The sequence below is a fragment of the Collinsella aerofaciens genome (assembly GCF_001405375.1).
Taxonomy (GTDB): domain Bacteria; phylum Actinomycetota; class Coriobacteriia; order Coriobacteriales; family Coriobacteriaceae; genus Collinsella; species Collinsella aerofaciens_F.
Genome location: NZ_CYYP01000002.1, coordinates 1 through 57671 on the forward strand (window position 1 = coordinate 1; position 57671 = coordinate 57671).

Annotated in this window: 46 protein-coding genes and 1 tRNA gene (1 of these 47 running past the window's edge); 7 read left to right on the forward strand and 40 right to left on the reverse strand. The window is 60.5% G+C overall.

Translation table 11 applies throughout. From position 1 onward, the window contains the following. Positions 1 to 917 precede the first annotated feature (917 nt). The 4 genes from ARB25_RS01135 to ARB25_RS01145 all read left to right on the forward strand — a co-directional run bounded on the left by ARB25_RS01135 (position 918) and on the right by ARB25_RS01145 (position 5671). Positions 918 to 3962 carry an insulinase family protein gene (locus ARB25_RS01135; protein WP_055285250.1) on the forward strand — a complete coding sequence of 1015 codons (3045 nt, stop codon included), beginning with the start codon at positions 918 to 920 and terminating at the stop codon, positions 3960 to 3962. Positions 3963 to 4355: 393 nt separating this feature from the next. After that, complete coding sequence (locus tag ARB25_RS10365; RefSeq protein WP_082421805.1) at positions 4356 to 4619, forward strand: type II toxin-antitoxin system HicA family toxin; 264 nt, start codon at positions 4356 to 4358, stop codon at positions 4617 to 4619. Further along, on the forward strand, positions 4612 to 4941 hold the full coding sequence (locus ARB25_RS01140) for a type II toxin-antitoxin system HicB family antitoxin (RefSeq protein WP_055285251.1): 330 nt from the start codon (positions 4612 to 4614) through the stop codon (positions 4939 to 4941). Before ARB25_RS10365 ends, ARB25_RS01140 begins: the two co-directional genes overlap by 8 nt. Positions 4942 to 5074: 133 nt before the next feature. Then, positions 5075 to 5671, forward strand: a complete 597-nt coding sequence (locus ARB25_RS01145; protein WP_055285252.1) for a 5-formyltetrahydrofolate cyclo-ligase — start codon at positions 5075 to 5077, stop codon at positions 5669 to 5671. Positions 5672 to 5713: 42 nt separating this feature from the next. On the opposite strand, the gene metA is transcribed toward ARB25_RS01145, so the two are convergent. Next, positions 5714 to 6640: a homoserine O-acetyltransferase MetA gene (metA, locus tag ARB25_RS01150; RefSeq protein ID WP_055285253.1), complete on the reverse strand. Its 927-nt coding sequence runs from the start codon at positions 6638 to 6640 to the stop codon at positions 5714 to 5716. A 210-nt stretch (positions 6641 to 6850) separates the two neighbouring features. Between metA and ARB25_RS01155 the strand changes: the two genes are divergently transcribed. Next, positions 6851 to 7828, forward strand: a complete 978-nt coding sequence (locus ARB25_RS01155) for an L-lactate dehydrogenase (protein WP_156327644.1) — start codon at positions 6851 to 6853, stop codon at positions 7826 to 7828. A 144-nt stretch (positions 7829 to 7972) separates the two neighbouring features. Here the strand turns inward: ARB25_RS01155 and ARB25_RS01160 are convergent, their stop codons facing one another. The 13 genes from ARB25_RS01160 to ARB25_RS01220 all read right to left on the reverse strand — a co-directional run bounded on the left by ARB25_RS01160 (position 7973) and on the right by ARB25_RS01220 (position 22327). Next, positions 7973 to 8620, reverse strand: coding sequence for a cyclase family protein (locus ARB25_RS01160; RefSeq protein WP_055285255.1), 648 nt, complete (start codon positions 8618 to 8620; stop codon positions 7973 to 7975). An 84-nt stretch (positions 8621 to 8704) separates the two neighbouring features. Continuing rightward, the gene (locus ARB25_RS01165; protein ID WP_055285256.1) at positions 8705 to 9673 is read right to left on the reverse strand and encodes an SIS domain-containing protein; all 969 of its coding nucleotides are present in this window, start codon (positions 9671 to 9673) and stop codon (positions 8705 to 8707) included. Positions 9674 to 9817: 144 nt separating this feature from the next. Beyond that, positions 9818 to 10573: a GntR family transcriptional regulator gene (locus ARB25_RS01170; RefSeq protein WP_055285257.1), complete on the reverse strand. Its 756-nt coding sequence runs from the start codon at positions 10571 to 10573 to the stop codon at positions 9818 to 9820. A 2-nt stretch (positions 10574 to 10575) separates the two neighbouring features. Continuing rightward, positions 10576 to 12552 (reverse strand): RecQ family ATP-dependent DNA helicase, encoded by a 1977-nt coding sequence (locus ARB25_RS01175; RefSeq protein ID WP_070100712.1) that lies wholly within the window; start codon positions 12550 to 12552, stop codon positions 10576 to 10578. 401 nt (positions 12553 to 12953) lie between these two features. Further along, complete coding sequence (locus ARB25_RS01180; protein ID WP_055285258.1) at positions 12954 to 13673, reverse strand: GntR family transcriptional regulator; 720 nt, start codon at positions 13671 to 13673, stop codon at positions 12954 to 12956. A 216-nt stretch (positions 13674 to 13889) separates the two neighbouring features. Next, positions 13890 to 14897: a YitT family protein gene (locus ARB25_RS01185; protein WP_055285259.1), complete on the reverse strand. Its 1008-nt coding sequence runs from the start codon at positions 14895 to 14897 to the stop codon at positions 13890 to 13892. A 356-nt stretch (positions 14898 to 15253) separates the two neighbouring features. Further along, the gene (locus ARB25_RS01190; protein WP_055285260.1) at positions 15254 to 15883 is read right to left on the reverse strand and encodes an HAD family hydrolase; all 630 of its coding nucleotides are present in this window, start codon (positions 15881 to 15883) and stop codon (positions 15254 to 15256) included. Between the two features lie 159 nt (positions 15884 to 16042). Further along, positions 16043 to 17026, reverse strand: coding sequence for an SIS domain-containing protein (locus ARB25_RS01195; RefSeq protein ID WP_055285261.1), 984 nt, complete (start codon positions 17024 to 17026; stop codon positions 16043 to 16045). A gap of 197 nt (positions 17027 to 17223) precedes the next feature. After that, positions 17224 to 18057, reverse strand: a complete 834-nt coding sequence (locus ARB25_RS01200) for a PTS system mannose/fructose/sorbose family transporter subunit IID (protein WP_035136780.1) — start codon at positions 18055 to 18057, stop codon at positions 17224 to 17226. Between the two features lie 13 nt (positions 18058 to 18070). Next, positions 18071 to 18865 carry a PTS mannose/fructose/sorbose/N-acetylgalactosamine transporter subunit IIC gene (locus tag ARB25_RS01205; RefSeq protein ID WP_022095161.1) on the reverse strand — a complete coding sequence of 265 codons (795 nt, stop codon included), beginning with the start codon at positions 18863 to 18865 and terminating at the stop codon, positions 18071 to 18073. A gap of 36 nt (positions 18866 to 18901) precedes the next feature. Beyond that, a complete protein-coding gene (locus ARB25_RS09710) occupies positions 18902 to 19825 on the reverse strand; it encodes a PTS sugar transporter subunit IIAB (RefSeq protein ID WP_055285262.1) in 924 nt (307 codons plus the stop codon). 183 nt (positions 19826 to 20008) lie between these two features. Further along, complete coding sequence (locus tag ARB25_RS01215) at positions 20009 to 21091, reverse strand: DMT family transporter (RefSeq protein WP_055285263.1); 1083 nt, start codon at positions 21089 to 21091, stop codon at positions 20009 to 20011. A 243-nt stretch (positions 21092 to 21334) separates the two neighbouring features. Further along, positions 21335 to 22327, reverse strand: a complete 993-nt coding sequence (locus tag ARB25_RS01220; protein WP_055285264.1) for an SIS domain-containing protein — start codon at positions 22325 to 22327, stop codon at positions 21335 to 21337. Positions 22328 to 22532: 205 nt separating this feature from the next. Here ARB25_RS01220 and ARB25_RS01225 point away from each other — a divergent pair, with 205 nt between their 5' ends. Then, positions 22533 to 23255 carry a GntR family transcriptional regulator gene (locus tag ARB25_RS01225; RefSeq protein ID WP_055285265.1) on the forward strand — a complete coding sequence of 241 codons (723 nt, stop codon included), beginning with the start codon at positions 22533 to 22535 and terminating at the stop codon, positions 23253 to 23255. Between the two features lie 175 nt (positions 23256 to 23430). On the opposite strand, the gene ARB25_RS01230 is transcribed toward ARB25_RS01225, so the two are convergent. The 24 genes from ARB25_RS01230 to ARB25_RS01345 all read right to left on the reverse strand — a co-directional run bounded on the left by ARB25_RS01230 (position 23431) and on the right by ARB25_RS01345 (position 51005). After that, positions 23431 to 24021 (reverse strand): GNAT family N-acetyltransferase, encoded by a 591-nt coding sequence (locus tag ARB25_RS01230; RefSeq protein WP_055285266.1) that lies wholly within the window; start codon positions 24019 to 24021, stop codon positions 23431 to 23433. A gap of 78 nt (positions 24022 to 24099) precedes the next feature. Then, the gene (locus ARB25_RS01235) at positions 24100 to 25125 is read right to left on the reverse strand and encodes a threonine aldolase family protein (RefSeq protein WP_055285267.1); all 1026 of its coding nucleotides are present in this window, start codon (positions 25123 to 25125) and stop codon (positions 24100 to 24102) included. A 45-nt stretch (positions 25126 to 25170) separates the two neighbouring features. Beyond that, positions 25171 to 26034 (reverse strand): phosphatase PAP2 family protein, encoded by an 864-nt coding sequence (locus ARB25_RS01240; protein WP_055285268.1) that lies wholly within the window; start codon positions 26032 to 26034, stop codon positions 25171 to 25173. Between the two features lie 56 nt (positions 26035 to 26090). Next, positions 26091 to 29723, reverse strand: coding sequence for a transcription-repair coupling factor (gene mfd, locus ARB25_RS01245; RefSeq protein WP_055285269.1), 3633 nt, complete (start codon positions 29721 to 29723; stop codon positions 26091 to 26093). Between the two features lie 120 nt (positions 29724 to 29843). Then, a complete protein-coding gene (gene nth / locus ARB25_RS01250; RefSeq protein ID WP_055285270.1) occupies positions 29844 to 30509 on the reverse strand; it encodes an endonuclease III in 666 nt (221 codons plus the stop codon). A gap of 63 nt (positions 30510 to 30572) precedes the next feature. After that, positions 30573 to 32375 (reverse strand): ABC transporter ATP-binding protein, encoded by a 1803-nt coding sequence (locus tag ARB25_RS01255; protein ID WP_055285271.1) that lies wholly within the window; start codon positions 32373 to 32375, stop codon positions 30573 to 30575. A 123-nt stretch (positions 32376 to 32498) separates the two neighbouring features. Then, positions 32499 to 33854, reverse strand: coding sequence for a DNA recombination protein RmuC (locus ARB25_RS01260; RefSeq protein ID WP_055285272.1), 1356 nt, complete (start codon positions 33852 to 33854; stop codon positions 32499 to 32501). Between the two features lie 51 nt (positions 33855 to 33905). After that, on the reverse strand, positions 33906 to 34469 hold the full coding sequence (locus ARB25_RS01265) for a hypothetical protein (protein ID WP_055285273.1): 564 nt from the start codon (positions 34467 to 34469) through the stop codon (positions 33906 to 33908). 233 nt (positions 34470 to 34702) lie between these two features. After that, positions 34703 to 35125 carry a hypothetical protein gene (locus tag ARB25_RS01270; RefSeq protein WP_055285274.1) on the reverse strand — a complete coding sequence of 141 codons (423 nt, stop codon included), beginning with the start codon at positions 35123 to 35125 and terminating at the stop codon, positions 34703 to 34705. A 433-nt stretch (positions 35126 to 35558) separates the two neighbouring features. After that, complete coding sequence (locus tag ARB25_RS01275) at positions 35559 to 36191, reverse strand: hypothetical protein (protein ID WP_055285275.1); 633 nt, start codon at positions 36189 to 36191, stop codon at positions 35559 to 35561. 314 nt (positions 36192 to 36505) lie between these two features. Then, on the reverse strand, positions 36506 to 37045 hold the full coding sequence (gene rbr, locus ARB25_RS01280; RefSeq protein ID WP_055285276.1) for a rubrerythrin: 540 nt from the start codon (positions 37043 to 37045) through the stop codon (positions 36506 to 36508). Positions 37046 to 37159: 114 nt separating this feature from the next. Continuing rightward, positions 37160 to 38065, reverse strand: coding sequence for an HhH-GPD family protein (locus ARB25_RS01285; protein WP_055285277.1), 906 nt, complete (start codon positions 38063 to 38065; stop codon positions 37160 to 37162). 21 nt (positions 38066 to 38086) lie between these two features. Then, a complete protein-coding gene (locus ARB25_RS01290; RefSeq protein WP_055285278.1) occupies positions 38087 to 38572 on the reverse strand; it encodes an RrF2 family transcriptional regulator in 486 nt (161 codons plus the stop codon). Between the two features lie 359 nt (positions 38573 to 38931). Further along, positions 38932 to 39009: transfer RNA gene (locus ARB25_RS01295), tRNA-Asp, on the reverse strand. A 409-nt stretch (positions 39010 to 39418) separates the two neighbouring features. Beyond that, positions 39419 to 39886: a YfcE family phosphodiesterase gene (locus tag ARB25_RS01300; protein WP_055285279.1), complete on the reverse strand. Its 468-nt coding sequence runs from the start codon at positions 39884 to 39886 to the stop codon at positions 39419 to 39421. Between the two features lie 96 nt (positions 39887 to 39982). After that, the gene (locus tag ARB25_RS01305; protein WP_006235156.1) at positions 39983 to 40699 is read right to left on the reverse strand and encodes a LytR/AlgR family response regulator transcription factor; all 717 of its coding nucleotides are present in this window, start codon (positions 40697 to 40699) and stop codon (positions 39983 to 39985) included. A gap of 72 nt (positions 40700 to 40771) precedes the next feature. Further along, entirely contained in the window at positions 40772 to 42115 is a 1344-nt protein-coding gene (locus ARB25_RS01310) for a histidine kinase (protein ID WP_055285280.1), read from the reverse strand. Next, on the reverse strand, positions 42112 to 43299 hold the full coding sequence (locus tag ARB25_RS01315; RefSeq protein WP_055285281.1) for a glycosyltransferase: 1188 nt from the start codon (positions 43297 to 43299) through the stop codon (positions 42112 to 42114). The genes ARB25_RS01310 and ARB25_RS01315 overlap by 4 nt, the downstream gene beginning before the upstream one ends. Before the next feature lie 171 nt (positions 43300 to 43470). After that, on the reverse strand, positions 43471 to 44730 hold the full coding sequence (locus ARB25_RS01320; RefSeq protein ID WP_055285282.1) for an MFS transporter: 1260 nt from the start codon (positions 44728 to 44730) through the stop codon (positions 43471 to 43473). A gap of 101 nt (positions 44731 to 44831) precedes the next feature. After that, positions 44832 to 45776, reverse strand: coding sequence for a zinc dependent phospholipase C family protein (locus tag ARB25_RS01325; RefSeq protein ID WP_055285283.1), 945 nt, complete (start codon positions 45774 to 45776; stop codon positions 44832 to 44834). A 92-nt stretch (positions 45777 to 45868) separates the two neighbouring features. Beyond that, a complete protein-coding gene (locus ARB25_RS01330; protein WP_055285284.1) occupies positions 45869 to 46603 on the reverse strand; it encodes a LytR/AlgR family response regulator transcription factor in 735 nt (244 codons plus the stop codon). A gap of 38 nt (positions 46604 to 46641) precedes the next feature. Continuing rightward, complete coding sequence (locus ARB25_RS01335) at positions 46642 to 48033, reverse strand: sensor histidine kinase (RefSeq protein ID WP_117786915.1); 1392 nt, start codon at positions 48031 to 48033, stop codon at positions 46642 to 46644. A 111-nt stretch (positions 48034 to 48144) separates the two neighbouring features. Beyond that, positions 48145 to 49422, reverse strand: a complete 1278-nt coding sequence (locus ARB25_RS01340; protein ID WP_055285286.1) for a metal-dependent hydrolase family protein — start codon at positions 49420 to 49422, stop codon at positions 48145 to 48147. 131 nt (positions 49423 to 49553) lie between these two features. Further along, positions 49554 to 51005 (reverse strand): APC family permease, encoded by a 1452-nt coding sequence (locus ARB25_RS01345; RefSeq protein WP_055285287.1) that lies wholly within the window; start codon positions 51003 to 51005, stop codon positions 49554 to 49556. A gap of 729 nt (positions 51006 to 51734) precedes the next feature. On the opposite strand from ARB25_RS01345, the gene ARB25_RS01350 reads away from it, so the two are divergent. Then, positions 51735 to 52211, forward strand: a complete 477-nt coding sequence (locus ARB25_RS01350) for a C39 family peptidase (protein ID WP_055285390.1) — start codon at positions 51735 to 51737, stop codon at positions 52209 to 52211. Between the two features lie 415 nt (positions 52212 to 52626). On the opposite strand, the gene arcC is transcribed toward ARB25_RS01350, so the two are convergent. Both arcC and nifJ read right to left on the reverse strand, forming a co-directional pair. Next, entirely contained in the window at positions 52627 to 53589 is a 963-nt protein-coding gene (gene arcC / locus ARB25_RS01355; RefSeq protein WP_006235166.1) for a carbamate kinase, read from the reverse strand. A 655-nt stretch (positions 53590 to 54244) separates the two neighbouring features. Then, a protein-coding gene (gene nifJ / locus ARB25_RS01360; protein WP_055285288.1) for a pyruvate:ferredoxin (flavodoxin) oxidoreductase crosses the window boundary here: on the reverse strand, positions 54245 to 57671 show its 3' portion. 113 nt of this gene lie beyond the right edge of the window; the window shows 3427 of its 3540 coding nt (coding positions 114-3540); the start codon falls outside the window, past its right edge; its stop codon occupies positions 54245 to 54247.

Below are 57671 nucleotides of genomic sequence, written 5' to 3' on the forward strand. Positions count from 1 at the left end.
GACCTTGTCCACGGCAGCCTCAATCTGAGGACGGAGAGCGAGGGCATCGCTCACAACCTTCTCGTAACGAGGCTCATCGAAATTGAACATCCCTTACTCCTAACTCACTTAGATGAACCCTTCATTCATCCCATAACGTTATAATACTTTATATAACTAACTATGCAAGTATTATTTTGCTTCTGTTCTTTCCTCAAGCCCCTTAAAACAACAATCGGCGTTGTTGGACACAGCGCGCAAGTTCATTGAACGATTCAATGTGCATCGTCTCTGGTTAAATGACGTCTTATGCAAATACCTTTAATCCGCTTGAGGCCGACGAATCTTTTGACTGCCCGCAGAAGCTTTCCCGGAATTCCCTATGGATAGACGCACCGGCAATCGCTTCGTTATCTGGCTTATTGCGCATTGCCGGGGCGTCTGGGAGAAAGCACAATCTACCGCGTGGTCAACTAGCGTGTCATCGGAATCGACCGCATCCGCGCCAAATACTAAATCGCAATCGTTGAAACTCGTCCGATCATATGGCGGCAATTTCTCGCCTTAAAAATGAGCACGAAATAAGGGGGCAGCTGTTTGCAACTTGCTTTATTCGTAAGTGTTTCTACTGAAAAAACAATCACCAACCAAACAGCACTATTAATTGTTTGGCTCTTTGCTGTACAGCCATCTTTCGTATACGTCTCTCATCTCACGGTTGGAGACGAAAGGTGTGCGGGAGTGGACAATTGGACGGCATTTGGACCTGCGACGGATTATTTCATCCGAAAATCCACGCTCATTCGGCGGGCACGCGGGGCCTATGCCCAATCCGCTGGCATCGTCTCCAGTTCGCCGCAGAGCCGCGGCCCCATATGGGTATACTCTCGAGGATTCGACTCGATTCGCCCCCGCTGGGGCGTCAAAGGAGACTGCATATGCCCACCACCTCAACCGACCCGCGCGCCGCTGCCGCCGCACTGCTAGTGCCCGGCACTACCTGCCACGGCTTTGCCGTCGAGCGCTGCGAGACCGTGCCCGAGCTCGACTCGGACGCCTACGTGCTGCGCCACACCGCCTCGGGCGCTCGCCTGCTGTACCTAGCGTGCGACGACGAGAACAAGGCCTTTGCCATTGGCTTTAAGACGCCGCCGGCCGATTCCACCGGCGTGTTCCATATTCTTGAGCACTCGGTGCTGTGCGGATCGGCCAAGTTCCCCGTCAAGGAGCCATTCGTCGATCTGATCAAGAGCTCCATGCAGACGTTCCTCAACGCCATGACCTACCCCGACAAGACCATCTACCCCGTTGCCACCACCAACGAGCAGGACCTGTACAACCTGATGGACGTGTACCTAGACGCGGTGTTCAACCCGGCCATCTATACCAAGCCCACCATTTTTGAGCAGGAGGGCTGGCACTACGAGCTGGACCTGCCAGAGGGCGTCGAGAGCGAGGGCGACGGCAGCTCCGCCAGCCTGCGCGAGGGCACGCTGCGTTATAACGGCGTGGTGTTCAACGAGATGAAGGGCGCGCTGTCCGACCCCATGAGCGTGCTGGACGATGCCGTCAACGCCGCGCTCTACCCCGACACCGCCTATGCGCACGAGAGCGGTGGCGACCCGCGTGCGATTCCCTCGCTCACCTACGAGCAGTCCCTGGACACGCACGCGCGCCACTACAATCCTTCCAACTCCTACATCACGCTCTACGGCGACCTGGACGTGGACCGCGCACTGGCCTTTTTGGACGAGCGCTATCTGTCGCAACCGAGTGCCGCGAGCCGCCGCATGGACGCCGCCGTTGCCGCCGGCGAGGACCCGTCCGTGCTGGCACCCAATCCGCTGGGCGTGCAAGCGCCCGTGACCTGCGAGTATAAGCGCGTCGAGATGGCCACCACGCCCGAAAACGCCCTGGTGGGCCTGGGCCTTGTGCTGGGCAGCGCGCTCGACCGTAAGCGCACAATCGCGGCGGACATCCTGTTCGAAGCGCTGCTGGGCTCCAACGAAGCGCCGGTTAAGAAGGCCATTCTGGCAGCGGGCCTGGGCGGCAACGTGGTGAGCTACACCGCGGCCGAGAGCCTGCAGCCCTACGAGCTCATCATGCTGCAAAACGCGCAGCCCGGCGTGACGCGCGAGCTGCGTCGTGTGTTCCAAGACGCCTGCCGCGACCTGTGCGAGCACGGCGTTCCGCGCGAGCGCCTGGAGGCCATCATCAGCAGCAACGAGTACGACCTGCGCCAGCGCGACTACGGTATCGCCGACGGCGTGGCCATTGCGTGCGACGCGCTGAGCACCTGGCTCTACGATGACGACGCCGCGACGCTGGCGCTCAAGTACGGCCCGGTGTACGAGGAGCTGCGTGGCGAGCTGGACGGCAGCTACTTTGAGGACCTGCTGCGCGAGCTGGTGCTGGAAAACGACCATATGGCGCTGGTCGAGCTGGTGCCGGTGGACGCCGCCGAGGGCGCAGAGGGTGCCGAGGCCGCCGAGCTAGCAGCCAAGCGCGACGCCATGACCAATGCCGAGCTGGCCAACGTGGTCGAGCGCACGGCCGTGCTGCGTGCCGCACAGGAGGCCGAGGACACGCTCGAGGCCAAGGCCACGCTGCCGCGCCTGCGCGTTTCCGACATTGGCGAGGCGCGCCCCGAGCCGCCGCTGGTCGTGGACACCACTGCGCCCATCCCCTGCCTGCGCCACGGCATCCCCACCAACCGCCTGGCCTACGCCATGCAGTATTTCGACCTGAGCTGCGTCACGTTTGAGGACCTGCCCTATGTGACGCTGCTCTGCCGTCTGCTCAAGCAGCTGCCCACACGCGAGCATTCGGCCGAGGAACTCGACAACTTACTCGCCGGCAAGCTGGGCTTTTTGAGCTTTACGACCGAGGTCATGACCCAGCCCGACGTGGACGGTGTGCGCCCCTATCTGCTGGTGAGCGCCGGCGCCCTGTCCGAGAAGATCGATGCGCTAGCGAGCCTGCCGCGCGAGGTGTGGTCGAGCACGCTTTTGCTCGATGCCGACGCCGACCGCGTGCGCGACGTGCTCACGCAGATTCGCATTGGACTTGAGCAGGGCTTTATCAACAACGGTCACTCGGCGGCACTCGGTCGCGCGATGAGCTACAGCTCGCCTTCGGCCATGGTGCGCGAGCAGCTTTCGGGCGTGGACTTCTACCTGTTCCTGCGCGATCTGCTCGACCACTTTGACGAGCGCCTGGATGACCTGCGCGCCAAGCTTGCCGAGCTGGCAGACCGCATCTTTGTGGCCGATGGCTGCATGGCGAGCTTTACCGGCAGCGACGAGGACTTTGACGCGTACTGGGCCGCCGCAGGCGACCTGGGTTTGGGCGCGGGCGACGGTGCCGATGCCGGCCGCGACACGCTCGTGGTGCCGGCGCCGTGCGACCGCCACGAGGCCTTTGTCATCCCCAGCGATATCTGCTTTGCGGCAAGCGCGTGCGACCCTCGTCGTCTGGGCATCGACGTGACGGGCGCCTGGGCGGTTGCTGCCAACGCGCTCTCCTACGACTACCTGTGGAACGAGATCCGCGTGAAGGGCGGTGCGTACGGTTGCGGATTCCGCGCGGCCGGCGAGCGTCAGGCGGCGTTCTACACCTACCGCGACCCGGCAATCGATCCCTCGATTGAGCGCGTGGTGCGCGCGGGTGAATGGCTCGGCAGCTTTGAGCCCGACGAGGCCGCCTTTGAGGGCTTTATCGTGAGCTGCGTGAGCGGCATGGACGCGCCGGTGAAGCCGTACGCGCTCACCAAGCGCCGCAACACGACCTACCTGGCCGGGCTCGATCCGCACGCACGCGAGGAGCGCCGCGCCCAGATGCTCGCCGCCACGCCCGGTGAGCTTCGCTCGCTCGGCGCCGACGTGACGCGCATTGCGGCCGAGTCGCCCACCTGCGTCTTTGGCGGCCGCGACGTCATCGCCAAGAGCAACGCCGGCTTTAACGTCATCGACCTGATGGGCTAACGCACAAAGGTAGATTTTTGGGACATGCCCGGAAATCTACCTTTTTCTGCGGCTTGGGCGAGGCGGCGCAGCCCACCGCGGCGGTTTGTCTCGATCTGTAACATCTAGACGGCAATATCGGCTCCAGATGTTACAGATCGAGACGTTCCCGAACGGCACCAGCTCTTTGTCTCAATCTGTAACATCTAAGTCCAATTTTGCCGAGTTACTGTTACAGATCGAGACGAACTGCCGCAGACGCCCACTCCACTGCACAGACCACCACAAAGGTGCCTGTCCCCATTCTCAGTGGTGATTCGAACACTTGTTCTATACGCACACATGTTCTATAGTAGAGGTGCTTGCAACGAACTGAAATTGCAACTAGAATATAGTTGCAGAATGTGAGGCGGGATGACACGGACCGATAAACTCATCGCCCAACTGTTTAGCTGCCCTTCGACGTATCGGTATGCGGATTTTATAAAAGTCATGGCTTCGTATGGCTTTGAAATGGACAGCAAAGGTAAGACATCCGGATCGCGTGTTCGCTTCTACAGGCCATCAGATGGCAGGATGTTCGTAATGCACGCGCCTCATCCATCTGACGAATTGACAGCGGGGACCATTCGAAACATCGTTCGCTTTCTGCAAGATGTCGGAGGTAGTCATGAGTAACGTTTTGGCATACAAGGGTTATTTCGCCCCGGTCGAGTTCGATGCCGAACAGCATGTGCTAACAGGTATGGTCGCCGGCATTAGGGACGCAATCGTATTTGAAGGCTCCACGGTTGAAGAAGTGGAGCGATGCTTCCACGACGCCGTCGACGATTACCTTGAGTTTTGTGCCGAAAAGGGCAAGGAACCAGAGCGGGCTTTTAAGGGCTCATTCAATGTGAGAACAGGCTCCGAGCTTCACAAGCAGGCAGCACTGGCGGCGGCAAAGAAGGGTGAATCGCTTAACAAATTTGTGGCCGAAGCAATCGCCGCGGCGTTGTAATAGAGACGAGTCGCCATCAAAACCACCACGAGGGTGCCTGTGTTCCCTTCGTGGTTGTTTTTGCTGTTTGCCTAGATAAAACCTGCCAAAATAAACCTGTCCCTTTTTGGTAGGTTTGGGAGAGAGGGCCGGGATGGACAAGGCTGAGTTGCGGCGGGCGGTGATTGCTCGGCGCGATGCTCTCGATTTGGATGTGCGGGCGGCGAAGTCTGCTGATATCTGTGCGCGGCTTGTTGAGCTGTTGGATCGCTTGGGTGCCGCGGCGCCGCACACCGTTGCTGTCTATGCCGCGATGGGTTCCGAAGTCGACCCAGCCGCGTTTGCCGCTGCGGCCGCCAAACGTGGCTGGCGCGTGGCCTATCCGTGCATGCTCTCGGCAGCCAACGCCGCCGCATGTGGCCAGCGCATATGCATGCGAGCAGTCGCTATCGGTGATGTATCCGCGGCTCCGTTTATCACCCATCCCACGCGAACCTTCGCCGCCGCAGACATCGGCAGCAACCGCTTCCCCATCGTACCTGCCGAAGCTCTCGACATGATCGTCGTGCCGCTCGTGGCCTTCGACCAAACCGGCGCGCGCCTGGGCTACGGCGGCGGTTGCTACGACCGCTACCTGCCCATGCTCTCGCCCGCATGCCAAATCATCGGCATCGCCTTTGACGAGCAGCGTGTCGACCGCGTTCCCACCGACGCTCACGACCTGCCGCTACCCCACATCATCAGCGCCTAATCGCCGCCATATCAGCCACGGCTACAGCAGTACCATCGCAGCCTAGTGCTCCTCGCCGGCGCGGGCCAGGTCGTAGGGCGTGGTCTGGTAGACGTAGTAGTTGAGCCAGTTGGTGTAGAACAGCTGAGCCTGGCTGCGCCAGACGTTGCGCGGCTCAGCAGTGGGGTCGTCGCCCGGGAAGTAATGCGACGGCACCTCCGGGTTGAGGCCGCGCTTCACATCGCGCTCGTACTCCAGGCGCAGCGTATCGGTGTCGTACTCGGGATGGCCAAAGACAAAGAAGCGACGGCTGTCGGTCGACTTGACGATATACAGGCCCACCTCGTCGGACACGGCCACGACCTCAAGCTGCGGCTCGGCCTCCACGTCCTCGCGGCGCACATCGGTGTTGCGCGAATGCACGGCATAGAAGCGGTCGTCAAAGCCGCGGACCAGCGGGCTTTGCGGCTTCACCAGATAATGCTCGAACACGCCGCTTGCCTTTGCCGGCAGGTCGTACTTCTGGATACCGTAATGATGGTACAGACCGGCCTGTGCGCCCCAACAAATGTGCAGCGTAGAGTGCACGTGCGTGGTGGACCAATCCATGATCTGGCAGAGCTCGGGCCAGTAGTCGACCTCCTCGAACGGCATCTGTTCCACCGGGGCGCCCGTGATGATCAGGCCGTCGTAGTGGATGTCGCGGATGTCGTCGAACGTGCGGTAGAACGTCTCCAGGTGGCCGGCGCTCACGTGCGTGGCCTCGTGCGTTTTGGTGCGCAGCAGGTCCACCTCCACCTGCAGCGGCGTGTTGGAGAGCTTGCGCATGATCTGCGTCTCGGTGGCGATCTTGGTGGGCATGAGGTTGAGGATGAGCACGCGCAGCGGACGGATGTCCTGGTGCAGCGCGCGGTACTCGGTCATGACAAAGATGTTCTCGCTCTCGAGCTGCGCGGCGGCAGGGAGGGCGTCGGGGATGCGAATGGGCATGGATGCTCCTTACGAGTCAGTTGCAGCTATGGTACAACGAGCGGCCCCATCCGCGCGAGTACATCGCCCAGCGATGCCGTCAGCGGCCCAAATCACTCCAAAAGTAGAGATTAAGGCATGCCCAAAAATCTATGGCGCTTTAGCCTAGCAAAGTGGCAGCAGGACGCTACAATGGTTCGACGCGAAAAACTCGGCCGAAAGGATACATATATGTACCAGACGCGTAAGATCGGTGTGGTCGGCCAGGGCCACGTAGGAGCACATGTTGCCAACAGTCTGCTCATGCAGGGCATTGCCGATGAGCTGTACCTGTGCGATATCAACGAGGCCAAGGTGACGTCCGAGGTCCAGGACCTGCGCGACTCCCTTTCGTTTGTCCCGTACAACACCAAGATCGTCAACTGCTACGACCACTACGAGGAGCTTGCCTGCTGCGACGTCATCGTCAACGCCGCCGGCAAGGTCGCGCTGGCCGCCGGCAACCGCGACGGCGAGCTGTTCTTTACCACCGACGCCGCCCGCACCTTTGCCAAGCGCATCGTCGACGCCGGCTTTGACGGCATCTTCGTGAGCATCTCCAACCCCTGCGACGTCGTGTGCACCGAGCTGCGGCACCTGACCGGCTACGATCCCAAGAAGATCATCGGCTCGGGCTGCGGCCTGGACTCCGCCCGCCTGCGCACCGAGATCTCCAAGAAGGTCGGCGTGAGCCCCAAGTCCATCGACGCCTACATGATCGGCGAGCACGGCTTTAGCCAGCTTGCCGCCTTTAAGGCCGCAACCATCGCCGGTAAGAGCCTCAACGAACTTCAGGCCGAGAACCCTGACAAGTACGCCTTTGACCACATGGAGGTCGAGGAACTCGCACGCAAGGGCGGCTACGTAACCTACCAGGGCAAGCAGTGCACCGAGTACGCCGTTGCCAACTCCGCCGCGCGCGTCTGCGCCGCTGTGTTACACAACGAGCATGCCGTGCTTTCGGCCTCCACGCTTATGACCGGCCAGTATGGCGAGGAGGGCATCTTTACCTCCCTGCCGTGCGTGATCGGTGCCGAGGGCGTCGAGGAGGTCTACACGCTCGACCTGTCCGAGCACGAGCTCGAGGGCTTCCACAAGAGCTGCCAGCACATCCGCGATAACATCGCCCAGCTCGACTGGTGGGATGCCGAGGCCTACGACGCAAAGTAGGCCGCTGGCTACCGCAACCTTGCGAATCTATGCGCGATACTAAGCGGGCCGCGCCGGAAATCCCCGGCGCGGCCCGCTTTTTGACTCACACGGCACGCTTGCGAATCGAAGGTGAATGTTCTTCGACAGATGGAACAGGGCGCTTTAATCCTCAAACCACGCGATTGCGCGAATGGGCGAGCCGTCGCAATCCTCGATTTTGAGCGGTGCGCAGCTAAACCAGAACAGATCGTCGCCGCAACAGTCCAAGTCCTTAAGATTCTCGATGTTGACGATATCGCATGCGCGGAACAACTTCTTGTGGCGCGTCAGGTTTTCGTCCGCGATGGGGTCGAGTCCAATTACATCAAAGCCGATGCCCTTGTAGCCGCCGTCGATGATCAGGTCCAACACCTCATCGTCCACGCAAGGATAGTCGCCAAAGTACGCCTCGGTTCCCCAACGCTTATCCCAACCCAAGTTGAACAGCAAAAACTCGGCTTGGGTCACCTTATCGCCATAGGGACGGAGCTGCTCCACAGTAATGGCCTCACCCTCGGCGAGCATGCGGCAATCGACAACCAATGCCCTGCCTATAAACTGGCTTGCCGGAAACGCATCGAGCGTCTTGCGGTCGGCAAACAGATGCGCCGGTGGATCCATATGCGTCCCCGTATGGGTGTACATCTGCATGAGCGTCTCTTTAAACCCGTCGTGCTCGTAGGTGCTCGCCGGCAGCAGCTTGGGTGTATCGGCTCCGGGAAATACCGGCATGTCTTCCCTAATAGTGTGAGTCAAATCAAGCACGCGCATGTTCAATCCCCATTTCTTTCTTGGCAAAGCAAAACGGGGCCCGCACTTGGCGGAAGCCCCGTCGTGAGAGGTTATTCCCGTTACCTAGTACTGCTCGATGCCCATGTAGCGACGAATCTCAGGGCTGTGGTCAAACACCTTGCCGCGGGCGGCGCGCAGCTCGCAGCTCATGTTGTAGAAGAAAATCGGCTCCAGGAACGAACGCACGCTGGCAGGCACTTCGCCCACGCCGTACTCGAGCGCGTCGAGCACCATGACTGTATCGGTGTGCGTGTTGAGGAACGCAAGAGCGCGCTCCTCCATGGGGCGGCACTCGCCCGATCCGAGCTGCACAAAGTAGAACACGCCGGGCTCGGTGGCTTCGAACGGGCCGTGGAAGTACTCGCCGGAGTGGATGTAGCAGCAGTGCTGCCACTGCATCTCCATGAGCGAGCAAATCGCCATGGCATAGGTCTGGCTAAAGTTGGGACCGGAGCCCAGGATATAGAAGAACTTGTGCTGCTGGCAGAGCTCGGCAAAGCGGGCGCCCAGCTCGGCGTTGACCTTCTCACGGGCGGCGGGCAGCAGCGCATCCATCTGCTTGAGGCCCTCATACATGTCGGCGAGTGACTCGTAGCCTTCCTGCTGGTCGAGCAACTCGGCGGCGATCAGAGCGCCAATGCCCTGCGGCACCTCGGCCTGCGACACGCCCTCACCCCACGGATAGACCCAGGTAGTCCACTTGCCGTTGTCGATCTTTGAGCCCTCGCAGTCAGTGAGGGCAATGACCTCGGCACCGGCGGCCAGCGCCATCTCGCAGCCGTCGACGACCTCCTGCGTGTTGCCGCTGTGGCTGCAGGCGATGACGAGCGACTTCTCGCCAAGACTCTTGGGAGCCATCAGGCAAAACTCGCGCGCCGTGTAGACCGTCGAGGTAAACGTGGTGGCCTCGCGCTTGAGCAGTTCGTTGGCCGGCATGAGGTCGATCATCGAACCACCGCAGGCGATCCAAAAGACGTTCTCGACCTTGCCCTTGCGCTCGATAATTTCCTGAATCAGATCATGTGCGTTCATGCTGATGCCCCTCCTTGTGTGGCGGCTTTTGGCGACGGCTGCTCGTACCTGCTGTCGTTCTATGTTGTTCTATATATACCACGCATGCAGCCACGGTGGAAGCCATTGCGGTAAATTTGTTCCATGTTGTTCTATCTGTGGACGTTAGATGTCGAAGACGTAGCGCGAGCCCACGATCTTTTGGCGGCCGAGCAGTAGAGGGCGCCCGCCGGCGTCGGTAAAGTAGGCCTCCATATAGAAGAGCGGCTCGCCGACCGGCACCTCCAGCAGCGGGGCCGTCTGAACATCAGCAAGCGCAATCTCCACGGTGCAGGGGTCGGACTTGAGCGGCGCGCGACCCGAATGCTCGGCAACGAGCGCAAAGATTGAGTTATCGGTGAGGTCCTCGTCGGCCAGCGTCTGCAGGTAGGGATGGTCGGTGAGCACAAAGGCGTTGTTCTCGAGCATGACGGGGATGCCGTCGGCCGTGCGCACACGCTCGACCACGATAAGCTCGCAGCCGGGCTCCACGCCAAAGAACGCCGCATCCTCGTGCGCCGCCGCGACCACCGTGCGCGACACCAGACACGCACCCGGCACCATGTCGTTGGCAGCACAACCCTCAGTAAAGCTCTGGACGTCGCCCTTCTGGCGAATCTTGCGCTTGAGCTTGGGAGCGCACACAAACGTGCCCCTCCCCTGCTGGCGGTTGAGATACCCCGCGCGCGACAGCTCCTCGATGGCGCGGCGAACGGTGATGCGCCCCACGCCGTAGGACTTCGCGAGCTCCATCTCGGCAGGAATGCGCGAGCCGGCTGCGTACACGCCGCGCGCGATCTCGCCCTTTAGGTCGTCCATGACCTGCTGGTACAGTGGCACGGCGGGCACGTCAGTGCGGTCGGTTTTATCGTCGAATGCCATCGTTACGCTCCATCCCGCGCATGCTCGGACTCAAACTCTTCAATCGCCGCCATAAACTGCTCGCCAAAGGCGTCGGCTTTTTTCTCGCCAATGCCGTTGACCTGGATCAGCTCCTCGCGCGTCTGTGGACGCAGGCGGCACAGGCCGCGCAGGGCCTTGTCGGAAAAGACCATATACGGCGCCATCTCCAGCTCCGTCGAGATCTCCTTGCGGAGGGCACGCAGGCGCTCGAACAGCTCGACATCGTCGCCAACGCGCGGGCGCTGATCCAGCTCGGCCTCCTCGCGCAGCAGATCGACGGCGCGGCGGGCGCGGGCCGAGGCCTTGCGCTTGGACGCGCGACGCTTAACGGTAAAGGCGAACGCCTCGTCCTCGACCTCGCCGGCACGCGGACCCAGTCCCACGACTGGGTACTGCCCCTGCGAGGTGGCCAAATAACCGCGACCGCACAGCTGGCCGATGATGTCCTTGATGCGCCCGACCGATTCGCTCGACAGCTCACCGTAGCCGCGCTCCTCGTCCAGATGCATCTGGCGAATACGCTCGGTGTTGCCACCGTGGAGCACGTCGGCGATCAGCGACTTGCCAAAGCGCATGGGACGCGTGGCCACATAGCGCACGGCGGCGCGGGCCATGCCGGTGACGTCCTCGACCTCGAACTGCGTGAGACAGTTGCTGCAGTTGCCGCAGCCCTCGGCGTCGTCTGCCGTGCCGCCCGCGGCGGCTGCCGCATGCTCGGCCGCGGCCTCGTCGCCAAAGTAGCGCAGCATGTATTCGCGCAGACAGCCGGTGGTATTGCAGTAGCCCTCCATCTGGCTGAGCAGGCGATAACGGTTCTGGAGCGCCCACGCGCGTTGCTCGTCGTCGAGCGCCTCGTCGACCGCATCGCCGCGGTCGATCAAAAAGCGGCGCATACGAAAATCGTTACCGTTCCACAGCAAGTGACAGCTGGCTGGATCGCCATCGCGGCCAGCACGGCCCGCCTCCTGGTAGTAGGCCTCGATGCTCTCGGGCACGTTGTTGTGGATCACGTAGCGCACGTTGGGCTTGTCGATGCCCATGCCAAAGGCGTTGGTGGCAACCATCACCTGAATGTCGTCGTCGATAAAGGCACGCTGGCTCTGGCGGCGGGCGTCGTTGCCCATGCCGGCATGGTAACGGCCCACGCGAATGCCGCTGGGTCCCAGCGCCTCGGCAAGCTCGCCCGCCAGCGCGTCGACCGTCTTGCGAGTCGAGCAATACACGATGCCGCTCTCGCTCGAATGCGCAATCACGTAGTCGCGCACCCAGGCAGTCTTGGCCTTGTCGCCCATCTCCTCGCAACCAAAGTAGAGGTTCTTGCGATCGAAGCCCGTCACCACCGTCGCGGGGTTTTGCAGGCCGAGCATCTGCTGAATGTCCGCACGCACGCGCTCGGTCGCCGTGGCGGTAAAGGCCGCCACGATGGGGCGCTGCGGTAGGGAATCGATGAACTCACGAATCTGCAGATAGGCGGGGCGGAAATCCTGGCCCCATTGGCTCACGCAGTGGGCCTCGTCAATGGCCACGAGCGGCACGCCAATGCCGCCGTCCGCCGCAGCCTCCTGCGCAAAGGCTAAAAAGCGCGGCTCGAGCAGGCGCTCGGGCGCCACGTACATAAGCTGGTAGCGGCCCTCGCGTGCCCGTTTGAGCACGGTATTTTGCTGGGCCGGAGTAAGGCTGGAGTTGAGATAGCTGGGTCGCGCACCCGCCGCGAGCAACGCACGGGTCTGGTCCTCCATAAGCGACAGCAGCGGACTCACCACAAAGGTGATGCCGGGCAGCATGAGCGCGGGCACCTGGTAGCAAATGGACTTGCCGGCGCCCGTGGGCATAACACCCAGCGCATCGCGGCCTGCAAGAATCGCATCCACCATGCGGTCCTGCCCCGGGCGAAACGAGGTGTAGCCAAAATAGGCGCCGAGCGTGTCAAGCGCCATCTGCTGCATGCTATCGGTCATGGTTTCCTAACGTCCAAGTCATCTGCCGCCGATTATACGCCGCCACGCGGACCGGTGCCGCGCCGCTGTCGGCCACGGGCGATGCAGTCCAAAGGGAACGAGCGTGGATTTTTGGACACTTTCCGGATGATCGTGGAAACGTCGCCGGTTGAGCATAAGTCAGCGAAAACGCCCCTAAGCGAGCAAGGTGACGTGAAAGAGGAGGGAAGCGTACTTCGGTACGCGACCGACGATTGAACGTCAGATTGCCGCTTAGGGGCGTTTGCAGCGTCGACCGGTCCGTCGTTCGTTAGAACGACGGAACAAAACTTCTGGTCATGCCGCCGAAGTTGAAAGGCAGATTGCCGCTCTGGCGGGCTTGCAGCGTCGAGCCGTTACGCGGTTTGGTAAAACCGCGTAACTTACATCACCATAACGTAGCGCGATCCCACGTAGTACTGCTTACCCATCAGGACCGGCTCGCCATTGGGACCGATAAAGCCGGCACGCAGGTTGAGCAGCGGATCGTGCGGAGCAATGCCCAGCTCGGCCGCCTGCTCGGCGTTAGCTCGAACGGCCTCGACCGTGCGGTAGCCAACCGACACAATCGGAGTTCCGCCAACACGCTCGACCTCGGCAAAAATCGACTTGTCCTCAAGGTCGGCCGTCAACAGCTCACGGTAGGCGTCAAACGGCACAAAGATGTTCTCCTCAAAGATGGGCTCGCCGTCGGCCGTACGCACGCGCTTGATATGCAGCAGCAGCGCATCCTTTTGCAGACCAAAGAACTCCATCTCGTTTTGGCGCGCCGGAACGATCTGGCGATCGACCACGTGCGCACCGGCCTTCATGCCGTTGCCGGCACACAGCGCGGTAAACGTCTGCAGCGTCGAGGCGTGAAACTGACGATTGATGTGCGGGGTGGAAACAAAGGTGCCGCGGCCCTGCTGCTTAACCAGGTAGCCATCGGAGCACAACTCCTCGACGGCGCGACGCACCGTAATTCGGCTCACGTCGTACTGCTCGGCTAGCTCAAGCTCGGACGGAATACGCTCCTTGGGTGCATAAACACCTTTCTCGATCGCATCTTTGATTTCGTCATAAATCTGCTGGTAAAGCGGTGCATTTTTGGGCGCTGGCATATCTGATCACTCTTATCGAAATATCGAAATAACTAATACGTATATAACGTCTAGTTTCATATTATCTCATAATGATAAAACGATATACCCTCCCTACCAAAAAGCGACAGCTTCATTTTGCTAGGTTTTATCTGGGCAAACGAGAGCCCCGAAAACGACGAGGCTTTCGGGGGCTCATACGGATGGGTTGCGCCGTGCCGGCAAAATACCAAAACCCTACTTGCCGTCGTCCTGTTGCAGGCTGTCCTGCTCGCTGAGGCGCGCCTGCCTGCTGGCCATGCGTGCGGGCTTGTCGGGATCGGGAACGGCCGTGGGCATGGGCTCGTCGACATGACCACCCCACCAGCCACCCACAAAGTTGAGCGTGTGGAACACGTTGATCACGGCGCCTGGATCAACGTCGCACACCAGCTTGATAATGTCCTGGCTCTCATAGGTCGAGACAACGGTGTGCAGCAGGTACATCTTCTCGCGGCTGTATCCACCGACGACCTCGGCGCAGCTAATACCGTGCTGAAAATGGTTTACGTAGGCAGTCATGACCTCGTCTGCCTTACGCGTCGTGATCTGCAGCGTCACGCGATCGTAGCGACGATAGAAACTGTCGATGGTCTTGGTCGAAATAAACTGGAACACGATGGAATACGCCGCCTTGTCCCAGCCAAACATAAAGCCAAAGATCGCCAGGATAAAGCAGTTGAAACCAAAGATGACGCCCCAGATGGTCTTGCCCGTGTGGTTGGAGACCCACAGCGCGATAAAGTCGGTGCCGCCGGTGGATGCGCCGGATTTAAGTGCGATGGCAGCGCCCAGACCCGAGACCACGCCGCCAAAAATGATGAGCATGATCTTGTCGCCCAAAAATGGAGCGAAGTGAAAGACGTTGAGGAACAGCGACGAGAGCACGACCTGCATCATCGAGAAGATGACGAAGCGCTTGCTGATGCCGCTCCAGCATAGGAGCGCCACGGGGATGTTGAGCGCGAGCATACCGAGCGAGATGTCGATTCGAACGCCGCCGAGCGAGGTAACGCGATCGAGCAGGACCGCGACGCCGGTAAGACCACTCGGAAGCAGGTCGGCGGGCCGAATGAACGCCTGGATCAGGAATGTCTGGAGAACGGAGGAAATGGTGACTGCCACAGCGGTGATGGCGCGGCGGACGATGGTGAGACGGCCGAGCACGAGCACGCGATCCGTGAGCTGATCGATGGCGTTCGCCACGCAGGCTCCTTTCGAAGGCAGATGTAGTTGTGGGGCGTGCCCGCGATTGTAGCATGGAGCGAGAAGAGGCGCTTCAATTCATCCTCTCTCGACGACCAAAACGGGACCAGCAACCCCCACGACCAAAGGGCAAAATTCCAAGTGAGTAGACTTTTTACGATCTGCCGAGCACACCAAAAAATAGCCACCTCTGTGACCTGCGGTTTTACAAAGGAAGATGCGTTTTGTGCTCGGCCTGCGCCAAAAAGTCTACTCACTTAGCCCGAATCGAAGCCAAACAGATCCAAATAGATGACAAATTAAGCCAATCCGCAGTAAAAGACGCGTGAACCAGTGCTTCTCGCGGCGGACTGACACTACAAAGCGGCCAAAATGTCGTTCAGATTATCGATAACGGCATCGGCTCGCGATTGATCGAGGTTGACGCCCTCATGCGGACGCAGCGCCAGGACGCGGGCGCCGGAGCGCTCGCCAGCCTCGATCCCCAAAGGCGAATCCTCGATAACCAGGCACTCGGCAGGCTCCACCCCCAGCGCCTCCATGGCACGCAGATAGATCTCGGGGTCGGGCTTAAACGCGCTGCACTCGTGACCGCTGATGGTGTAATCCAGCACGTCGGCGATACCGGCAATCTCCACCAGCTCGTCGATCAGCTCGCGATAGGACGAGCTCGCGATGGCACACTTCACACCGCGCTCGTGCAGCTCACGCATCACCGGCTCCGTCTGCTCGTTGAGCAGCTCGGCATACGGAACGGGGTGAGCGGGGCTGTAGACCTGCTTGTACTCCACGCGCAGACGCTCGCGCAGCTCAATATCGTCGGGAACCAGCGCCTCCCAAATGGCAGGCTCGTTAGACCCCGAAAGATCAGGGATCTCGTCAAAGTGGAACCCCTTCTCTTCCATAAACGCCACGCGGCGGCGGTTGTAGAACCACTCGGTATCGACCAGCACGCCGTCCATGTCGAACAGCACTGCCTTGATCATACGCATCTCCTCCCACCTGCCAAAAAGGGACAGGTTTATTTTGGTAGGTTTTATCTGGGGTTTTGTGACGCGACAGACACGCCCTCCCCAAAGCAAAAAGGGGACGGGGCGCAAACCCCATCCCCTCTCAATCAACCCGTAAGGTCTACTTACTTGTGATTAGTAGGAAAGCTTCCACATGTAGCGACGCATGGTCAGCGGGTGCTGACGGGCCTCGGCGATCTGGTTGCCGTACTCACGCATAACGGCAAGGTGCAGCAGCGGGTTGAAGTAGGTGACGACGCTCGCGGGCACGACGTCAGCCAGGCCGTAGTCCTTGGAGTCGATCAGAGCGACCTTGGCGCCCATGCGCTTAAGGAAGGTGAGGGCGCGGGCGTCCATCGGACGGGTGGCGCCATCGGACATGAAGAAGACGTAGGGCTTACCCTCGGTGGAAACCTCGAACGGGCCGTGGAAGTACTCGCCGGTGTTGTAGGCGGCGGCGTCGATCCACTGCATCTCGGTGAACAGGAAGGCGGCGTGAGAATAAGCCATCTTCTCGGAGGCACCGGAAGCCATGAAGTAGATCATCTTGTCGTCCTTGAAGTCCTCGGCGAACTTCTTGGCGAGCTTCTTGCAGTGCTGAGCGGCGTTCTCGCAGAGATCAAAGATGTTGGTGAGGCCGGTGATCATGTCCTCGTAGTGGTCATAGCCCTCGGTCTGCTGAAGGATCTCGAGAGCAAGAGCGATGGCATAGCCGGGCTTCTCGCACTTGGCAGCGTAGTTGGCGTGGAAGCCGTGAACGATGACGTGGTCGGCGTCGACGGTCAGAGCGGAGCCAGCCTTGTTGGTGAGGGAGACGACCGGGCAGTTGTGCTTCTTGGCGGTCTTGTTGGCCTCGACGGTCTCGGGCGTGGAGCCACCGAGGGAGCAGGTGATCACGAAGGTGTGCTCGTTGACCCAGGAAGGCGTGTCGTAGTTGAACTCGTTAGCGGTGAAGATCTGAACGTTCAGCTTGTCCGTGTTGTTGGCCAGGAAGTACTTGGCGGGGTAAAGGTCGGACATGGAAGCGCCGCAGCCGACGAAGGCGACGCTGTGAATCTCGTGGTTGGACAGGACGTCAGCGACGATCTGCTTAGGGAGGTTAAGGTCGATCTCGTACATCTGACACATTCCTTTCGATTTTTGCGGCGCCACTTTGCCGGACGCACGCAGGGTTACCGTAATTTGGACCGAATCGCCGGCCCGTTGAGGATGCGACAAAGGAACTGTCCCTTTGACACATTTAGGGATGGAAGCCTGCCTGGGGTATGGGATGCCAGGCAGGCCCCCGGGGAAAGCGGTTAGACGCTTGGTCGCGACTAGGCCAGGATGCCGGCCGCGGAGAGGGCGATGCCGCCCACGATGGCGATCACGAGAAGCCAACCGGTGTTGACGTTCTTCTTGATGAGCCAGTACATAAGGCCAGTGAGGCCAAGGGAAATCATCTGGGGCATCATGCCGTCCAGGATGTCCTGGATCACGACGGTGCCCTCAGCGAACTGCAGCGGGGTGGTGGCGCCGATCAGCGTAGCGATCATGCCGCCCACGGACATAAGACCCACGATGCCGCAGACATACATGAGCTTCTCCATGAGGTCGCCGCCCTGAAGCTTGCTCAGGTACTCGTGGCCGCCCTGATAGCCCATCTTGGCTGCGAACCAAGTGATCAGCACAGAGGGGACGATGGAGATGAGCATAGCCAGGATCGGGCCCATGATGGAGCCCTGCTGAGCCAGCTGAACGCCCAGGCCAAAGGCGATAACGCGGATGGTGCCCTGGAAGAAGGAGTCACCGATGCCGGAAAGCGGACCCATGAGGGAGGTCTTGACCGCGTTGATCGAATCGGGATCGAAGTTCTCGGGATCCTTGGCGTACTCCTCCTCCATGGAGGCGGAGAGGCCCAAGATGAAAGCGCTCGTCTGCGGGGTGCAGTTGTAGAACGCCATGTGACGGTGGTAAGCCTCTTTCTTAGCAGCGAGCTGCTTGGGGTCGGACTCATCCGGATAGAGGCGATCGAGCGTGGGAACCATGCCGTAGAGGAAGCCCATGTTCATCTGACGCTCGTAGTTCCAAGAGGCCTGGATGGCCCAGGAGCGCCAGAAGAACTGGCTGACCTTCTTGTTCAGGGACACGTCCTTGGTTGCGGTTGCCATAGTGTGTTCCTCCTTAGTCTTCGTCGTCTTCGAGCGGATCGTAGTCGGAATCGACACCGGCGGCTGCATGGGAACCGTTGAACTTGAAGCCCATGAAGACGACAGCCAGGCACACACCGATCAGAGCGACCGCGATGACGGACAGGTTGAGGTAAGCGGCGAGCAGGAAACCGATGAACAGGAACGGAGTCATACCCTTCTTGATCATCATGGTGAGCAGCAGGGCCAAGCCGTAGGCGGTCATGATCTTGGTCGAAACGTTAAGACCAGTGGACAGCCACTCGGGAACCATGTTGACGATGGCCTGAACCAGGTCGGTGCCAACAAAGACGGCGAGGAAGATCGGCAGGAAGTACATGATGGCGTACAGACCGGAGCCGGCGCAGATGTGCATACGGTAGGCGGTCTTAAACTTTCCGTTATCGATCGCGCTATCTGCCACATGGGTGAGGGCGGCGATGATGGAGCGGAACACGATGCCGAGGAGCTGACCCAGGACGGCGACCGGGATGGCGATCGTCATGGCGGTCTCGGCGGAAGCATCGGTCAGGCACGCAAAGGCAGCGGCCACGATGCCGCCCAGGACCATATCGGGCGGAACGGCGGCGCCGACCTGCACCAGGCCCATGGACACGAGCTCGACGGCGGCACCGACGGCAAGGCCGGTGGGCACATCGCCCAGCAGCAAACCGACGAGCGTAGCGCCAACGAGGGGCTGCTCGAAGTTAAGACGACCGAGCAGGCGGGAGTCCCACATGCAGAACACGCCGACGAGGCCGACGAGCACCGCACTGATGAACGTATTCATACCCTTCTCCTTTCAGTCAGGCAAAAGCCTGGTTGATTACAGCTTGGCGTCGATGTCGACGCTCTGATACGTAGGGGTCTGCTGAACATAGAGCTTGATTCCCATGTCGAGCAGCTGGTTGACGTCGGCCTTCTGGGTGGCGTCGAGGAAGACGGAGCTGTCCTTGCCTCCGACCTGATCGGCACCGTCGTGGTTGGCGGTGGCGCCCAGGTTGATGGCGTCGAGCTTGTAGCCCTGGCAGAACTGCAGCATCTCGGCGGTGTTGCCAAAGACGAACATGACGCGCTCGCCGAGGGTGTTGAGCTTGTCCATCTTGGCGAGGGCACGCTCGACGGTGAAGACGTTCAGACGCACGCCCTGGGGCTTGGCCAGCTTAAGAGCGCCCTTCTTGATGTCATCGTTGGCGGCGGCGTTGTCGACGACGATGATGCGCTCGGCCTGAACCTTGGTGGTCCAGGTAAAGACGACCTGGCCGTGCAGCAGACGATAGTCAAGACGTGCGAGGACGATCTTGGCGGGACCGGAGCTGTGACGGGGCGCCTTAGCCTTCTTGGCGGGAGCCGCGGCAGCCTCGACCGGAGCATTGGGGTTGGTCAGACCGGTACGGGCCTCGTTGATGAGGGCCGCGAGCTCGGTGCCCTTGACGGGGACGGGGCTCATAGCGAGCGTGAGTGCCAGCGGGATGTTGAAACCGCTGACAACCGTGAACTTCGTGCCGTTCTTGGAAAGCTCGACCATGTTGTTGTTGACCGAGCTGCCGAGCATATCGGTCAGCACATAGACGGTGTCGTCCGCGTTGAACGTGGCGATCATAGCCTCAACCTTATTGGTGATGGGCTCCTTGTCGTCACGAGCAAGCGACACGACGTGGACGTTCGACACGTCGCCGAGAACCATCTCGAGCGTGTCTTTGGCGCCTGCGGCCAGGCCGCCATGAGATGCGAGAATGATCTGATTCATCTTGCCTCCTCCTTTTCGTTATGGTCATTATAACGTCTTATACGTTGCTTATATTGCTAATTAGTATAAAGACCGTTCGCGGGTGAAAATCGACCGTTGACGGGTTTAACGTACTTGAAACGTTGGGGCTGGATAGGCCGGCGCTGGCTGGATAACCCCAGGCCAGACGCCGTGCACAATCCTCTATCGCACGAAGTACCAGGGGCTTTCCTGCACGGTGGGCTCCAGCGCGATGCCAGTGCGTTCCTTAAACAGATCCATGTCCTGAGATTTTTCGGTCCACCACGCGTTGGGCTTAAAGGTCATGCTCTCAATGACATGACCGACAAACACGCTGTTGCGCAGCTTGGAGAAGTCGGTGTTCATGATCAGGATGGACGCGAGCACCAGCACGATGCCCAGGACCTTGATCGCGCCGGCGGGCTCGGCGTAGACACCAATGCCCAGCAGTACGGTGACGACCGTCTCGAATGACATTACGACGGGAACTTTCGACGTCTCGAGCCCCATGGACAGACCCTGCATATATAAGACATAGGCCACGGCTGTGGGGATGAGTCCAAAACCAAAGAACAGCAGCAGCAGCTGTGGCGACATTGCCGCGGCGACATCTGGCCACGGAGCCGCGATAGCCGCCATAACCGCACCGCCAAAAACAAGGCCCCAAAACGTGACAGCCAGCGGGTGGACCGTCTTGGTTGCTATCCGGCTAAACACCGCGAGCGACGCGCCACAAAAGCCCGCGATCACGCCCGACGTGACGCCCCAAACCGAAAAATGAAAACCGGAAAGGTCGCCATTGGTCACTGCAAGTACGCAGCCACCGATATTAAAAGCGATGGCAACGAGCTTGTTGGGAGTCACATCCTCGCGATAAAGCACGCGGCCGAGCATGACGCCAAACACCGGCGAGGTGTAGAGCAGCACCGAGGCCGTGGACATGCCCACCTCGCCCATGCACTCGTAATAAAGCGTGTTAGCGGTGGCGAGGCCGATAATGCCAAGAAGCGCACAGGGAACAAGCTCTTTAGGACTTGCCTTGAACAGTGCCAGGGGACCCGATGCTTTTCCCTCACGAGCACCTCCCTGGCAACCCATGAACGCCAAGACCGGAGCCATTAAGACGGCACCCGACAACAGGCGAAAGGCAGCCATACTCTGGGACGAAACGCCCATGGCCGAGATGCCGTTTACAAAGATTCCGATGCTGCCCCACATAAGCGCGGCGATCAGCACCAGCACATAGCCCAGATTGCTTTTCTTCAACGCAGCCTCCTCGGTATTGTTTCCAATATGTTTCACACTACGTTATAGTCGTTATATACATTTTTCAAGACACAAATCGGCGAGCGGAAAATCTGCTCGCCCACACACTCATTGGGTAGTCATTGGGGACGTGAAACGAAAGGGCGCTGACCTTCTGGTCGCGCCCTTGAAGTTGAACGTCAGATTGTCCAAATACGGCCCGCGCAGCGTCGAGCCGTTACGGCGTTTGGTAAAACGCCGTAACTAATACTCAAGCTTCCACATGTAGCGGCGCGTCATGTAGTCCTTGTGGGTGACGGCAGAGAGTGCACGCATGTACACGTTGTTGAGGATCGGGGCAAAGATCAGGTGGTTGAAGTACTCGCTCACGCTGTCCTTGATGTCGTTGAGGCCGAGCTCCTTGGCGTCGAGCTGATAGACGCGCTCGCCACCGTACTGGTTGACGAAGCGGATGCCGCGCTCGTCGTTGCAGCGGCTGCGGCCGACGCTGATGAGCTGGAACAGCGAGGTGCGCTTGTCCAGGATCTCGAAGGGGCCGTGGAAGAAGTCGCAGGTGTTGATGGTGCAGGAGTCGATCTGTAGCATCTCCTGCACGTTGCAGATGCTAAAGACGTAGGCGGCACCAAAGAGCGGACCCTGAGCCATCACGTTGATGCAGGGCCTGTCGGCGTTCTGCTCGGCCCACTTGGCAGCGAGCGGACGGGTGTACTCGACGGCTTTGCGGTAGATGGGATCGATCAGGTCGAAGGCGGCCATGGCGGTCTCGTACTCGGCATAGCCCTCGGTCTGCTGCGTGAGCTCCATGGCGATCATGGTCACGACGGCGGAGTTGGTACGGCCCATGCAGGACTCGTCGACGGCCAGGCTGTCGTACTGGATCTTGTAGTCGCAGACCTCGGTGAGGCCGGACTCGTCAACATAGATGGCGATGGTGCTGGCGCCGTGGTCCTTGGCGACCTGGGCGGCTACGATGGTCTCCTTGGTGCCGCGCATGGACACGACGACGGCCAGAGTGTTCTCGTTGACATAGGCAGGGGTTGCGTGCACGAACTCGTTGCTGGTGTAGCTGGAGCTTACGACCTGCGTGGCCTCGTGCTCCATAAAGTACTGGGCAGGATAGTTACCGCCGTTGGATCCGCCGGCGCCAATCCACACGACGCGCTTGATGCCGCCCTTGTCAGCCTTGTCAGCCAAAACTTGGGAGACGACGTCCTTAACCTGTTCCTGAGTAGTCATCGCGCATCAGCCTTTCTTCTCGTTTGATGCTCTTGATGGCATACAAGTTACATACATGTTTTGGTTATGTCGACTAGTTGTATGCTATATTTGACTTAGAAATTTTGCTGGTAAGGTTTTCGACAATCAATTATCAGCGGTTTTGTTGTCATGTTGGATACATGCTTGATTCGATAAGCATACAAGTTAGATACAGGTTGATCGAATGAGCACTTCGTCAAAAAAGAACCTGACCCAATACGAGCGTCTGGCGGGCACGCTGCGCGATCGCATCGCCGCCGGCATCTACGCACGCGGAGACAAGCTGCCGTCCGAAATGGAGCTCATGAACGAATCGGGACTATCGCGCAGCACCGTGCGCCACGCGCTTAAAGTGTTAGTTGACGAGGGCCTGGTTCGCACCGAGCGTGGGCGCGGTGCCTTTGTGGCCGACACGCCGGCGCTGCACGAGAACAACCTGGTGTTTTCGAGTTATACCAAGCAGATCGAAGGCCAGGGCTTGAAGCCTACCACACGCACGGTGGACTCGGGTTTTGCCAAAGCAACGGGCAGCATTGCCAAGTTCTTCGACGCTACCGTGGGCAGCAAGCTCGTCAAGCTCGTCCGCCTGCGTTATCTGGACGATATGCCACTATGCCTGGAGACCACCTATCTGCCGCCGAGCTTTGAAGCGCTCATAGACCGCAACATGGACGGTTCGCTCTATGCCACGTTGCGTCAGGAGTTCCATCGCGCGCCGGCTCAGGGACACAAGACCTTTGAGGTGTGCTATGCGTCGCAAAACGAGGCGTTTTTACTCAACGTAGCACGCGGGCAGGCGCTAATCCTGATCACCGACTACGTCTACGACACCGACGGCCGTCCGCTCCACGTCTCCAAGCGCATCCAGCGCACCGACCGCGCCAAATACGCCGAGCCCATCGGCTAACCTGCCAAAAAGGGACAGGTTTATTTTGGCAGGTTTTATCTGGGGTTTCGCTACATCCGCAGGTCAATCGCCTTGGTCATACACACCCAAAACAAAAGCCGCCGTGAAGGTATCCGTATCCTTCGTGGCGGCTTGCACGTTTGCCCAGATAAAACCTGCCAAAATAAACCTGTCCCTAAATGGTAGGTTTGGGGAGGTCGGGAAACCAGGTTGGCTTGGGTTGGTTGAGCGTGCGCTCGGCTAGGACCAGCTCCATCCAGCACATGTCGTACCAGCGGCCGAACTTTTGGGCGCAGCGGTCAAAGGCGCCCACCAGGCGATATCCCATATGGGCATGGAAATCCTGACTGTTGTGCGTCAGGTACTCGTCGTCCTTGTCGTGCGGCACGGCGATGAGGGCGCACATGTTGGTGATGCCCATCGCGATCAGGCATTGCTTGAGCGCGTCATGCAGCTTGCGGCCCAGCCCGCCGTGGCGCACATCACGCGCCAGGTAGATCGACGTCTCGACCGACCAGTCGTATGCCTCGCGGCTGTTAAGCGGACTCACATAGGCATAGCCTACCGGACGCCCGTCCAACTCCATCACCAAATACGGATAGCGCTTGAGCGTACGCTCGATGCGCCCGGCGAACTCCTCAACACTCGGCACCTCGTATTCGCAGGTAATCGCCGTCTGGCGCACATACGGCTCATAGATGGCAAGCAACGCGGGCGCGTCTTCGGGCGTCGCCAGGCGAATCGTCGGCTCGGACATCTCGGTCATACAGCCCTTCTTCCCCAAAAGCAAAGGCCGCCCCACGCCAAACCCAGGCGCAAGGCGGCCCCTCGTCATCACGTCAACCTACAGGACGGCGGCCAGCGCGTCGATATCCTCCTGCGTCGTGGCCCAGCTGGTGCAAAAACGCACCACCGTGTGGGTATCGTCGTACTTTTCCCAGTACTCGATCGTCGCATGCTCGCGAATGCGGGCCATGTCCTCGTTGGGCAGAATCACGAACTGCTGGTTGGTCGGCGTCTCCAAGAAGAACTGGTAGCCGCGCTCGTGCAGCACGCGACGCAGCGCCTGAGCGGTCTCAATCGCCTGGCGACCAATCTCAAAATACAGGCCATCGGTAAAAAGGGCCTCGAACTGCACACCCGTCAGGCGGCCCTTGGCAAGCAGTGCGCCATGCTGCTTAATACGCGGAATGGGATGCGCCGGGGCGTGCATGCCGCAGAACACCACAGCCTCGCCGCAGAGCGCGCCGCACTTGGTGCCGCCGATGTAGAACACGTCGCACAGCTGCGCCAGCTCGGGCAGGGTAATGTCGCATTCATCGGCCGCCAGCGCATAGGCCAGGCGAGCACCGTCCACAAACAGCGGAATCTCGCGCTTCTGGCACACCGCGTGAATCGCCGCGAGCTCGGCCTTGGAGTACAGCGTGCCGCACTCGGTCGATAGGCTCACGTACACGGCGCCCGGGAACACCGTGTGCTCGTAGCTCTCGTTTTCGTAGAACACCTGGATATAGTTCTCGAGGTCCTCGGCATGCATCTTGCCCTCGTAGCCGGGGATGGTGAGCACCTTGTGACCGCCAAACTCGATGGCGCCCGCCTCGTGGCAGGCGACGTGGCCGGTCTCGGCGGCAACGACGCCCTCGTACGGCGCGAGCAGCATGTCGATCACCGTGGCGTTAGCCTGCGTGCCGCCCACCAGGAAAAACACGTCGGCGTCAGGCGCCTGACAGGCCTCGCGAATAAGTTGCTTGGCGCGCTCGGTATGCGCATCGGTACCGTAGCCGGGCTGCGGCTCCATATTGGTATCGACGAGCGCCTGCAGCACCGCCGGGTGCGCGCCGTGGGAATAATCGTTGTTGAACGCGAGCATGGCAATCCTCTCTTACCGGGTATCGGCCAGATGATTCAAACGGGGCTATTGTACGCCGTTGGGGTAGGCAATGCGCGCGGCAAGGCACTCAAGCGCCAGCACCAGGGCAAAGCCGCAGCTCACGTCGCTCAAAAAGTGCGCTCCGATCACGATGCGGCCAAACGCGACGAGCGCCGCAACCACAGCCGCCGTCCAAAAGACCACACGACGGCGCGACGGCTTTTCCTTAAAGGCTACCGCGGGAAGCCCGGCGAGCATGAGGCCGATCGCCGCGTGCGCCGTGTGTCCGCTCGCAAACGACTTAAAGCCGTCCTTGACTACACCGGCGGCAATATAGGCCCACTTGTCGGGGTTGCCGATCACCCACCACGGCTGAAACTCGAGCCCCTGCGTCACCTCAATTACACGCATACGCGGGCGCGACCACAGCGGTTTGACAATCACGTTGAGAATAATGGCCTGAGCGACCCACACGGCAAGCACCATCAACGCCCAGCGTGTGAGCTCGTCGGGCTCGGTCGTGCGCGTGAGGCGATAGACGATAAGGTTGGCGACGATGACCAGCACAAACGTCAGCACCAACTGAGCCGCGATGAGTTTGCCGCCAACCCTCAGGGACGAAACGATCTCGTAGCCGGTCAGGCCAACGTTGACGAGGATGCCGAGCACGGCAAGCCACTTGCTCGTCTTGGAATCGGGGCGTGCCGAGCGCACGAGCATAACGCCCGCAACGCTCGCCGTCAGCTCAAACGGCAGCTCGCCGGCGGCCTCGATAAAGCGGCCGTACATGCTGCCGATGTTGAACAGCGCGCTCGAGATCTGATAATCGAAGAAACTGCCCACGCCCAGGCAAAGGGCAAGGACAACCGCGATGATGGCGACATCTTTCTTATAGATGTATCCGAACATGCTTTCCTTTCGATGGAGCCAGATTGCCCAAATGGAGCGTTTGCAGCGTCGACCCGTTAGTCGTCGTCGCTGGCACCCAGCTGTTGCAGCAGCATGAGCGCCGCCGCCACGGGACCGGTGCCGTCGTTGGCGTCGAGACCGCGACCCAGGCCGCTGCCCGCACCGGCGCCCGCCTTGTAGGGCACCGACAGCTTGCGGCTCTTGGGGAAGTTCACCGCGCCATAGCGGGTCTTAAGCTCAAAGGCCACCTTCTTGGGCACGTCGACGCCCAAAAACGTGATGCGGCCGCCGCTGAGCGTGACGCTCTCGAGCCCCAAGCGCTCGCCGCGGATACGAATACGCGCGCGGTTGAACAGGTTGAGCCCCGCCAGCGGCAGCTCACCGTGCGCGGCCTCGGTCTCTTCCTGCACCTCGTCGATGCTCTCCAGGTCCTCGGCCGCCGCGAGCTTACGGTACACGAGCACGCGCTGATCCACCGCCGGCAGGTACTCCTCGGACAAGAAGTAGTCGGCCGGCAGGTTAATGCCCACGCTCGCCGCCTCCACGCCGGCGTCGTCATCGCCGCGCGCCTCGGCCACTGCCTGGCCCAGCATCTGCGTAAACAGGTCGAAGCCCACGCTCGACAGGTTGCCGTGCTGCTCGGCGCCCATGAGCGAGCCGGCACCACGGATCTCCAGGTCGCGCATGGCGATACGCATACCGCTGCCCAGGTCCTGGAACTCGGAAAGTGCGGTCAGGCGCGCCGTCGCCTCCTCGGTGAGCGGCAGCTCGCCCGGGAACATAAAGTACGCGTAGGCCTGCGTGGCAGAGCGGCCCACACGGCCCTTGAGCTGGTAGAGCTGTGCCAGGCCCAAGCGCTGCGAGTCCTCGATGATCAGCGTGTTGGCCGTTGCGTTGTCGATGCCGCTCTCCACGATGGTCGTGGCGATGAGCACGTCGATCTTCTTGGTCGCGAACTCGATCATCACGTCCTCGACCTCGCGCGGGCTCATCTTGCCGTGCGCCACGCCCACGCGCGCCTCGGGCGCGGCCTCGTGCACGCGCGCCACGGCATCATCGATGGTCTTGACGCGGTTGGACACGTAATACACCTGACCGCCGCGGCCCACCTCCAGGCGAATCGCCGCACTCACCACGTCGGGGTCGTACTCCCCCACGTGCACGATCACGGGACGACGCCCGGTCGGCGGTGTGGTGATTAGGCTCATGTCGCGTACGCCACTCGTGGCCATCTGCATGGTTCGCGGAATCGGCGTTGCCGAAAGCGTGAGCACGTCAATCTGCTCGCGCAGGTTCTTGAGCTGTTCCTTGTGCTGCACGCCAAAGCGCTGTTCCTCGTCGATGATCACCAGGCCCAGGTTCTTGGGGTTCACATCGGCCGAAAGCAGACGGTGGGTGCCGATGAGCACATCGATTGCGCCCTCGGCAAACGCCTTGAGCGCGCGCTTTTGCTGCGCCGGCGTGCGGAAGCGGCTGAGCACCTCGACCTCAAGGCCGAACGGGGCAAAGCGTTCAAAGAACGTCTCGTAGTGCTGCTGGGCCAGAATGGTCGTGGGGCAGAGCACCATGACCTGGCGGCCGGAGTCCACACACTTAAACGCCGCACGCAGGGCGACCTCGGTCTTGCCAAAGCCCACGTCGCCGCACAGCAGGCGGTCCATGGGCTTTGGCGCCTCCATGTCGGCCTTAATGTCGGCGATGGCTTCCAGCTGGTCGCGCGTCTCGTCGTAGGGGAAGCTCTCCTCCATCTCGATCTGCTCGGGCGTGTCGGGCGGGCAGGCGATACCGGTAATCGACGAGCGACGCGTATACAGATCGACCAGGTCAAACGCCAGCTTTTTGGCGTTCTTGCGCGCCTTGTTGGTGGCACGCGTCCAGTCGGCTGTGTTGAGCCTGGTCAGACGCGGCTTGTCGCCGTCGGGGCCAACATAGCGCGTGATGCGGTCGATCTGCTCCAACGGCACGTAGAGCTTGTCGCCGTCGGCATATTCCAGCAAAAAGTAGTCGCGCTCCTTGCCGCCCACTTCCTGGCGCGCGATCTCGCTAAAGAGCGCGATGCCGTGGGTGGCGTGCACCACGTAGTCGCCCGGCTTAAACGGGAAGGTGATCTGCGTGATGTCAACCTTGCGGCGGCTCCGCGCGCGGTTGGCATCCATGCGGGCGTTGAGGTCGGCGATCGAGAACACGGCCAAATTGGCATCGGGCACCACCACGCCCTGCGGCAGGGCGGCATCGACGAAGGTTACGCGTCCGCGCGAGATGGTGGGCACGGCGGCACCGGCGGCAGCCTGGGCGGCACCCGCCTCGAGCGAGCGGGCGTTGAGCGTATCTGCGCGGCGCTCGCGAATGGAAGCATGGGCCTCCTGGCGGGCAGCACGATCGGCAGAATCCGCCGCTGCCACACGTACGCGCTCGCCAATAACGCCGGCGTTTTCGGGCGCTGCCGTCAGCGACTCCTCAAAGGTAATGCCCTCGTCGCCAAAGGTGAGCTCCATCGACTCGCGCGCACCGCGGTCGGGGATGGCAAACACGCAGGCATAGCGCTTGCCCACGACTTCCTGAATGCGCGTCATAAAGCGGTTGTCCGAGCCCGCAATGGCCGGCTGCTCAATCTTGAGCTCTGCCGTAACCGCGCCGCCGGCGCGAATCAGGCTCACATAGTTCAGGCGCTGCTGAGCACCAAAATCGAGCTGCTGGGCACGTACATACAGGCCATCCAGTCGGCCAATCCCCGCCTCACCGGCACGCGCCTCGATATCCTCGTAGGCGCGCAGGCAATCGTCGAACAGCGAGCGCGGCTCGGACAGGACCACGAGCGCCTTGCCGCCCACGTGTGCCAGCGGGCTCACGGTCTGGCCGTACATCACCGGCAAAAAGCGGTCAAGCTCGGGCGTGACGATGCGTGCATCCACCATCTCGAGCAGCGCCGCCAACTTGCTATCGTCCTGGCTGGCGCGATAGAGCGCCACATGCATGTTGTGGACCGCATCGTCGGTAAGCGCCAGCTCGCGGCAAGGGAAGATCTCGATACTGTCCTCGTTGCCGATGGTCTGCCCCGTTGAGCTCACCATGCGGCGAATGCGATCAATTTCGTCGCCGAAGAACTCGATACGCACGGGCGCTTTCTCCTGCGCGGGGAACACCTCGACGGTGTCGCCGTGCACGCGGAACAGGCCGGGCGCGTCGGCGGCGCCGGCATTGGTGTAGCCCATGCCCACCAGGCGATGCGGCACCTCGTCAAAAGGAATATCCTCGCCCACCGCAAAGGTCGTGGACTCCCAGTAGCGGCTCTCGACTGGCGGCACGCAGCGCAGCAACGCGCGGGCCGAGGCAACCATGATGCAGTTGTCCCCGCGCACGATGCGCCCGAGTGCCTCGCAGCGCTGCGCCACCACGGCGTCGTCGGGCGCCTGCTCGCGCCAAGGGTAGTCCTTGCGCTCGGGAAAGCGGCACACGTGCGCCAGCCCCACATAGGCGGCCAGGCTGCGCGCAGCGCGATCGGCCGCGTCCTCGCCGCTCACAATGTAGACCGTCGGGCGCGGACGGCGCGCAAACTGGGCCGCCGCCATAAGCGTGCGACCCGACTGCGACACGGCCAGCGTCACGTCCTCGCCGGCATCGAGTCCCGCCTCGACGGTCTGCAGCGCCTCGGCAGTGTAGAGCTGCGCGGCTATACGGTGAATGAGCATGCTGTTCCTCCGGCATCGCAACGCCAAAAGCCCGCCGGGGCAAGCTCGGCGGGTCGTACGTCAAAAGTCTTGATTATCATGGTAGCGCATGAGGTGGACACGCCAGCGCACGCCAAACAGCTACCCCAAAACGCGCACGCTGGGGCAAAGGTCTGCCAGCGGGCACTCGTCGCACTTGGGTTTGCGGGCGTCGCAGATCTCGCGGCCAAAGGTAATCCACTGGTGGTTGACCGATTCCCAATACTCGCGCGGCAAAATCTTGAGCAGGTCTTGCTCGGTCTTGAGCGGCTCTTTGGCATGCGTCTTGGGACTCAGCATCAGGCGGTGCGCGATGCGGTTGACGTGCGTATCGACCGCGATGCCCTCGACAATGCCAAACCCCACGTTGAGCACGATGTTCGCCGTTTTGCGTCCCACGCCCGGCAGTTTGACGAGTTCCTTCATGTCGGCAGGTACCTCGCCGCCGTAATCGGCAACGATCATCTGCGCTGCCTCAACGGCATGCTTGGCCTTGCTCTTATAAAAGCCAAGCGACTTGATGGTGTCTGCCACGTCAGTCACGCTCGCCCCGGCCATGGCCTCGGGCGTGGGCCACTGGGCAAACAGCCGCGGTGTCACCTTGTTGACCTGCGCATCGGTCGTTTGCGCCGAGAGCAGCACCGCGATCAGCAGGCGGAAGGGATTCTCGTGGTCCAAAAAGCACTCGACCGGGCCATAGCGACGGTTGAGACGCTCGCACACCTCAACGGCGCGCTCGCGCTTGGCGGCATTGGTCTCGCGTGGCATAACGACTCCTCGGCTCAACGGCACAATAAACTTATGGGCACAATTGTCCCACGTCCGAGACGCCTACGCCTCCAAAAATGCGCCGGTCTGGCGGCCCCACAGGCTTGCGTACTCGCCGCCCGCCTCGACAAGCTGCGCATGCGTACCGTCCTCGACAATCTCGCCGTCCGCCAGCACCACGATGCGGTCGAGCGCCGCCACGGTGGACAGGCGATGTGCCACCACAATGGAGGTGCGTCCACGCATCAGGTTTTCGAGCGCCTCCTGCACCAGCGCCTCGGACTCGCTGTCGAGGGCAGACGTCGCCTCGTCGAGCACTAGAATCGGCGCGTCGGTTAGGATGGCACGGGCGATAGCCACGCGCTGACGCTGACCGCCCGAGAGCTTGACGCCGCGCTCGCCCACCATGGTGTCAAAGCCACGGGGCAAGCGGTCGATAAACTCCAGGGCATTGGCCAGGCACGCGGCCTCGCGAATCTGCTCATCAGTGGCGTTGGGACGACCGTAGGCAATGTTTTCGCGAATGGAGCGGTGGAACAGCAGCGCCTCCTGCGGCACGTAGGCAACCTGGCGGCGCAGGCTCTGCTGCGTGCAGCGCGAGACATCCTGACCGTCCACGAGCACGCGGCCGCCCTGGACATCGTCCAGGCGCAGCAGCAACTTGGTGAGCGTCGTCTTACCCGAGCCCGATTTGCCCACCAGGCCCACGCGCTGGCCCGCCGCCACATGAAGTGTCAGGTCATCGAACACGCTCTCGCCCGCCGCAGCGTCACGGTACGCAAAGCTCAGGTGCTCAAAATCAATCGCGCCCTCGGTCACTTTGAGCTCAGGGGCGTCCGGGTCGTCTGCCACCAAACATGGCTCGTCCAGCACGCGCGTCATCTCGGCCGCATCGCCGAGCGCGCGGTTGATGCGCTGCATCATGGAGCTTACGTAGTTCAGGCGCATGGTGAGGTTATAGGTGTAGGTAAAGATCATGACGAGCGAGCCGGCCGAGATGCCAAACCACGCGTTGCCGCCCGCCACGAACACACTCACCACGGCCATAGTGATGACGATAAGGCCCGAGGTCGTAAAGTTGCGCTGCATCATGGCATGCATCGAGACTGTCTCGGCGTCGCGCGCGGCACGATCGGCGGCGTCGAACAGATCGCGTTCAAAGTCCTCGCGCCCGCAGGTCTTGACAGCCAAGATGTTCGTGACCGCGTCGGAGAGCACGCCCGAGAGCTTGTTCTGCGCGGCGGACGTCGCGGCCGAAAGCGGCATGATGCGCTTGTACATAAGCCAGACAAACGCGATGTAGACGACCATGATACACACCAGGATCACGGTAAACGTCGGCACCACCGGGGCGAGTGCGGCCACGGTGCAGACAACCGAGGTGATGGTGGGAATGAGCGAATACACCGTCACGTCGACCAAGCCCGTGTAGCCGCTCATAAAACGGCTCGTCTGGCTCACAAGCGATCCGCCAAAACGGCTGGTGTGGAATGTCATGGATTGATTGGAGAGCGTGTCGAAGCACAGGCGTGCCAGGTGATAGTTGCCCGCAATCTCGAGCTTGTAGACGGTGTAGTCCTGCAGCTTGGAGAGGATTTGGCCCACTAGGTTAACGAGCACGAGTGCCAGAATGTAGGGGCCAAAGACCTCAAACACCCGGTCGCCCGCCACGGGACCGGCCTGGACGCGGTCGACGATAAGGGCCATCACGTAGGTGTTGGCAAACGTGAGCAAAAAGATGTAGCCCGCCGACGAGAACACCGAGAGAAAGACGATCAGCGGCTGCATGCGCGTGACACCCCAAAACCGCTGCAGCGTGCGGCGCACGGTGGAGCGGCTGAGCGGGCTGGTGCTTCTCTGAGACATGGGCTTCCTTTCGTGTCTGATAGGGCGAAACGCCATTGTTGCACATTGGAGCACGCTTCAGACAAGCGCGATGCGAAAAGCGCCCGCGCCGTGCTTGCGCAGGCGCTCCGCCGTCAGATGCAATTAGTCCTCGTCTTTTTGGTCTGCGAGCAGCTCCGCGGATGTGAGCCCCAAGATCTCGTCGGCCTCCTCGGCATCTTCCAGCGCGTCGATATCCTTGAGTTTGCGCTCCATGACGTTGGTGCGCGTGGTGATAATGCCCTCGACCGTTTTGCCCGCGGTCTCGATCTGCTGCTGGGCGCGGCGCAGCGCCTTTTGATAGCGCGGCAGCTCGGCCTTGACGGCGGAGAGCACTCGCAGTACATCGTCGGTGCGTTTTTGCAGCTTAAACGTTTGGTAACTCATCTGCAGGCTGTTGAGAATGGCTGCCATGGTGCTGGGGCCGGCAACGTTGACGTGATAGTCGCGGCCCAGGGTCTCGATAAGCCCGGGGCGGCTGACGACCTCGGCGTACAGTCCTTCAAACGGCACGAACATGATGCCAAAGTTGGTCGTTGCCGGCACACTCAGGTACTTTTCGCAGATATCCTTGGCCTCGCGCTTGACCATGGTGTCGAGCGTCTTGCGCGCTGCGGCGACGGCCTCAGCGTCACCCGACTCCTGCGCGTCGAGCAAGTGCTCGTACGCGTCGCCCGGAAACTTGGAGTCAATCGGCAGCAGCACGGGGTCGCCCTCGTCCACCGGCAGCTTGACGGCAAACTCAACGCGCTCCGAGGCGCCGGGCTTGGTGGCGACGTTTTCCAGATACTGGTCGGGTGTAAGGATGTCCGCCAGAATTGCACCCAGCTGCACCTCGCCCAAAATGCCACGCGCCTTCACGTTGCCCAGCACGCGCTTAAGGTCGCCCACGCCGGTGGCGATGGACTGCATGTCGCCCAGGCCCTTGTACACGGCCTCGAGCTGGTCGCTCACCTGCTTAAACGATGCCGACAGGCGATCGTTGAGCGTGCGGGAAAGCTTCTCGTCCACCGTCGCGCGCATCTGATCGAGTTGCACGTTGTTGTCTTTGCGGATAGCACCCAGCTGGGCATCGACCGTCTCGCGCACCTTGTCCAGGCGGTGCTCGATGCCCTCGCGGTTGGCACCGAGCTGTTGGGCCGTCTCGCGGCGCAGGTCATCCATCCGGTCACCAGCTTGCGAAAACTCACGTGCGATGGTCAGGTAACGTTGCTGCTCCACGACCGCATCTGTCGTCTGCTGCTGCGCGATGGCATTGGCCGTGCGGCGAGTTTCGGCCAGCGCGACGTTCAGGGCATCGAGCGCGTTGTTGGCCTGCTCGAGTGCTGCCAGCGTTTCCGCGCTACTGTCGCCACGCTCCCGCAATTCGGCACGCAGGCTCTTGAGCTGGAGGGCGCAAGCCACAGCAACTCCCACCGCCACCAAGGCGATCACAACAAGCACAATATCAATAGCAGACATAAACTCCGCCCAACAAACCCAATCGAGCACCAATCAAAACCGCGATCAATCTTACCCCGTCACACACACCGGGTGCCCGGCCCCTTCTTGGGTGCCCCTCTCCTCCGCATATTCCATAATGCGGCGCGCCGTTTTCCTGCTCACCTTTGAGTCATCGCCGGCCAAGTATGCGTATACGTTTCCTTTATTCAGGCGCAGAGCACGACAGAGGCCATAGCGCGTTACACCCGATTCCTCCAATGCTTCCAGCGTTTTCTTTCTCATCAGGGCGTTCACCCTTCTATCGGCCGCCGGCTTTTCCTTCACTGCTCTATACGCACGCCAAACGTTGGCATAACGATTAGGGAGCTCACTTTTGGCGCATAGAGACGCCATGCTACCCGCTTGGCCGTACAAGGATAAAACGTCTCGGTAATCCTGTTCCATCCACGAGCCCTCGGATAAGCCCAGAACGTATTCGGCTTTTCCTTGCGCCAAAGCGAGCAAAAACAGAGGCTCCGCCACGCGCGGCGCATCCGTCGTCGCCTGCTCAACCAATTTTCTAAAACTCAGCGACTGCTGTCCGGATAGCTCTCGGCAATAGCCTTTTAAGAATCCCTCAAAGGTCAGATTCAACCGAGCACCTCCTTTTTGTATTGCCTGTATGCACAGACCATCTCTTGATAGCTTCGCTCCAAAGGCGACGACGCCAGATTCTCCAAGGATGTCGTTAAGTACCTTAACATGGCATTTTCTATTATTATTCATCTTCAATAATACTATTCAGTCGTATGACAGGACCAACAGGATGCAAGGATTCTACTCGTGGCGACAATCCCTACACCCTCGAAGTCCTAATGCGACAAACGCTAACTCTCCCAGCCGGCGCGGATGGTTATTATGACGTCGCCTAGGCGCTGGCCCAGGGCCGTTAGATGTTGGAGCACCTCGTTGGGCGATGCGCCGTTGAGGATGCACGTGAGGGCATACGACGCCAAAAAGATGACCGCAAGCCCCAGCGGGATGAGCACGATCATCGCCAATGTGCGCAGGCGCTGGCCCACGCGGCGACGACGCGCACGACGCTTGTCGAACGCGAGCTCCTGCGCATATGAATCTTGCTGTACGGAATAGGCCTCTGGTGCCGATTCGCCCGCAGGCGAAACCGAAGGCGTGGCATTTTGCGCAGGGGGCTGGGCTGCCGCCCCCTGCATTTGCATCTCCATGAGTCGTTGCTGCTGACGCAGCATGCGCTCAGCTTGTTGCTGCGGAGTCTCAAGAAACAGATCCATGCTGGCCTCCAAAATCGGAGCATTCGACGCTTACGACCAGCATCCCGCACCGCCATGACCGCGACAACGCAATTGCCGGCAATAGCCGCAAAGATTCTTTTGTCAGAAAACTGCCAAAAAGCTCAACAACTCGCCTACCAGCACTTTCTTTGAGCTTTTTTCGCCAGCAATCTTTTGCCCTTCCGCTCTTGCGCCAACCGACCAAAACCTAACCAAAAGCTTGACGGAAATTGTGGAGACCGGGACCCCACACAAAAAGTGCCGCCCCAAAGGGGCGGCACACAAACTTATTATCAGCTTTTCTGTAACGAGCACGCAGCGACTCAACGCCGGAGCGCAGGGCGGGGAAACCTTTGCCTCGCGCGACCCTGCGAAGCCGTGAGCAAAAGGGAGAGGTTTCCCCGCCCTGCGCTCCGTGGTCGGTGAGGACAGACTACATGCCCGCGAGACCTCGGGCGGCGGTGGCGCACATAAACGCCAAGGCTAGAATCACGAGCGAGCCCGCGATGTCTGCCAACACGCCCATTGCACGGCGCTCAAACAGCCAGCTCTCAAAGTGCGGGGCAACGTTGCGCCAAACACGCCACAGCAAGATGCCCATACCGATGACGCCCGGGATATTGAGCAGTAGGATCTCGGAGCACAAAAGACTGATCAGGTTGCCGGCGACAAAACCAGCGTCGCCCTCGCAGTATTTGCGGTAGACCATATACAGCATGTACGCCACAAACGGCTGCAAGCACGCAGAAATAAACGTGACCACCATCGAGGGCTCTTGCGAAAAGACTTCGGTGAGTTTATCGACACTCGTAGCGTCCTTCGAAGCCAAAAATAAACCGATAACCACAAGGGGCACCACGCCCAAAATTACCTCGACCAGAGTAAACAACTTGGCAGTCAAATCCTCACTAGCCGAATTCAAATGGGGCGCCCACTCAGGATGAGCATGCGCGCCGACTTTCTTGTCCTTCTCGGCACGATCGGCCTTTTTACCCTCGGCAACCCGACGACCAGGATCCTTGCGAGTTCCCGCCGCAGCAACCCGAGCCCGAGACTTCTTACCCATAAAAAAACACCTCATCAGGTAGTAGATAAACTAAAAGCCGCTACCCAGTGTACCCCCTAACAAATAGTGCCGCCCCAAAAGGGGCGGCACGCAAACCAATCTATTAGCCAAAACTCGTTGGCTAGCCCGTGTCGTCAGACCCGCGGCGTATGCCTTTGCCTCGCGCGACCCTGCGAAGCCGTGAGCGAGAGGGAAAGGGATGCGCCGCGGGTCTGACGCCCGGAGCGGTGAAACCAGCAGTTGCCCTGCGAAGCCGTGAGCGAGGAGGGAAGGTAGTCCGGCCCTCCCGGCCCAGCTCACGTTAGCGCCAAGCGCTAGTAGTTCACCACCTGCTCCTCAAAGTACGCCTTCGGATGGTTACATACCGGGCACACCTCAGGCGCCTCGGCACCAACGTGCAGGTGCCCGCAGTTCAGGCACTTCCACACCTTCACGCCCTCACGCTCAAACACCTCGCCCGACTCGATGCGCTCGACGAGTTTGTTGTAGCGCTCCTCGTGGGCCTTCTCGACGGCGGCGACGCCACGGAACTTCTCGGCGATCTCGACAAAGCCCTCCTCCTCGGCGGTCTTGGCGAACTCGTCGTACATCGTGGTCCACTCGTAGTTCTCGCCCGCAGCGGCGTCGCGCAGGTTGTCCAGAGTGCCCGGAACGGCGCCGTCGTGCAGATACTTAAACCACAGCTTGGCGTGCTCGGACTCGTTGCCCGCCGTCTCGGCAAAAATATTCGAGATCTGAACGTAGCCGTCCTTTTTGGCCTTGGATGCATAGTAGCGATACTTGGTGTGTGCCTGGGACTCACCGGCAAAAGCGGTCTCGAGGTTCTTCTTGGTTTGGGAATTCTCAAAATCCATAGGTGTACTTCCCTTCAACGCATGCCGCCCACAGACTTTGAGCGGCCTTGCTTTAAGGATGCCCTCATGCCGAGAATTTAAACCTTACAATCCCGTTCTTCAGATTCGAGTGAGCTACACACTCAGCCAACGATCGCCCTCGGAGCCGCAAAAGCCCTCGCGCTCCAGATCGGCAAGAATGCTTGCGACCAGCTCGCGCTCGACCGGCTCTCGGCCGGCTGCCGTCTCCATCTCGTTAACGCCTGCAACGGCTTCATCGAGCGTAATACCTGCCGGTTGCCCATCGCGCGCCGCCAGCAGCATGCGCACAATGTGGGCGCGCTTTTGGCGACGCGAGCCCTCAAACTTGGACTGACGACTATAGCCCGCCGACCGCCTGGACGGATTGGGCAGCGTCTTTTTAAGATACGCGCCGTAATCCAGCAACGCGTAATACCATGCGCGCGGCGTGTCGGCATCGTCTTGAGGCACGGCAAAGGGCGCAATCTCATCCGCCGCCGCACCAGGGGCCGCCGGACAGGCGGCTTGAATCAGCGGCACCAGCTCGCGATCGGGAACGGCCGGCACATCGGGAAAGAAATGATGCAAAAAGACCGTGCGCACATTGGTCTCTAGATACACGCCTGGAAGATCAAACGCAAACGAACGGATGCCCTGCGCCGTTGCCGGGCCAATGCCGGGCAGAGCGACCAAGTCACGCGTCTCACGCGGAAACTCCCCGTCCCAGTCCTCTACAACGCGCTGAGCGGCCCCATGAAGCGCCAGAGCGCGTCGGTTGTAGCCCATGCCCTGCCAAGCGTCCAAAACATCGGAAGGCGCGGCCTGGGCAAGCGCCTGCACAGTCGGAAAACGATCGAGCCACACCGGCATGCGCGCCTCCACACGCGGCACCTGCGTTTGCTGCAGCATGACCTCAGAAAGCCAAATGATGTACGGATCGCGTGTGCGGCGCCACGGAAGGTCGCGATAACGCAGGACCCCTTCCGAACGAATCATCGAACGAAAGGGGTCCTGAATCATGGCTATGCTCCTTATGCGGCGCTATTCCTCCCGGTAAGCGCACGCGCAGGTGGCGTACTCGGGAAACGCTTCGCGGTCGGCGAACTTGGGATCGACGGCCGGGAACTGGCGGTGAGCGACGATGTCGCCGAGCGAAACGGAATCGAGGTAGTCGCGCATCAACGCCTGGGCTCCGGCCCACAGGGGATGATAGCAGCACGCGCCCATGCGCGCACAGTCACCATCGGGCGCGGTGCAATCGTTCATAACCATAGGACCCTGAACGGCCTCGACGACCTGGCGGATAGTGACGTCGTCCGGACTGACCTTGAGACGCATGCCACCGTGGACGCCACGCAGGCTCTCCACAATACCGGCCTGGAACAAACCGTGCTGAATCGAGCGGGCAAACGAATACGGGACATTGACCTCTTCGGCAGCGGTGCGAACAGAAAGCAAACGCTCCGGATCCTCGGCAAGCATCGCCAGCATGCGAAGGGCGTAATCAGTCTTCCTCGATATGTCCATTTTTCCCCTTTCAAGGAATACGAACAGCTCGAACGAGCTCCGGGGCCGAGCTTGTGTCGAGACGCTAAATGACCGCCAGGACATCCAAATGGTAAATCGGATATCCACTGAGTGCCGCGCTTGGAGCGAAATGCATCAGATGCGGCGCACAGTGCAATTTAGTATAACCTAACCCCCTGTCTCGTAGAACAGGTGTTGCGCAACAAAGCTGTTGTTCAGACAGATATACTTATTAGATTTTACTTGCGTTCCCGAAGGCGCGGGGATTCTGGGCGAAGATGCACCAGGGCGATCGTTCTATCGAAACAAAGTGCATCAAACGCAAAAAGCCACGTCCGAAGACGTGGCTTTAATTGCGTTGGCGGGAAGTACGGGGCTCGAACCCGCGACCTCCGACGTGACAGGCCGGCGCTCTAACCAAACTGAGCTAACTCCCCAGGCAGACGTTCGCGTTTGTTTCCGCTCGCGTGCGCTGCGGGGATTAGTATACACAGAAGTCTGTCCGCCGCGCAACAACTTTTTTGAAAAAATTTTTCGGTCCCTCCGGGAGGGTCTCCGGGGCCGGCTGGCGCGGGTTAAGTTTGCTGCTCTACAGTCCTGCGCAAGACGGAAAGCACATTAAGTGCTTTCCTTTGCGTGCGGAACTCGCGACAAACTTAACCCGCGCCAGCCGGCCCCGGAGACCCTCCCTGCCGTCACTTTGTTCGAGCCGTTGTTGTTGCTCGCCGCTTCGCCGCTCGGCGGCCCCGTTCTCCACGGCGGGGTTGTCTAAGGTTCTTGTTGAAGCTCGGCCATTGGCTCAAATGGAAACGGGGGACGCATCTACATCCCCCGTTTTTGTTGTGATTACTCTAGGTCAATAAACTTAGTGCTTAGGATCTTGCCGTCTTTTACTAGCATTCTGGCCATGGTGGGGCCTCGGGTGCCTCTGGGGTAGCTGGCGCTGCCCGGGTTGAGGACTAAGCAACGGCCCACTTGGGCTTCTTTGGTTACGTGGGTGTGGCCGTTGATGGCTACGTCTACGGATCCCACCGGAAGGTCTTCGCGGTAGTGGGCTACGGCGAATTTGAGGCCTTCGTAGGTAAAGAGTGCAAGACGGTCTACATCGGGGCCGTAGTCACGGTAGTAATCGTTGTTGCCCAGTACGGCCCGCACGGGGGCGATGGTGCATAGGTGCTCGTAGTCTATCTCTGACGTGAGGTCGCCGGCGTGGATGATCAGGTCTGCGCCCTCAAGCTCATCCAAGAGCGCAGGCGAAAGATAGCCGTGGGTGTCCGAGATGATGTCGATGCGCTTGGCGCTTGCACTGTTCATGGGATCCCTTCCGCAAAAAAACGATTCGGCAGATATATACAAAAAGGCCCCACGGCTCCGCAGACGATGGGTCTACAGGGCTGCGGGGCCAGTGTGCTAGAGACTCAGGGCCTTCTTGAGCGGCACGACGCGACGGCGCGAAACCGGCACGCGCTCGTCGACGCCCGTAATGCCCAGTTGGATGGCACCCGAGGGCACCGTCTCGACATCCGTGACGCACGCCAAGTTGACGATATAGCGGCGGTGAACACGGAAGAAGCCAAAGTCGCAGAGCTTGGCCTCAAACTGCGCCAGCGAGGTTGTCGACAAAAAGCGATCATCGACGGTATAGATGCAGGAGTAATCGTCCTTGGCCATGATAAAGCGAATGTCGTCCACGGGAATGAGCACCTTGCGGCCGCCCTTTTCCACCGGGATACGCTCGATGGTCACCTTGCTGTCCGTAACCGGCTTGGCGCGTTGCATGACCTTCTCAATCGCGCGATCCAAGCGAGCTTCCTCGACCGGCTTCATCAGATAATCGACGGCATCCACGTCGAATGCCTCGACCGCATGGTCACTATACGCAGTCACAAACACGATCGCCGGCGGATTTTTGAGCTTATGCAGCGCCTCGGCAAGTTGCAGGCCCGAGGCACCGGGCATCGAGATATCGAGAAACACGACATCCACGCGACTTTCCATAAGCATCTCGATGGCGGAGCGGACGCTCGACGCCTCCGTGATCGTGCCGATCTTGCCCGTTTGCTCGAGCAGGAAGCGAAGCTCCGAGCGAGCCGGCGCCTCATCATCCACAATCATCGCACGCAGCATAGGGATAAAACCTTTCGTCAACTAACTACGCCGGGCATCCGTCGCATGACGTTGAGCCCGTAGCCTTTTATTTTACTCTTGAATGTCAAAGATGCTCTCTGACAAATCAAGATGAAGGAGCACTTTGGTGCCCTTGCCCGGCGCCGATTCGACACGCGTATAGGAGTGCGGCCCATAAAAGCGATGGATGCGCTCCGAAATATTGTGCATGGCCACACCGGCGCCGCCACCCTGGGGAGAGCTGGCGTCGGGACGGGCAGAGCGCTCGTCAAACAGTCTGGCGGCGGTACCCTCATCCATGCCCACGCCATTATCGGCCACGGCAATCAAGATTGCATCCTCGCCGTCTTGGTGAACGGTCACGTCGATCCTCAGGGCGTCGTCATCGCCCATACCATGACGCACGGCGTTCTCGACAATCGGCTGGATCGCGAACGCCGGCACCAGCGTATCTTCCACGTCCTCGGACACATCGAACGTCGCAAGCACGCGATCCTCGCCAAAGCGGGCCTTCTCAAAGGTAAGGTAGCGCTTGGTCTGTGCGACCTCGCGCGAGACCGGAATAAGCGATCCCGAGTTGTCGAGCGTGGCACGATAGAACGATGAGAACTCACGAAGCAGTTCGCGGGCCCGCAGCGGGTCGGTGCGCATAAACGATGCAATGGTGTTCAGCGTGTTGAACAGGAAGTGCGGGTTAATCTGCGCCTGCAGCGCACGCACCTCGGCGCGCGCCGTGAGTTCCTTTTGCACCTCGAGCTCGTGGATGGCGAGCTGCGTGGACAAGATCTCGGCAAAGCCCGAGGCAAGCGCATACTGGGTACGGTCGACGGCGCGCGGGGTCTTGTAGTAGAACTTGAGCGTGCCGACGGTACGATCGCCCACCTTGATGGGGGCGATAATGCCGGCGGGGACTTGGTTGTGCGAGCCGTCCGAGCCCACGACATCCACCATACGGTTGAACGACTGCACGATGCCATGTTCGATAACGTAGCGTGTGGCAAGCGTGTGGATGGGAGTATCGGGCAGCAGTTTTTCCTCAAACTCGCCCGCGCAGGCAAGCACGTTGTCCTCGTCGGTGATGGCCACCGTCATGGCGCGCGTCTCGGGCAAAATGCGCCGGCACACCAAACGCGCCGACTCCTGCGTCAGACCGCCCTTAATGTCCTCGAGCATGGCCGAGGCCACCGAGAGCGTCTCCTCGGTGTACTGGGAGCGCACCGAATCGGGATTGAGCGTCAAAAAGATAAAGATGCACAGAAAGATGCACAGCAGCGCGCAGGCAATCACCGTGGCGATCGGCTCGATACCGGTCACCAAGGCAAAAATAAAGTACACCAGCACACAAATGGCGCAGGCAACGGCAATGATGCGAAAGATTGATATTGAACTATCGCGCTGGGCGCGGCGGTCGATCATTCGGCCCCCTCCAGGATACTGATCAGTTGTGCGTCACGCCAAAGCCCGTCCATGATCTTGGGCCAAAAGCTCTGGAAACGCAGGTAGCTTGCAGCGTTTTGGCGCGCATAGGCCTTTGCCTCGTCGATACCATGGCGCCAGATGCGCAGGTAGCCCTCATGCTCGCGGGTAAACACGCTGCGGACCATAGCGGTCTTGCGCACGCGGTCGTCGAGCTCGCGCGAAATCCACGGGCCCGGGTAGGGCATGAGCGATGCCGCCGTAACGGGAATGAGCTCCTTTTGATGCGCGGCGAATGTCAACTTGGCCCGTTCGTAGTACCAACGGTATACATCCTGCATAAAGCGCGGTGAGCGCTTTTCGGACTCCGGAGGCAGATGGCGCACGGTCCACTCGTTATCGAACCACACGTCGTAGCCAAACATGCGCATGTTAAAGAGGTAATCCAAGTCCTCGCCGCGGGTGATAAACGGGTCAAAGGCCACACGCGTAAAGGCGCGGGCGTGCAGGGCCATCAGGCCGCCGCACACGTAGTTGGAGCGCGAGATGCGGGTGCCCGAAAGCGCCTTTTTCATCCAACGGTTGAACTCGATGCGCTTGGTCCACCAACGATGGCAGATGCCCGCCTTGTCCGTGGGAGCCAGCGGCGAGCCGTCGCGATCGTAGAAATAGCCGCTCTTGACCAAGATCGGCAAGCCCTGACGTGTCTGCTGCCCCAACGCATAGGTCGCGCGCTTCATAAAGTCGGCGTCGATGACAGTCTCATCGTCATCCAAAAAGATAACCGCGTCATGCCCCAGCACAGCGGCACAGGCTAGCCCCATGTTGCGGATGGCACCGTAGCCTCGCAGGCTCACGCACTCGCCCGAACCCTTGGGCGCGATCTGAGCAACCCGGTCTGCGATGCGCGAGGCCTGGGTGTTGGTGACAACGGTGACCTTGAGCGTGGGATGCGCGTCGACAATCTCGTGCACGCGCAGCGACACATCGGCTGTGGCAGAAACGGGACAGACCACCAAAAGGATGATGCGCGGGATGTCACGCACCTGCTCAAGCGAGGCCAGGCAGCGGTCGAGTTCGGGATTGTCGGCGTTGAGTCGCGTCGAATGGTCATAAGTGCCAGGGGCGTTTGCGCAAGCGTCATCGCCCGCCCAATACGTTGGAATCACGACTGTGGCGTTCATGCCTTACCCTCCCTGCAACACAAAAACGGGACGCCGCCAAACACAGGCGACGCCCCGCGACCTAGCTGATTCCATCATACCCACTTGGGCAAATCATTGCTCGCAAGTCGCAATGTTTATTGCGGATAACCCCAAAAGAGTACCGTGGACAGGCACAATAGCCGCTCGCTCCTATGCGGCACGCTCTGCCGCCCGAGTCATGCGGGACAGGCGGACCAGCAGCATAAAGCCAACGACCAGCAGCACACCAATGGAAAGGACGCCCAGCGACGGGTTGCCGGTCAGCGAGGTGACAACCGACACCAAGAAGGTGCCCATAACACTTGCATAGCGGCCAAAGATATCAAAGAAGCCGTAGTACTCGTTGGACTTTTCCTTGGGGATAATGCGGCCAAAGTAGCTACGGCTAAGCGCCTGCACGCCGCCCTGGAACAGGCCGACCATAATGGCAAGCACCCAGAATTCAAAGGCGGTCTTTAGGAAGAACGCGGCGAACAGCACAATGCCCATGTAGGCGGCGACTGCCACCAGGATCATGTTGAGCGTGCCCACGCGTCCGGCGAGCTTGCCGTAGATGATGGCGGATGGAAAGGCCACGAACTGCGTGACGAGCAGCGCCAGGACCAACTGGGTCGAATCGATGCCCAAAGCCGAGCCGTAGCTGGTAGCCATGGAAATGACCGTGTGCACACCGTCGATATAGAAGAAGAACGCAATCATGTAGACCAGCACGGTCTTGTTGTGGGCGATCTCGCGCATGGTGTGTCCGACCTCGGAGAACACACCGCCCACGATGTGGCCGATGGTGTCCTCGGGACCGCGCTCGCGACCGTACTTTTGCTTATAGGTGCGAATGAGCGGCAGGGTAAAGATGAGCCACCAGGCACCAGTGATGATAAACGACAGACGCGTTGCCAGCATGGTGGGGACGCCAAGAGCGGGGCCACCCATGATGAGCGCCAGGCAGATGACGAACGGCACGGTGGAACCGATGTAGCCCCAGGCATAGCCCGAGCTGGACACGGCGTCCATGCGCTCGTCGGTGGTAATGTCGGGCAGCATGGCGTCGTAGAACGTCATAGAAGAGTTAAGGCCGATGGTGCACAGCACGTACACGGTCAAAAATGCCATGGCGGACATTGGGATAGCCTGCGCCAGGCAAAGAACCAGGCCCGTGAGGAAAAAGCCCAAGAAGAACTTGATTTTGTTGCCAGCGTAGTCGGCAAGTGCGCCCAGAATGGGCATGAGCATGGCGATGACCAGCGAGGCGATCGTCTGTGCATTGCCCCAGGCGACCACCAGGTCGGCCGAGGAAGCGCCGGTATTGATGGCGTTAAAGTAAATGGGCACCACCGAGGTATTGAGCAGCACGAGGGCCGAATTGCCCACATCATACATAACCCAGTTACGCTCGAGCTTGGTGTATTTCATGGACAGGGACCCTTCGTATTCGCCCGATATGCAGTTAGTTCATCGTACCCCAATTGTCCAGAACCGCCGGTAAGGATTCGGCAAAGGGGCACGCACGGGCCCTATTCCTCGCGGTCGAACTCCTCATCGGCATTGAGCACGCGACCGCTGTAGTTGACGCGACTGGTCACGGCATCCATGTCACCGGTCTCGATAAAACGTGCGACCGTGCACTCGTAATCGACCAGCGCGCGATCAAAGACCTCGGGGAAACTCTCGTTCGAGACCTCGTCGGTAAAGGGATTCTTCCATGTCAGATGGCCCAGGTTACCGGTGCGCTCGGGCAGCTCCGTCGTCACGCGATGGGCAAGGCCGTCGAGCAGCGAGTAGTCGTGCACCAAGCCCTCAACCAGCGAGATCGCGCGCGTCTTTGCGGAGCCGGCCGGCTCAATCGCGCGGTAAAGTCGCTGCATATTGGCAACGGCAGCACCGTACTCCCCCGCCGGAATGTCAATGCCGTACACGCGTCCGGCAACATAGCTCATCAGCACGCCGGCCACGCGATTGATGCGATCGGTGGTGACGATCTCGCCCGCCGGCGGGTAATCGTCGACCGTAGCGCCATCGCGTTTAAGCTGCAGCATCAGTACATCCAGGTCGCTCTCGATCACGGCATGGACCTGACTGCTCGAATCCTCAAGCTCTGAATCGGACTCCACGATGCCAAACTGCTGCTCATAGACAAAGGGATGGGCGTTGCGGTCGAGCACGTAATGAGACAGCAGGCCCAACGCAAAGGCGCGACCCAAGCTGGCGTCGCGCGGCAGCAGATGCGACACGCCGTCGCGCAGGCACGCGAACTGGCGAGACATGCGCGACCGATGCATGACCTGCGCCAGCAGCGTGCAGTCGGAAACACGCGGTGTCAGAATGTGAAAGAAAAACGGGTCGGGGCCTTGGTTGCCCAAGATAAAGGCAATGCGCTCTTCATCGGACGTGATGACGCCCTGCGGAAGACGGTCGATGCTTTCCTCGCCAAACAGATGATGGGTGATAAGCGCGGGCATAATGATCCTTTCGATTTCATTCGATGCCACCCATTATGCCCACCGCGCGCCCATGCCAAACCTGCGATGGTAAACGACGGCACGCAAGCCTCTTACGCAAGCCCCAGGTGCGACTTGACCTCGGCGGCACGACGACGGGACACCGGTACCGTCGAGTTCACGCGGTCGAGCCTGAGCTCCATCAACCCCGTGGAGCCAATCTCAACATTGTGCACGTCTTCCAAATTGACCAGGTAGCTGCGATGAACGCGAATAAAGCCCTCGGAGTCCAAGCGACGCTCGAGCGAAGAGATCGACTCATTGATCAGGTACGTTCCCTCGGCGCAGATGGCGTTGCAAAAATCGGCGCGCGCCTCAAAGTAGCAGACGTCTGCGGCGGGAATGAACACCTTTTTGCCCCCGCGGTCCACCGTCAGACGCAAAGGCTGGCGCGGAGCATGGATAACACGACGGGCACCCAAGGCTGCCTCGATCTTGTCGAGTGCCTTTGACAGGCGTGCGTCCTCGACCGGCTTGACGACATAGTCGACCGCATCGAGGTTATACGCATCAGCGGCAAATTCGGCAAACGCCGTCACAAACACAACCACCGGCGGCGTCTTTAGGTTCTGCAGCGTCTCGGCAAGCTCAATTCCCGAGCGACCGGGCATGGTAATGTCTAAAAACAACACGTCGGGCTTGTTCGACAGAATCGACTCCACGGCTTCGGTGACATTGCCCGCCTCGGCAATCTGACCCACACGCGTATCCTTTTCCAACAGATAGCGTAGCTCAGCCCTAATGGGAGGCTCGTCATCAACCACCAAGATGTTCCAGCCTTCGGACATATGTGCTTCCCCTCTTTTTCTCTCAATCCAACCGCGTGCTACGCCGTCAACGGCGCCGGCTCATGCGGCTCGCCGTTCAGCTCGACGATGACCTGCGTTCCCACGCCCTCCTGGGACTTCACGCGCATGCCGGAATCTTCTCCGTAAAAGAAATGGATGCGCTGAAGCACGTTGAAGAGCGCCAGGCCGCAACCTCGCTTGACGGAGCCGTCGGCGGTAATGCTCTCGGGCTCCTCCAAGCGATGCTGCTCAAACAGATGCGCGCAGACCTCTTCGCTCATACCGATGCCGTCGTCCTCGACGATGATCTCCAAACCGTCATCGGTCTCGAAAGCCCTAACATGAATAGAAAGCGGCTCGGTCTCGCGCTGCGCGTGCTTGATGCAGTTTTCGAGCAACGGCTGCAAGATAAACGGCGGCACCATGCAATCGCGCACCTCAAAGTCGATATCGACCGAGACGCGCAGACGGCCGTCGCCATAACGAGCCTGCATAAGATTGATATAGCGAGTGCCCTGTTCCACCTCGTGCTCGAGCGTTGTGAGGGTATCGGAATCAGAAAGCGTCTGACGGTAGTAGTTGGAGAAGTCGATCAGCAGCGATCGCGCCTTGTCGGGCTCGGTTCGAACGAGCGACACGATGGTGCTGATGGTGTTAAACAGAAAATGAGGATCGACCTGCGATTGCAAGGCGCGCAGCTCCACGCGGGCCGTAAGCTCGTCCTGGCGCTCGAGCTCAAAGCTCGCAAGCTGCGTGGAAATGAGGTCGGCAAAGCCCGAGGCAAGCGCCGTCTGGCGCATATCGATGCTGCTCAGACGGGGATAATACAGCTCGAGCGTGCCCACGCAATGCCCGCGCACGGTAAGCGGTGCGACAATACCGGCGCGCAGGCGCGGAAAGTAGCCACCTGTCTCGGTCGAGGCATCGCGCGAGAACACGCTTTGCTCACCGCTGTTGATCACGTTGAGCGTAGTCCGCAGCACCACCGGGGTGCCCGCGGGGCATTTTGCCGAGTCCTCGCCCCAGCTTGCCAACACCTGCTTGCCGTCGGTAAAGCAGATGGCAGAGGCGATCGTTTCGGACAGGATGATCTTAGAGGCGCCCAGGGCAGCTTCGGGCGTAAGGCCGCGCGACGTGTAGGCGAATATTTTTGAAGCGATGGCGAGCGTGCGGTCGGTTGCGCTCGATGTGAGGTCGTCGGGAACGACAAAGACGTACGAGAAGAAGAAGCACAGCATGACCAAGCCGGCAATGACAACAACGGCCGGAACGGGATTGGGATTATCGGTTAGATCCCAGATGAGCAGCAGGATAAGCAGCGGAACGACAATACCGAGCAAGATGGCTTGAACCACATGCTGAGCGGTACGAAAGACCTTGGTAGAGTTGTAGCTCTTGCCCAGAATCAGCCTATTGAGATCCACCGTCATCTCCTTCTTACTGACGCACCCCATAGCAATAAAGAGGGCCGCAAGCGACCCTCTCCATTGCATTATGCATCAAATACTGTGTTTTACATCAAGCCATCGATGAACGGTAGCTTAGGCGCTGTACTTGTTTGCCTCGCCGAAGGTGCCGCCCTCGACAATCCAGCCGTCCTTCATGATGACGTCCATGTTGTCGGTGTTGAGCACGTGGATGTCGGCGGCGACGTCACCGTTGACGACCAGCAGGTCGGCGCACTTGCCGGCCTCGATGGAACCGGTCTCGTCCTCGATGTGGCACATCTTGGCACCGTTGAGAGTGGCACAGGTGATGGTCTCGACCGGGGTGAAGCCGATCTTGTCGACGAACTCGTACATCTCCTCGATGGAGCAGGTGCCGTACGGGGTGACGAAGGAGAAGGAGTCGGAGCCGATCGTCATGACGACGCCGCGCTTCTTGGCCTCGCGCAGGCAGTCGTAGTTGCGCTGCAGCTCCTTCTCGACCAGGGTGCCCTCGTACTTGTCGTGCAGCTCGGGGACGTAGACGGGCGGATAGGTGGCGTACCAGGTGGGCAGGAAGGCGATCGTCGGGGTGAAGAAGGTGCCCTGCTCGGCCATGAGGTCCATGGTACGCTCATCGATATCGAAGCCGTGAATCAGCTGCTCGCAGCCAAAGCGAACGGAATCGTAGGCAGCGGCGTGGTTGTTGTAGCAGTGGCTCCACACGGGGATGCCGACCATCTTTGCCTCTTCGACCACAGCCTGAATCTCCTCGGAGCAGTAGTGCTGGTCGCGGCCGGAGTCCCAGCGCCAGATGCCGCCACCGGTAGCCCAGATCTTGATGGCATCGGGGTTCTCGCGCAGGCGGCGACGGACGGCCTTGCGCAGATCCCAAGGACCGTCGACCTGATCGCCCCAGGGGTGCGATTCCTTGTTGAGCTCCTGGCTGCAGTGGTGGGAGTCGCCGTGGCCGGCAACGCGGCAGAAGCCAAGGCCGGTGGCCAGAACGCGCGGGCCCTTGAAGACGCCCTTGTCGATGCAGTCACGGATCTGGATACCAAAGCGGCCGATCTCGCAGACGGTGGTGAGGCCGTGGGTGAGGCAGTCGTAGGCCTGCTTGACGGCGACGGCCTGCTTCTCGAGGAGCGGCTGCATGACCCAGTCGGTGTCATCGTCGGTCAAGTTGCCCGAGAAGTGCAGGTGGGTGTCGATCAGGCCGGGAAGGACGGTCTTGCCGGCGGCGTCGATGACCTCAACGCCCTCGGGAAGGTCCTGCATGGCGCCGGCGTACTCGATCTTGCCGTTGTCGTCGACGAGAACGAGGGAGTTCTCGACCGGCTCGGCACCGGTACCGTCGATGAGCTTGCCGCCAACGATTGCATACTTAGTGGACATGGTTCCTCCTTATGGATCCATATAGTGGGCGAGACCGTGTTGGGTTAAGGCCTCACAAAGCTACCCAAGTGGTGCCGGGTTCGGTGCGCGGAAGAGAGGGGCCCGCGCACCTGATCCGCCCCGGCTAGGCGTTACTTTTTGCGGGAATTGGTGAAAGCCATGAGGGCCAGGCCAATAGCCAACCAGCCGATCACGATGCTCCACTCCACCATGTTGAGGGAAGCGGGAGAGAACGGAATCACGAGCAGGCCGATGATGATGGCGCAGGCAGCGATAGCGAGGCCGATGCCAAACTTGCCGCCGGGCACCTCGTAGGGACGAGGCAGGTCGGGCTCGGTGAAGCGCATGCGCAGGCAAGCGAGGGCGACCATGCCGCAGGAGAAGATGAAGGCGAGAGCCGACACGTTGGTCAGGGGGATGAGCATGTTCTTGCCCAGGAACGGACCGACGACGGTGATGACGCCCAGAACGACGCAGGCGAGCTTGGGAGCGCCGGACTTGGGGTCGACCTCGGCGAACTGCTCGGGCAGCTGGCCCTTGCGGCCCATGGCGAGCATGATGCGGCTTGTGGCGCCGTAGAAGGAGTTCATCGGGCCCATGGGTCCAAGCGTTGCGATGACGAGCATGGCCAGGTACAGGAGCATATTGATGCCCTTGAGGCAGGCGAGCGCGGGAACCGGGCTCTTAACGAACTCATGCCAGTCGAGGATGGTGCCGAACGAGTAGATACAGACCATGTAGAAGCCGCCGGCGGCCAGCAGTGCCAGGGAGATGATCTTGCCGAACTTGTTCCAGTTGAGGCCCTCGGCTGCTTCCTCAGCCTGCTGAGGAATGGTGTCGAAGCCGGCGTAGAAGAACGGAGTCAGAACCAGGACCGACACGATGCCGGCGAACAGGCTGGTGCTCTCGGTAGCGGCCTTGCCGCCGCCAGCGCCGGTGACCTGGGAGAACACGGGCATGGCGTTGTCCGGCGAGCCGGTGAACAGCGAGACGCCCATGGCGAGCAGCATGCCGCAGAGCAGGGCCTTGGTCAGGAAGGCCTGGAGTTTGGCAGCCGAGCTGGCGCCGCGGAAGTTGAGGAAGATGACGTAGACTGCAAAGCCGAGCGCGATCAGCGTCGGGAACAGGTAGACGTCGGCCCCCAGTATGGTGTAGAGCTTGACGGCGCGCAGCCACTCAAGGCCGGGCAGGCTGCCGAACATCTCGGACACGAGGGTCGAAATGGCGATGGCCTCCCACGGGCACAGGATGCCGTTGCCCAGGGCCAAAAGCCATCCGGTGATGTAGCTCAGCGTACGTCCAAAGCTACGATCGACATACTCGACGATGCCGCCCGAGATGGGGATAGCAGCCGTGAGCTCACCGAAAACAGCTCCGACGGGCACGAGGAAGATTGCACCCAAGAGGAATGCGATCATAGCGGGAACGGGACCGCCGCCCACGACCATCCAGTCGCCGACCTGCAGAACCCAACCGGTACCGATGATGGCACCGAAACCGATGGTGAAGAAGTTCCAGAGCGAAAGCGTTTTCTTCATGCCGCCGTTATCCTCGACTGCAACTTCTGCGTTCTTGTCCGCCATTGTTCCCCTCCTTTCCTGTTTGACGCCCTTGGCGTCACCCCTTGCGCGGTCCGTTTTGCCGCGCGCTTTTATTCCATGGCTTTAAGATACGGCCTTGGCGCAGCAGCGCCGCTCGCAGCTCGACCGAAGGCAGAACTGCAAAACAAGCGGCGCCTTTTTTGGGACGAACGGCAGCCAATTTCACTGGCCCCGGATAAACGGTTGGTGCGGCCTCGATTCTGCTTGGCTTTCGGCCGCCGAGGCCCACGTCCCCCTTTTCGAGCCGCCCGCAAAGCTTTTGGTGCACGCCCCCATTTGAAGCGCGCCTTTTTATGTAGGATAGGAATCTACACATGAGACGAGGCGATTCGAATGACCAACGAATACAACGACGGCGAGCGGCGTCAACGAAACGTGCGCCTTGCTGTGCGCAACGTACCAACGCCAAGAAACCCTTCCGAGCCAAGCAGGGGCGATGTTGCCATCTCGTCTCGCCAGCGCACCACCAACGCAGGGCGTAGCGCACGTCAAAGATCGCGTGCCGGGAAGTCCTCACTGCCGATTCGACGTTTGCGCATCGCACTTTGCTCCGTCATGGCCTGCCTCATCTTTGTATTTTTAGGTTCTTGCATCTCCCATGGCTCGGCAGGCCTCGAGCCCTCCGTCGAGAGCAAGTTGCTTAACGCTCCCGTCGAGCCCGGGTACACATTTGCATTTTCCACCCCGCGTTCGCAATGGAAAGCCGGCACCATGCCCCATATCTACCAAATCGACCCCGCATGGTCGGAGCTGCCCTACGCCGGAGGAACTATCCGCCAAAACGGCTGTGGCCCCACCTGCCTCACCATGGTCTACATCTTTAAGACCGGAAACACCGACAAAACACCGGTCGACATCTGTGCCCTCGCCGAATCTGGCAATTATGCCCCCACCGGAGCCACCGAGTGGTCCTTTATGATAAGCGGTGCGGCACGGCTCCACCTTTCGGGAACTCAGCTCTACAACACACGCAACTCGCTCACACGGGCACTGCGTTCGGGCGTACCCGTCATCGCGTCCGTGCGACCGGGTACCTTCACCAACGTAGGACACTACATCGTACTTTACGGCATTGACGATGCCGACCAGATAGGCGTTTACGATCCCAACTCGCAAAGCCGCAGCGCTCGCCGCTGGGGCGTCGTAGAGGTCCTCAACGAAATCGAAGTCATGTGGGCCTACTACTAATCATCGGGGACGTTCTTAAACGACCAGTTGTTGGAGACAGCCTTACGAACGCTATTCGTGGACGGTCGTAGAGGACTGTCCTGAACTGCCGGAAACTACCGCTAACGGAAAATGCGTCCCACTTTGGAGCTCGCTAATGGGATGCGCTTTCCGTTAGTGGCCCGTTTGGGAAACTGTGGACCACTTTTCGGCCAAATTCCGGGATGCATTTTCCGGTTGAAGACCTTAGAGGAAACTGCGCCCCATTTTGGACGCTCATTCTGGGATGCACTCTCCCACGGCCTGCAACGCCCCTCATGAACAGCCACCTCAATAGCAAAAGCCCCGCAGTCGGAGCGGACTGCGGGGCTCATGAAGAGAGGCTAGTTTGTGGGCGCTTTGCCTAGCGCCCACGAGAGAGGCAACAGAGTAGAGACTACTCGTGAATGCGGGTACCGGAGAGGCCAGCCATGGTCTCGGCGGCCTTGTCCAGAGCGCCGATGATGCAGGTGCGGCCCTTGCGGGAACGGGCGAACTTGATGGCAGCGCGAACCTTGGGCTCCATGGAACCCTTGCCGAACTGGCCCTCGTCGGCCAGGCGCTCGGCCTCGTCGGCGGTGAGGTCCTCGAGCTCCTCCTGGTTGGGCTTGCCAAAGTTGATGGCGACATGCTCAACGGCGGTCAGCAGGAACAGAACGTCGGCGTCGCAGTCCTCGGCCAGCAGCTCGCCGCCCAGGTCCTTGTCGATGACGGCGGGAACGCCCTTGTAGCAGCCCTTGTTCTCGTAGTCGCGGACGACGGGGATGCCGCCGCCACCGCAGGCGATGACGATGAACTCGTTGTCGAGCAGGTTGAGGATGGAGTCGGCCTCGACGATCTTCTTGGGATCGGGGGAAGCGACGACGCGACGCCAGCCGCGGCCGGAATCCTCGACGAAGACCTTGGAGGGATCCTCGGCCATGAACTCCTTGGCCTGCTCCTCGGTGTAGAAGGGGCCAATCGGCTTGGTCGGGTTCTTGAACGCGGGATCGTCGGGATCGCACTCGATCTGGGTAACGACGGTGGCGGCGTGCCAACGCTTATAGCGCTTGTGCATCTCGCGGCCGATGCCCTGCTGCAGGTGATAACCAATGTAGCCCTGGGACATGGCGCCGCACTCGGGCAGCGGCATCTCGGGGGTACCGATGGCATCGTGGGCAGCGGCGAAGGCGTTCTGGATCATGCCGACCTGCGGGCCGTTGCCGTGGGTGATGATGATCTCATTGCCCTGCTCGATGAGACCGAGGAGAGCGTGGGCGGTGTTGCTCACGGCCTCGATCTGCTCGACGGGGTTGTTGCCGAGGGCGTTGCCGCCAAGGGCGACGACAATACGATCGGGCTTGCCAAGAGGCTTAGACATTGCTGGAATCCTTTCTGTAAAAGGCCTACAACCCATTAATAACCCGCGTCCGTGCGATACGCGAGTTTATTAAGGTTTATATTCTCTTTATCGCTCATTTTATTCATTTTGAAAATAGTGGAACGGTGAACGGTCGTTTTTGTCCGCTCAGCGTACAGAACTCCAGCTCAGACATATCTACGTAATTTACGTGCGACTTTATTTAAATGAAGCGAGGATTATGTCGGATTATGCAAGCTACATCTCTGCTAAACACAAAACGGACAGCGCAATATCTTACTCGCGCTATACGAGATTCTATGCACTTATAAGTCGAGTATGCACCCCTGCAAAAACAAGGGGCTTTTCATCCAGCAAAAGGAATAAAGAAGCGCTCCGAAAAGGCGGCAACAGCCAAGTCCCCCATCCATCCCCAAAGTGGCGCGAGGTTTCGCGGCAAAGCCGCGAAACAGCGAAAGGGACGGAATACCCGGCCAACTACGTCCTTCATCCGCCCACACAATCTGAGGACGTAGTCGTAGCAGGATCTGAGGGCTAACCTTCGCGGGCACTCCGCAGGACGAAAGAACCCCCGCCGCACGTAGTGCGCAGCAGGGGTTCTTTCATGTCCGAGGACGTCCGCGAAGGTTAGCCCTCAGATCCTGCGGTGGGAGACTTAGGCCTCGTTGTACACCGTCTTGAGCTTCAGCAGGTGCTGATAGCGGTCCATAGCGGCCTGCTCATTCTCCTTGAAGAGCTCCTCGGCGCGCTCGGGGAAGGAACGCGTCAGCGAAGCGTAACGGGCCTCGTTCATCAGGAACTCCTGATAACCGCCCGCGGGCTCCTTGGAATCGAGCGAGAACTTCTTGCCGGCAGCAGCCTCGGGGTTGAAGCGGAAGAGGTTCCAGTAACCGCACTCGACAGCCTTCTTCATCTCGGCCTGGCAGTTCTGCATGCCACCCTTCTTGATGGAGTGCATCTCGCAGGGGCTGTAGCCGATGATGAGGGACGGACCGTCGTAGGCCTCGGCCTCGTGGATGGCCTTGAGGGTCTGAGCCGGGTTGGCGCCCATGGCGACCTGCGCCACGTAGACGTAGCCGTAGCTCATGGCAATCTCGGCCAGGGACTTCTTCTTGGTCACCTTACCGGCAGCGGCGAACTGAGCGACCTGGCCCAGGTTCGAGGCCTTGGAGGCCTGACCACCAGTGTTGGAGTAGACCTCGGTGTCGAAGACGAAGACGTTGACGTTGTGGCCGGAAGCCAGGACGTGGTCCAAGCCACCGAAGCCGATGTCGTAGGCCCAACCGTCGCCGCCGAAGATCCAGAAGGACTTCTTGGTGAGGTAAGCCTTGTCGGCGAGGATCGCCTTGGAGGCGTCGCAGCCGCACTTCTCGAGCTCGGCAACGTAGGCGGCGGCAGCGGTCTTAGAGGCCTCGGCGTCGTTGACGGAGTCGATCCAAGCCTGGCCGGCGGCCTTGAGCTCGTCGGACGGACCGTCAGCGGCGATGATCTCCTGCGTAGCAGCGATCAGCTTCTTCTGAACGGCCTCGTAGCCAACGGCCATGCCCAGACCGTGCTCGGCATTGTCCTCGAACAGGGAGTTGTTCCACGCCGGGCCGTGACCGTCCTTGTCCTTGCAGTAAGGAGCGGTGGCAGCGGGGTTGCCCCAAATGGAGGAGCAGCCGGTGGCGTTGGAAATGAACATGCGGTCGCCGGCGACCTGGGTCACCAGACGTGCATAGGCGGTCTCGGCGCAGCCGGCGCAGGAGCCGGAGAACTCCAGGTAGGGCTGCTTAAACTGGCTGCCCTTGACGTTGGCCGCGATGAGCTCCTTCTTCTCGGAGACGTTCTCGACCATGTAGTCCCAAACGGGCTGCTGGTCCATCTCCTGCTCGGTGGGAACCATCTCGAGGGCGCCCTTGGGGCAAACCTTGACGCAGTTGGTGCAACCCATGCAGTCGAGCGGGGACACGGCCATGGTGAACTTCATGCCCTTGGCCTTGGGGCCCATGGCGTCGAGCGTGCGGGTAGCCTCGGGCGCGGCGGCAGCCTCGTCCTCGGTCATCGCGAACGGACGGATGGTGGCATGCGGGCACACGTAGGCGCACTGGTTGCACTGGATGCACTTGGTCTCGTCCCAATGGGGAACGACCACGGCGACGCCGCGCTTCTCGTATGCGGAGGCGCCCAGCTCAAACTGGCCGTCGGCGCAACCGACGAAGGCGGAAACGGGCAGGCTGTCGCCATCCATGCGATCGATGGGCTCGAGCAGGTTCTTGACCTGCTGGGCGATAGCGGACTTGGTCTCCTCGGAGAGCTCGACGGGAGCGGCATCCTCGGCAGTTGCCCAGTCGGCCGGAACCTCGAACTTACGGAAGGCGGTAGCGCCGGCATCGATGGCCTTGTGGTTGGCATCGACGATGGCCTGGCCCTTCTTCATGTAGGACTTGGTGGCCGCGTCCTTCATGTACTGCAGAGCGTCCTCGGCGGGCAAGACCTTGGCCAGCGCGAAGAAGGCGGACTGGAGCACCGTGTTGGTGCGCTTGCCCATGCCGACCTTGGCGGCCAGGTCGATAGCGTCGATCAGGTAGACGTTGACGTTGTTGTTGGCGATGTAGCGCTTGGCCACGGCGGGCATGTGCTCGGCGAACTCCTCGTCGCTCCACTGGCAGTTGACCAGGAAGGTGCCACCCGGCTTGACGTCGCGGACCATCTTGAAGCCCTTGACGATGTAGCTGGGGTTGTGGCAGGCGACAAAGTCGGCCTTGGTCACGTAGTACGGCGAACGGATCGGGGAATCACCAAAGCGCAGGTGCGAAACGGTGACGCCGCCGGTCTTCTTGGAGTCGTACTGGAAGTAGGCCTGAACGTACTTGTCGGTGTGATCGCCGATGATCTTGATCGAGTTCTTGTTGGCGCCGACGGTACCGTCGCCACCCAGACCCCAGAACTTGCACTCGATGGTGCCGGGGGCTGCGGTGTTGGGCGCATCCTCGGCCTCGGGCAGGCTCAGGTTGGTCACGTCATCGACAATGCCGATGGTGAACTCGCGCTTGGGCTCGTCCTTCTTGAGCTCCTCGAAGACAGCGAACGCGGACGCGGGAGGCGTGTCCTTGCTGCCCAGGCCATAACGGCCGCCGACGACCTTGATGCCCGTCTTGCCGGCCTCGTAGAGAGCGGAGACGACGTCCTGGTAGAGCGGCTCGCCGATGGAACCCGGCTCCTTGGTGCGGTCCATGACGGCGATCTTCTGGACAGTCTCGGGGAGAACGTCGACGAAGTGCTTGATGGAGAACGGACGGAACAGGCGAACCTTGACCAGGCCGACCTTCTCGCCGTGAGCGTTGAGGTAGTCGATGACTTCCTCGAGCACGTCGCAGAAGGAGCCCATGCACACGACGACGCGGTCGGCATCGGGAGCGCCGTAGTAGTTGAACAGGCCGTAATCGGTGCCGAGCTTCTCGTTGATCTTCTTCATGTAGCCCTCGACGACGGCGGGAAGCTCGTCGTAGACCTTGTTGCAGGCCTCGCGGTTCTGGAAGAAGATATCGCCGTTCTCGTGGCTGCCGCGGGTGTGCGGGTGCTCAGGGTTGAGCGCGTGGTCGCGGAAAGCCTGGACGGCGTCCATGTCGCACATCTCGGCCAGATCCTTGTAGTCCCACATGGCGACCTTCTGGATCTCGTGGCTGGTGCGGAAGCCGTCGAAGAAGTTAAGGAACGGGGTCTTGCCCTCGATGGCGGCAAGGTGAGCCACCGGCGAGAGGTCCATGACCTCCTGGACGTTGCCCTCGGCGAGCATGGCGAAGCCGGTCTGGCGGCAGGCCATGACGTCGGAGTGATCACCGAAGATGTTCAGGGCGTGCGAAGCGACGCAACGCGCGGAGACGTGGAAAACGCCCGGGAGCTGCTCGCCCGCGATCTTGTACATGTTCGGGATCATCAGGAGCAGACCCTGAGAAGCCGTGTAGGTGGTGGTCAGAGCACCGGCGCCCAGCGAACCGTGAACGGTACCGGCTGCACCTGCCTCGGACTCCATCTCGACGACCTTGACCGGGGTGCCGAAGATGTTCTTGCGACCCTGGGCCGCCCACTGGTCGACATGG

Coding starts and splice junctions, on each gene's coding strand:
- ARB25_RS01255 (WP_055285271.1), bottom strand. CDS start 32,375: ATGTCTCAGAGAAGCACCAGCCCGCTCAGCCGCTCCACCGTGCGCCGC.
- ARB25_RS09710 (WP_055285262.1), bottom strand. CDS start 19,825: ATGAATCAGATCATTCTCGCATCTCATGGCGGCCTGGCCGCAGGCGCC.
- ARB25_RS01335 (WP_117786915.1), bottom strand. CDS start 48,033: ATGACGGTGGATCTCAATAGGCTGATTCTGGGCAAGAGCTACAACTCT.
- ARB25_RS01305 (WP_006235156.1), bottom strand. CDS start 40,699: ATGCTGCGTGCGATGATTGTGGATGATGAGGCGCCGGCTCGCTCGGAG.
- mfd (WP_055285269.1), bottom strand. CDS start 29,723: ATGCTCATTCACCGTATAGCCGCGCAGCTCTACACTGCCGAGGCGCTG.
- ARB25_RS01145 (WP_055285252.1), top strand. CDS start 5,075: ATGGACAAGGCTGAGTTGCGGCGGGCGGTGATTGCTCGGCGCGATGCT.
- ARB25_RS01190 (WP_055285260.1), bottom strand. CDS start 15,883: ATGATCAAGGCAGTGCTGTTCGACATGGACGGCGTGCTGGTCGATACC.
- ARB25_RS01220 (WP_055285264.1), bottom strand. CDS start 22,327: ATGACTACTCAGGAACAGGTTAAGGACGTCGTCTCCCAAGTTTTGGCT.
- nth (WP_055285270.1), bottom strand. CDS start 30,509: ATGCCACGCGAGACCAATGCCGCCAAGCGCGAGCGCGCCGTTGAGGTG.
- ARB25_RS01285 (WP_055285277.1), bottom strand. CDS start 38,065: ATGATTCAGGACCCCTTTCGTTCGATGATTCGTTCGGAAGGGGTCCTG.
- ARB25_RS01240 (WP_055285268.1), bottom strand. CDS start 26,034: ATGTTCGGATACATCTATAAGAAAGATGTCGCCATCATCGCGGTTGTC.
- ARB25_RS01315 (WP_055285281.1), bottom strand. CDS start 43,299: ATGAACGCCACAGTCGTGATTCCAACGTATTGGGCGGGCGATGACGCT.
- ARB25_RS01160 (WP_055285255.1), bottom strand. CDS start 8,620: ATGCGCGTGCTTGATTTGACTCACACTATTAGGGAAGACATGCCGGTA.
- ARB25_RS01340 (WP_055285286.1), bottom strand. CDS start 49,422: ATGTCCACTAAGTATGCAATCGTTGGCGGCAAGCTCATCGACGGTACC.
- ARB25_RS01175 (WP_070100712.1), bottom strand. CDS start 12,552: ATGACCGATAGCATGCAGCAGATGGCGCTTGACACGCTCGGCGCCTAT.
- ARB25_RS01270 (WP_055285274.1), bottom strand. CDS start 35,125: ATGGATCTGTTTCTTGAGACTCCGCAGCAACAAGCTGAGCGCATGCTG.
- ARB25_RS01180 (WP_055285258.1), bottom strand. CDS start 13,673: ATGCCAGCGCCCAAAAATGCACCGCTTTACCAGCAGATTTATGACGAA.
- ARB25_RS01200 (WP_035136780.1), bottom strand. CDS start 18,057: ATGGCAACCGCAACCAAGGACGTGTCCCTGAACAAGAAGGTCAGCCAG.
- ARB25_RS01350 (WP_055285390.1), top strand. CDS start 51,735: ATGCCCCATATCTACCAAATCGACCCCGCATGGTCGGAGCTGCCCTAC.
- ARB25_RS01155 (WP_156327644.1), top strand. CDS start 6,851: ATGTACCAGACGCGTAAGATCGGTGTGGTCGGCCAGGGCCACGTAGGA.
- ARB25_RS01225 (WP_055285265.1), top strand. CDS start 22,533: ATGAGCACTTCGTCAAAAAAGAACCTGACCCAATACGAGCGTCTGGCG.
- ARB25_RS10365 (WP_082421805.1), top strand. CDS start 4,356: ATGACACGGACCGATAAACTCATCGCCCAACTGTTTAGCTGCCCTTCG.
- ARB25_RS01205 (WP_022095161.1), bottom strand. CDS start 18,865: ATGAATACGTTCATCAGTGCGGTGCTCGTCGGCCTCGTCGGCGTGTTC.
- metA (WP_055285253.1), bottom strand. CDS start 6,640: ATGCCCATTCGCATCCCCGACGCCCTCCCTGCCGCCGCGCAGCTCGAG.
- ARB25_RS01195 (WP_055285261.1), bottom strand. CDS start 17,026: ATGTACGAGATCGACCTTAACCTCCCTAAGCAGATCGTCGCTGACGTC.
- ARB25_RS01230 (WP_055285266.1), bottom strand. CDS start 24,021: ATGACCGAGATGTCCGAGCCGACGATTCGCCTGGCGACGCCCGAAGAC.
- ARB25_RS01235 (WP_055285267.1), bottom strand. CDS start 25,125: ATGCTCGCGTTCAACAACGATTATTCCCACGGCGCGCACCCGGCGGTG.
- ARB25_RS01310 (WP_055285280.1), bottom strand. CDS start 42,115: ATGATCGACCGCCGCGCCCAGCGCGATAGTTCAATATCAATCTTTCGC.
- rbr (WP_055285276.1), bottom strand. CDS start 37,045: ATGGATTTTGAGAATTCCCAAACCAAGAAGAACCTCGAGACCGCTTTT.
- ARB25_RS01275 (WP_055285275.1), bottom strand. CDS start 36,191: ATGGGTAAGAAGTCTCGGGCTCGGGTTGCTGCGGCGGGAACTCGCAAG.
- ARB25_RS01135 (WP_055285250.1), top strand. CDS start 918: ATGCCCACCACCTCAACCGACCCGCGCGCCGCTGCCGCCGCACTGCTA.
- ARB25_RS01290 (WP_055285278.1), bottom strand. CDS start 38,572: ATGGACATATCGAGGAAGACTGATTACGCCCTTCGCATGCTGGCGATG.
- ARB25_RS01165 (WP_055285256.1), bottom strand. CDS start 9,673: ATGAACGCACATGATCTGATTCAGGAAATTATCGAGCGCAAGGGCAAG.
- ARB25_RS01320 (WP_055285282.1), bottom strand. CDS start 44,730: ATGAAATACACCAAGCTCGAGCGTAACTGGGTTATGTATGATGTGGGC.
- ARB25_RS01300 (WP_055285279.1), bottom strand. CDS start 39,886: ATGAACAGTGCAAGCGCCAAGCGCATCGACATCATCTCGGACACCCAC.
- arcC (WP_006235166.1), bottom strand. CDS start 53,589: ATGTCTAAGCCTCTTGGCAAGCCCGATCGTATTGTCGTCGCCCTTGGC.
- ARB25_RS01140 (WP_055285251.1), top strand. CDS start 4,612: ATGAGTAACGTTTTGGCATACAAGGGTTATTTCGCCCCGGTCGAGTTC.
- ARB25_RS01330 (WP_055285284.1), bottom strand. CDS start 46,603: ATGTCCGAAGGCTGGAACATCTTGGTGGTTGATGACGAGCCTCCCATT.
- ARB25_RS01260 (WP_055285272.1), bottom strand. CDS start 33,854: ATGTCTGCTATTGATATTGTGCTTGTTGTGATCGCCTTGGTGGCGGTG.
- ARB25_RS01345 (WP_055285287.1), bottom strand. CDS start 51,005: ATGGCGGACAAGAACGCAGAAGTTGCAGTCGAGGATAACGGCGGCATG.
- ARB25_RS01325 (WP_055285283.1), bottom strand. CDS start 45,776: ATGCCCGCGCTTATCACCCATCATCTGTTTGGCGAGGAAAGCATCGAC.
- ARB25_RS01170 (WP_055285257.1), bottom strand. CDS start 10,573: ATGGCATTCGACGATAAAACCGACCGCACTGACGTGCCCGCCGTGCCA.